This window comes from Pseudomonas sp. MD330_10 (assembly GCF_042610415.1).
GTDB classification, from domain to species: Bacteria; Pseudomonadota; Gammaproteobacteria; order Pseudomonadales; family Pseudomonadaceae; genus Aquipseudomonas; species Aquipseudomonas rhodesiae.
Map to the genome: position 1 here is coordinate 114,149 of NZ_JBHGZU010000005.1, position 57,671 is coordinate 171,819.

At 61.2% G+C, this 57,671-nt stretch carries 48 protein-coding genes, 2 tRNA genes and 1 pseudogene (2 of these 51 running past the window's edge); 13 read left to right on the plus strand and 38 right to left on the minus strand.

Annotated features, from left to right (window positions below; genetic code table 11):
- Positions 1 to 431: the final stretch of a nicotinate phosphoribosyltransferase gene (pncB, locus tag ACFZPT_RS09925; RefSeq protein WP_099313065.1), read on the plus strand. Its footprint begins 784 nt before the window's first position; 431 of the gene's 1,215 nt are visible here — the last part of the coding sequence; the start codon falls outside the window, past its left edge; its stop codon occupies positions 429 to 431.
- 3 nt (positions 432 to 434) lie between these two features.
- Positions 435 to 1,262, plus strand: a complete 828-nt coding sequence (nadE, locus tag ACFZPT_RS09930; protein ID WP_034095625.1) for an ammonia-dependent NAD(+) synthetase — start codon at positions 435 to 437, stop codon at positions 1,260 to 1,262.
- 106 nt (positions 1,263 to 1,368) lie between these two features.
- Here nadE and azu read toward each other — a convergent pair whose 3' ends face one another.
- A complete protein-coding gene (gene azu, locus ACFZPT_RS09935) occupies positions 1,369 to 1,815 on the minus strand; it encodes an azurin (protein ID WP_034111536.1) in 447 nt (148 codons plus the stop codon).
- A 332-nt stretch (positions 1,816 to 2,147) separates the two neighbouring features.
- Here azu and ACFZPT_RS09940 point away from each other — a divergent pair, with 332 nt between their 5' ends.
- On the plus strand, positions 2,148 to 2,330 hold the full coding sequence (locus ACFZPT_RS09940; RefSeq protein WP_034095623.1) for a hypothetical protein: 183 nt from the start codon (positions 2,148 to 2,150) through the stop codon (positions 2,328 to 2,330).
- Positions 2,331 to 2,376: 46 nt separating this feature from the next.
- Here the strand turns inward: ACFZPT_RS09940 and ACFZPT_RS09945 are convergent, their stop codons facing one another.
- From ACFZPT_RS09945 to rnr, 13 genes are all read right to left on the minus strand, one after another.
- A complete protein-coding gene (locus tag ACFZPT_RS09945) occupies positions 2,377 to 3,267 on the minus strand; it encodes a transglutaminase family protein (protein ID WP_099313064.1) in 891 nt (296 codons plus the stop codon).
- Positions 3,267 to 5,753, minus strand: a complete 2,487-nt coding sequence (locus ACFZPT_RS09950) for a circularly permuted type 2 ATP-grasp protein (RefSeq protein ID WP_099313063.1) — start codon at positions 5,751 to 5,753, stop codon at positions 3,267 to 3,269. The genes ACFZPT_RS09945 and ACFZPT_RS09950 overlap by 1 nt, the downstream gene beginning before the upstream one ends.
- 95 nt (positions 5,754 to 5,848) lie before the next feature.
- Positions 5,849 to 9,139: a DUF2126 domain-containing protein gene (locus tag ACFZPT_RS09955; RefSeq protein WP_099313062.1), complete on the minus strand. Its 3,291-nt coding sequence runs from the start codon at positions 9,137 to 9,139 to the stop codon at positions 5,849 to 5,851.
- A gap of 188 nt (positions 9,140 to 9,327) precedes the next feature.
- Complete coding sequence (locus ACFZPT_RS09960) at positions 9,328 to 9,777, minus strand: hypothetical protein (RefSeq protein WP_034111530.1); 450 nt, start codon at positions 9,775 to 9,777, stop codon at positions 9,328 to 9,330.
- Positions 9,774 to 10,706 (minus strand): hypothetical protein, encoded by a 933-nt coding sequence (locus ACFZPT_RS09965; protein WP_034095618.1) that lies wholly within the window; start codon positions 10,704 to 10,706, stop codon positions 9,774 to 9,776. Before ACFZPT_RS09965 ends, ACFZPT_RS09960 begins: the two co-directional genes overlap by 4 nt.
- Before the next feature lie 208 nt (positions 10,707 to 10,914).
- Complete coding sequence (locus tag ACFZPT_RS09970; RefSeq protein WP_379555242.1) at positions 10,915 to 13,218, minus strand: YgiQ family radical SAM protein; 2,304 nt, start codon at positions 13,216 to 13,218, stop codon at positions 10,915 to 10,917.
- A gap of 97 nt (positions 13,219 to 13,315) precedes the next feature.
- Complete coding sequence (gene dnaB / locus ACFZPT_RS09975) at positions 13,316 to 14,713, minus strand: replicative DNA helicase (protein ID WP_034095616.1); 1,398 nt, start codon at positions 14,711 to 14,713, stop codon at positions 13,316 to 13,318.
- Between the two features lie 111 nt (positions 14,714 to 14,824).
- A complete protein-coding gene (rplI, locus tag ACFZPT_RS09980; protein ID WP_003171376.1) occupies positions 14,825 to 15,271 on the minus strand; it encodes a 50S ribosomal protein L9 in 447 nt (148 codons plus the stop codon).
- A gap of 18 nt (positions 15,272 to 15,289) precedes the next feature.
- Positions 15,290 to 16,183: a hypothetical protein gene (locus ACFZPT_RS09985; protein WP_034095615.1), complete on the minus strand. Its 894-nt coding sequence runs from the start codon at positions 16,181 to 16,183 to the stop codon at positions 15,290 to 15,292.
- A gap of 36 nt (positions 16,184 to 16,219) precedes the next feature.
- Complete coding sequence (rpsR, locus tag ACFZPT_RS09990) at positions 16,220 to 16,450, minus strand: 30S ribosomal protein S18 (protein ID WP_002551829.1); 231 nt, start codon at positions 16,448 to 16,450, stop codon at positions 16,220 to 16,222.
- Between the two features lie 28 nt (positions 16,451 to 16,478).
- Positions 16,479 to 16,901 carry a 30S ribosomal protein S6 gene (gene rpsF, locus ACFZPT_RS09995; RefSeq protein WP_003236224.1) on the minus strand — a complete coding sequence of 141 codons (423 nt, stop codon included), beginning with the start codon at positions 16,899 to 16,901 and terminating at the stop codon, positions 16,479 to 16,481.
- Between the two features lie 199 nt (positions 16,902 to 17,100).
- The gene (rlmB, locus tag ACFZPT_RS10000; protein WP_034095614.1) at positions 17,101 to 17,865 is read right to left on the minus strand and encodes a 23S rRNA (guanosine(2251)-2'-O)-methyltransferase RlmB; all 765 of its coding nucleotides are present in this window, start codon (positions 17,863 to 17,865) and stop codon (positions 17,101 to 17,103) included.
- On the minus strand, positions 17,862 to 20,489 hold the full coding sequence (gene rnr / locus ACFZPT_RS10005; protein ID WP_047881403.1) for a ribonuclease R: 2,628 nt from the start codon (positions 20,487 to 20,489) through the stop codon (positions 17,862 to 17,864). Before rnr ends, rlmB begins: the two co-directional genes overlap by 4 nt.
- 224 nt (positions 20,490 to 20,713) lie before the next feature.
- Here rnr and ACFZPT_RS10010 point away from each other — a divergent pair.
- The 4 genes from ACFZPT_RS10010 (at position 20,714) to ACFZPT_RS10025 (ending at position 23,792) form a co-directional block, all read left to right on the plus strand.
- Positions 20,714 to 20,800: transfer RNA gene (locus ACFZPT_RS10010), tRNA-Leu, on the plus strand.
- Positions 20,801 to 20,976: 176 nt separating this feature from the next.
- Positions 20,977 to 21,063 (plus strand) — tRNA-Leu (locus ACFZPT_RS10015).
- Between the two features lie 144 nt (positions 21,064 to 21,207).
- Complete coding sequence (locus ACFZPT_RS10020) at positions 21,208 to 22,233, plus strand: extracellular solute-binding protein (RefSeq protein ID WP_040265895.1); 1,026 nt, start codon at positions 21,208 to 21,210, stop codon at positions 22,231 to 22,233.
- Positions 22,233 to 23,792 carry an iron ABC transporter permease gene (locus ACFZPT_RS10025; RefSeq protein ID WP_099313060.1) on the plus strand — a complete coding sequence of 520 codons (1,560 nt, stop codon included), beginning with the start codon at positions 22,233 to 22,235 and terminating at the stop codon, positions 23,790 to 23,792. The genes ACFZPT_RS10020 and ACFZPT_RS10025 overlap by 1 nt, the downstream gene beginning before the upstream one ends.
- Positions 23,793 to 23,842: 50 nt before the next feature.
- On the opposite strand, the gene ACFZPT_RS10030 is transcribed toward ACFZPT_RS10025, so the two are convergent.
- From ACFZPT_RS10030 to ACFZPT_RS10090, 13 genes and pseudogenes are all read right to left on the minus strand, one after another.
- Positions 23,843 to 24,727 (minus strand): methyl-accepting chemotaxis protein, encoded by an 885-nt coding sequence (locus tag ACFZPT_RS10030; RefSeq protein WP_371263975.1) that lies wholly within the window; start codon positions 24,725 to 24,727, stop codon positions 23,843 to 23,845.
- Between the two features lie 21 nt (positions 24,728 to 24,748).
- A pseudogene (locus ACFZPT_RS10035) lies at positions 24,749 to 25,777 on the minus strand (methyl-accepting chemotaxis protein); the annotation flags it as partial.
- A 140-nt stretch (positions 25,778 to 25,917) separates the two neighbouring features.
- The gene (locus ACFZPT_RS10040) at positions 25,918 to 27,207 is read right to left on the minus strand and encodes an adenylosuccinate synthase (protein WP_034095609.1); all 1,290 of its coding nucleotides are present in this window, start codon (positions 27,205 to 27,207) and stop codon (positions 25,918 to 25,920) included.
- A 54-nt stretch (positions 27,208 to 27,261) separates the two neighbouring features.
- A complete protein-coding gene (locus ACFZPT_RS10045; RefSeq protein ID WP_034095608.1) occupies positions 27,262 to 28,449 on the minus strand; it encodes an ATP phosphoribosyltransferase regulatory subunit in 1,188 nt (395 codons plus the stop codon).
- 292 nt (positions 28,450 to 28,741) lie between these two features.
- Positions 28,742 to 29,608, minus strand: coding sequence for a protease modulator HflC (gene hflC, locus ACFZPT_RS10050; protein WP_034095607.1), 867 nt, complete (start codon positions 29,606 to 29,608; stop codon positions 28,742 to 28,744).
- Positions 29,608 to 30,783: an FtsH protease activity modulator HflK gene (hflK, locus tag ACFZPT_RS10055; RefSeq protein ID WP_034095606.1), complete on the minus strand. Its 1,176-nt coding sequence runs from the start codon at positions 30,781 to 30,783 to the stop codon at positions 29,608 to 29,610. Before hflK ends, hflC begins: the two co-directional genes overlap by 1 nt.
- 96 nt (positions 30,784 to 30,879) lie before the next feature.
- Entirely contained in the window at positions 30,880 to 32,181 is a 1,302-nt protein-coding gene (gene hflX / locus ACFZPT_RS10060) for a ribosome rescue GTPase HflX (RefSeq protein WP_099313059.1), read from the minus strand.
- Positions 32,182 to 32,193: 12 nt separating this feature from the next.
- A complete protein-coding gene (hfq, locus tag ACFZPT_RS10065; protein WP_034095604.1) occupies positions 32,194 to 32,454 on the minus strand; it encodes an RNA chaperone Hfq in 261 nt (86 codons plus the stop codon).
- A 92-nt stretch (positions 32,455 to 32,546) separates the two neighbouring features.
- Positions 32,547 to 33,518 carry a tRNA (adenosine(37)-N6)-dimethylallyltransferase MiaA gene (miaA, locus tag ACFZPT_RS10070; protein ID WP_099313058.1) on the minus strand — a complete coding sequence of 324 codons (972 nt, stop codon included), beginning with the start codon at positions 33,516 to 33,518 and terminating at the stop codon, positions 32,547 to 32,549.
- Entirely contained in the window at positions 33,518 to 35,431 is a 1,914-nt protein-coding gene (mutL, locus tag ACFZPT_RS10075; RefSeq protein ID WP_379555217.1) for a DNA mismatch repair endonuclease MutL, read from the minus strand. The genes miaA and mutL overlap by 1 nt, the downstream gene beginning before the upstream one ends.
- Positions 35,431 to 36,852, minus strand: coding sequence for an N-acetylmuramoyl-L-alanine amidase (locus tag ACFZPT_RS10080; RefSeq protein ID WP_034095601.1), 1,422 nt, complete (start codon positions 36,850 to 36,852; stop codon positions 35,431 to 35,433). Before ACFZPT_RS10080 ends, mutL begins: the two co-directional genes overlap by 1 nt.
- A gap of 15 nt (positions 36,853 to 36,867) precedes the next feature.
- Positions 36,868 to 37,338 carry a tRNA (adenosine(37)-N6)-threonylcarbamoyltransferase complex ATPase subunit type 1 TsaE gene (gene tsaE / locus ACFZPT_RS10085; protein WP_034095600.1) on the minus strand — a complete coding sequence of 157 codons (471 nt, stop codon included), beginning with the start codon at positions 37,336 to 37,338 and terminating at the stop codon, positions 36,868 to 36,870.
- On the minus strand, positions 37,326 to 38,186 hold the full coding sequence (locus tag ACFZPT_RS10090; protein ID WP_099313056.1) for an NAD(P)H-hydrate dehydratase: 861 nt from the start codon (positions 38,184 to 38,186) through the stop codon (positions 37,326 to 37,328). The genes tsaE and ACFZPT_RS10090 overlap by 13 nt, the downstream gene beginning before the upstream one ends.
- A gap of 63 nt (positions 38,187 to 38,249) precedes the next feature.
- Between ACFZPT_RS10090 and queG the strand changes: the two genes are divergently transcribed.
- Positions 38,250 to 39,332 (plus strand): tRNA epoxyqueuosine(34) reductase QueG, encoded by a 1,083-nt coding sequence (queG, locus tag ACFZPT_RS10095; protein ID WP_034111518.1) that lies wholly within the window; start codon positions 38,250 to 38,252, stop codon positions 39,330 to 39,332.
- Here the strand turns inward: queG and ACFZPT_RS10100 are convergent.
- Together ACFZPT_RS10100 and orn are read right to left on the minus strand one after the other, a co-directional pair.
- Positions 39,311 to 39,925: a trimeric intracellular cation channel family protein gene (locus ACFZPT_RS10100; RefSeq protein WP_034111516.1), complete on the minus strand. Its 615-nt coding sequence runs from the start codon at positions 39,923 to 39,925 to the stop codon at positions 39,311 to 39,313. The two genes, queG and ACFZPT_RS10100, sit on opposite strands and share 22 nt — an antisense overlap.
- Before the next feature lie 175 nt (positions 39,926 to 40,100).
- Complete coding sequence (orn, locus tag ACFZPT_RS10105; RefSeq protein WP_034095596.1) at positions 40,101 to 40,643, minus strand: oligoribonuclease; 543 nt, start codon at positions 40,641 to 40,643, stop codon at positions 40,101 to 40,103.
- A gap of 109 nt (positions 40,644 to 40,752) precedes the next feature.
- Here orn and rsgA point away from each other — a divergent pair, with 109 nt between their 5' ends.
- A complete protein-coding gene (rsgA, locus tag ACFZPT_RS10110) occupies positions 40,753 to 41,784 on the plus strand; it encodes a small ribosomal subunit biogenesis GTPase RsgA (RefSeq protein WP_034111514.1) in 1,032 nt (343 codons plus the stop codon).
- Positions 41,785 to 41,850: 66 nt separating this feature from the next.
- On the opposite strand, the gene motB is transcribed toward rsgA, so the two are convergent.
- Together motB and motA are read right to left on the minus strand one after the other, a co-directional pair.
- The gene (gene motB, locus ACFZPT_RS10115; protein WP_047881410.1) at positions 41,851 to 42,867 is read right to left on the minus strand and encodes a flagellar motor protein MotB; all 1,017 of its coding nucleotides are present in this window, start codon (positions 42,865 to 42,867) and stop codon (positions 41,851 to 41,853) included.
- A gap of 3 nt (positions 42,868 to 42,870) precedes the next feature.
- Entirely contained in the window at positions 42,871 to 43,722 is an 852-nt protein-coding gene (motA, locus tag ACFZPT_RS10120; RefSeq protein WP_034095593.1) for a flagellar motor stator protein MotA, read from the minus strand.
- Between the two features lie 167 nt (positions 43,723 to 43,889).
- Between motA and ACFZPT_RS10125 the strand changes: the two genes are divergently transcribed.
- From ACFZPT_RS10125 to asd, 3 genes are read left to right on the plus strand one after another with little or no spacing between them, the layout of a single operon-like run.
- A complete protein-coding gene (locus tag ACFZPT_RS10125; RefSeq protein WP_047881411.1) occupies positions 43,890 to 45,425 on the plus strand; it encodes an HDOD domain-containing protein in 1,536 nt (511 codons plus the stop codon).
- A gap of 57 nt (positions 45,426 to 45,482) precedes the next feature.
- The gene (locus ACFZPT_RS10130) at positions 45,483 to 46,301 is read left to right on the plus strand and encodes a rhodanese-like domain-containing protein (protein ID WP_034111510.1); all 819 of its coding nucleotides are present in this window, start codon (positions 45,483 to 45,485) and stop codon (positions 46,299 to 46,301) included.
- Between the two features lie 15 nt (positions 46,302 to 46,316).
- A complete protein-coding gene (asd, locus tag ACFZPT_RS10135) occupies positions 46,317 to 47,177 on the plus strand; it encodes an archaetidylserine decarboxylase (protein WP_034111509.1) in 861 nt (286 codons plus the stop codon).
- Between the two features lie 122 nt (positions 47,178 to 47,299).
- Here asd and serB read toward each other — a convergent pair whose 3' ends face one another.
- Positions 47,300 to 48,514, minus strand: a complete 1,215-nt coding sequence (serB, locus tag ACFZPT_RS10140) for a phosphoserine phosphatase SerB (protein WP_034095589.1) — start codon at positions 48,512 to 48,514, stop codon at positions 47,300 to 47,302.
- 133 nt (positions 48,515 to 48,647) lie between these two features.
- Here serB and ACFZPT_RS10145 point away from each other — a divergent pair, with 133 nt between their 5' ends.
- Positions 48,648 to 50,180, plus strand: a complete 1,533-nt coding sequence (locus tag ACFZPT_RS10145) for an AhpA/YtjB family protein (RefSeq protein WP_034095588.1) — start codon at positions 48,648 to 48,650, stop codon at positions 50,178 to 50,180.
- Between the two features lie 193 nt (positions 50,181 to 50,373).
- Here ACFZPT_RS10145 and ACFZPT_RS10150 read toward each other — a convergent pair whose 3' ends face one another.
- The 6 genes from ACFZPT_RS10150 to cpdA all read right to left on the minus strand — a co-directional run.
- Positions 50,374 to 51,084, minus strand: a complete 711-nt coding sequence (locus ACFZPT_RS10150; RefSeq protein ID WP_080758669.1) for a membrane integrity-associated transporter subunit PqiC — start codon at positions 51,082 to 51,084, stop codon at positions 50,374 to 50,376.
- A 177-nt stretch (positions 51,085 to 51,261) separates the two neighbouring features.
- Entirely contained in the window at positions 51,262 to 53,526 is a 2,265-nt protein-coding gene (gene parC / locus ACFZPT_RS10155; protein WP_034111506.1) for a DNA topoisomerase IV subunit A, read from the minus strand.
- Between the two features lie 73 nt (positions 53,527 to 53,599).
- Positions 53,600 to 54,595, minus strand: coding sequence for an esterase-like activity of phytase family protein (locus tag ACFZPT_RS10160; RefSeq protein WP_099313055.1), 996 nt, complete (start codon positions 54,593 to 54,595; stop codon positions 53,600 to 53,602).
- Positions 54,595 to 56,499 carry a DNA topoisomerase IV subunit B gene (parE, locus tag ACFZPT_RS10165; RefSeq protein ID WP_034095584.1) on the minus strand — a complete coding sequence of 635 codons (1,905 nt, stop codon included), beginning with the start codon at positions 56,497 to 56,499 and terminating at the stop codon, positions 54,595 to 54,597. The genes ACFZPT_RS10160 and parE overlap by 1 nt, the downstream gene beginning before the upstream one ends.
- 54 nt (positions 56,500 to 56,553) lie before the next feature.
- Complete coding sequence (locus tag ACFZPT_RS10170) at positions 56,554 to 57,162, minus strand: YqiA/YcfP family alpha/beta fold hydrolase (RefSeq protein ID WP_034095583.1); 609 nt, start codon at positions 57,160 to 57,162, stop codon at positions 56,554 to 56,556.
- A 121-nt stretch (positions 57,163 to 57,283) separates the two neighbouring features.
- On the minus strand, positions 57,284 to 57,671 hold the 3' end of the coding sequence (gene cpdA / locus ACFZPT_RS10175; protein ID WP_034095582.1) for a 3',5'-cyclic-AMP phosphodiesterase. Its footprint extends 428 nt past the window's final position; the window shows 388 of its 816 coding nt (coding positions 429–816); the start codon falls outside the window, past its right edge — the gene reads right to left on this strand; it ends in the stop codon at positions 57,284 to 57,286.

Below are 57,671 nucleotides of genomic sequence, written 5' to 3' on the forward strand. Positions count from 1 at the left end.
ACTGCATCACCACCGACGCGTTCCTCGGCGACTTCGATCTGTACTTCGCCAAACTCTTCGACGGCCTGCGCCACGACTCCGGCGACCCGGTGCAGTGGGCGGAAAAAGCCATCACTCACTATCACAAGCTGGGCATCGAGCCGATGAGCAAGACCCTGGTGTTTTCCGACAGCCTGTCGCTGCCCAAGGCCCTGGAGATTTTCCGCGCATTGCGGGGTCGCATTAATGTGAGCTTCGGTATCGGCACCAACCTGACCTGTGACATTCCAGGGGTGGAGCCCATGAGCATTGTGCTTAAAATGACCGCCTGCAATGGCCAGCCGGTGGCGAAGATTTCCGATGAGCCGGGCAAGACCCAATGCACCGACCCGAATTTCGTCGCCTATTTGCGTCACGTTTTCAAAGTACCTGCCCTATCCAGCAAGGAGTGAACCATGCAAGCCGTACAGCGTGAGATTGCGCAGCAGCTCAAGGTCCAAGCGCCATTCAATGACCAGGCCGCGCTTGAAGCCGAAGTGGCGCGGCGCGTGAAGTTTATTCAGGACTGCCTGCGCAACTCCGGGCTCAAGGCCCTGGTGCTGGGCATCAGTGGCGGCGTCGACTCCCTGACCGCCGGCCTGCTGGCTCAACGGGCGATGCAGGAATTGCGCGCCAGCACCGGCGACGAGGCCTACCGCTTCATCGCCGTGCGCCTGCCCTATGAAACCCAGTTCGATGAAATCGACGCCCAGGCGTCGGTAGACTTTATCGACCCGGACGAACGCCACACCGTCAATATCGGCCCGGCGGTCAAAGCCCTGGCCAATGAAGTGGCGGTGTTTGAAGGCAAGGCGGCGGTGTCCCGCGATTTTGTGTTGGGCAACACCAAAGCGCGGATGCGCATGGTGGCGCAGTACACCATCGCCGGGGCGGCTGGCGGCCTGGTGATTGGTACCGACCATGCGGCGGAAGCGGTGATGGGCTTTTTCACCAAGTTCGGCGACGGGGCCTGCGACTTGGCGCCGTTGAGCGGGCTGGTAAAGAACCAGGTACGTGCGATTGCGCGGCACTTTGGTGCGCCGGAATCCCTGGTGGAGAAGGTGCCGACCGCCGACCTGGAAGACTTGTCGCCGGGTAAGCCGGATGAGGCGTCACATGGGGTGACTTACGCCGAGATCGATGCGTTCCTGCATGGCGAGCCGGTGCGGGAAGAGGCGTTCAGGATCATCTGCGAGACGTATCGCAAGACTGAGCACAAGCGAGTCATGCCGTTTGCGCCGTGAGTTGAACCAGGCATGAAGTCATCGGGGGCAAGCCCCCTCCCACCTTGGATTGTGAATACAGTCAACTGTGGGAGGGGGCTTGCCCCCGATGAACGATTACGCGCGCTTACTTGACGACCACAGTGCCCTTCATCATCGAGATGTGGCCTGGGAACGAGCAGAAGAATGCGTAATCAGTACCCGCGGCCAGCTTCGACACGTCGAAGGTCACGGAATCTTTCTCGCCAGCACCGATGATCTTGGTGTGGGCGATGATGCGGGCGTCGTCTTCTTTCAGGTAGTTCTTTTCGATACCGGCGGCCATGCCATCGGTCGCGACCGGCTGCATGTCAGCGGCGCTGGTCAGCACCCAGTTATGGCCCATGACGTTTTTTGGCAGGCTGCCGGAGTGAGTCAATTCGACGGTGAATTTTTTGCAGCTCTTGTCGATCGTGATTTCCTTGGTGTTGAAGGACATCTGGTCAGTGGAGTCGACGGTAATCTTGCACTCTGCAGCCAGCAACTGGCCGCTGGCCAATGTCAGCAGGGAAACAGCAACGATTTTGGCAAACATGTGAATCTCCAAGGCAGGGTTAAAAACGCATGATGCGGCAAGGGTGCCTGAGACAGGCACGATTTCCTATGATCTGAATCAACAAATTGTATACAACTTTAGGCTATCAGACCTATCGACATAATCAACCGGCCAAAGTGCCGCAGCCTGCTTATGATCGGCTCCATCATCCACTGGAGTCCGAGCCATGCGCCTCAACCAACTGTTCAACGGCCTGCTGGCCGCCTACGCCTGCGGTAAGTGAAGGCCAAGCGCGCTGCTAAGCTGCTACCATGGCGACCCGAGGCAGCCGCGTGCCGCCCACCCTCACCTTCGACCCTAGAGGATTGCCCATGGCCAAACCTAATTACTCCTTCGCCAAACGTCAGAGAGACTTGGCCAAGGAACAGAAGAAAGAGGAAAAACTGCAACGCAAGAAAGCCGCCGCCGATGAAGAAGCCGGCGCGCTGAACCCGGATGCCGATGGTGAAGAAACGAGCGACGAGACCGAAACACCAAAAGATCCGGCTGAATAATTTTCTTTGTGGTGAACAGGCCCGCCCTGTTCACCACAATTCATCGTTACTCCAGCGGCATCACCGTCACCCGCACTTCCGGGTCATGGCTCCCTCCCCCCAGAATCACCCCACGCAACGGCGACACATCGGAAAAATCCCGGCCCCAGGCCAGGGTGATGTGCTCCAGTGCCGGCTGTACGTTATTTGTCGGATCGAAATCCACCCAGCCCGACACCGGGCAATACACAGAAACCCACGCATGGGACGCATCGGCGCCGATCAGCCGTGGCTGGCCGGGTGGCGGCTGGGTGAGCAGGTAACCGCTGATATAACGCGCCGCCAGGCCACGGGAGCGCAGGCACGCAAGCATCAGGTGGGCGAAGTCCTGGCACACGCCGCGACGGCGTTCCAGCACCTCCACCAGCGGTGTAGCGACCTGGGTGGCTTCGGCATCGAAGGTGAATTCGCTGAAGATCTTCTGCATCAACGCCTGCACGCCCAGCAGCAATGGCCGCCCCGGCGCGAAACAACTTTCGGAGAAATCGACGAAGGTTTGCTTCAAATGCACATAGGGCGACTCGAAGCGATAACGGCAAGCTTCGATCGCCTCGGGCGACATCGGGCGACTGGTGTAGGTCAGGCTGTCGCGGGTTTGATCCCAGGCGGGTGACCGGGCGAAATCCGGCGCCGGGCGCGCCAGCACTTCCACGGTCAATCCGGCATTGACCAACAGCTCGTCATGGGGCCGCTCGAACGCCAGGCGCGTGATGGGGTTGCCGAACACATCCAGCTCGTCGCGGCGTGAAGACGGCGACGGACTGATATCCAACTGTTGCGCGCTGCAGCGCTGCCACTCACATGCACGCGGCCACAGATGCGCCAACTGCTGGGCCAGGGACACCGGGCTGTCATAGTGGTAATGGGTATCGTGGAAAATCTGATAGCGCGCACTCATCACAGCGACACCGTTTGCTGGCTCACATCATCCACATGGGCAAAGTGGCGCAGCGCCAGGCGATCCGACACTTGACCACTCTCATCGGCCACCGCTTGCAGCAGGTCGGCCAGGCCATCCAGCGCGGCGCGTACGCCGGACTCGCCGAACAGCGGGTTCTCCAGGCAACTCAGGTCGAAGCGTGTAAGGCGCTCCACCAACGGCCCCAGGCCGGTTTCTCGCGGCACGCCAAAGTCGTCGTTGAGCCGCCGCAAGGTGCGGCTCACCAGTTTGAGCTGGAACAACACTGCATGGGGGTTCTGCTCGTCCAGCAGCAACAGGTCGAGCACCGGGATCAGTTGCGGCACCGCCAGGTAGCGCGAGCGGTAGGTGATGCTGCTGTTGCCCAATTCCAGCAACCATTCCAGCCCCGCTTGATCGAACACCGCCACGCCGCGCAGGAACGCCGCAAGGCTGCTGCTGAGAAACTGCAGGCGCTCGATGCGCCGCCCCATCATCAAGAAGCGCCAGCCTTCATCGCGAGTCATGTCGTCCAGGGCGAACCCGGAGAGCGCCGCGAGGGACATCACCAGGCGGTTGAGAAAGTCCAGCAACTCGCCGAAGTCCGCCGTTTCGCGCTCCAACTCCAAGGCTTCGCGCTGCAGCTCCACCAGGGCCTGCCAGTTTTCCCGGGACAACTTGCCGCGCACCTGGGACGCCGCCCACTGCAAGCGTTGCAGGTTGGCGCGCAGGCTCGACGGCCAGTCGTCACCGAGCAACGCGGCCAGCAGACGCTCGGGCAGGTCGCCCTCCTCCGGCAACAAGCGCAAGTTCTCGCCCAGTTCCACCGCCGCCTGCAACGCCAGCGGGTCGTCGCCGTCGACATAGCGGGCCAGCACGATCCGCAGCCAGCGCGCGCTGTCATCGCAGCGCTCGCAATACCGGCCGAACCAGAACAGGTTTTCCACCACCCGCGAGGGCAGATACGGGTCGCGGCGCACCAGATCATGGGCGCCGATGGAACGTTGTGCGCGCCACTGTTCGCCGCCGGGCGCCCGCTCGCCGAGCACCCAGGTGTCTTTGCTCGCGCCACCGCGCTGCATCGACACCACCTCGGCATCGGCTTCGGCGGCGACGCGCGTCAGGCCGCCTGGCAGCACGCGATAGCCGTCGTCACTGGCCACGGCATACACGCGCATGCCGATGGCACGGTGTTGCAGGTGATCCTCTTCGGTGTGCCACACCGGCGCCTGGGATAGTTGCGCCAGCTCCTGGGCCACGTACGCGTAAGGGCGCGCGCGCATGCGTTCGGTCAGGGCCTGGCGCTGCGCATCGTTCAGATCGCGGCCAAACACGGGGGTAAAACTCTGCGAGGCAAATGCCGGTTTGATCAGCAACTCCGGCAGTTTTTCCAAGGCTTCGGCAAGCACTGGCGCCTCGCCGCACCACCAAGTGGCGATGGACGGCAGGATCAGTTCTTCGCCAAACAAAAACTGATTGATCTTCGGCAGAAAGCCCAGCAAACCCGGAGACTCCAGCACGCCGCTGCCCAGGGCATTGGCCACCAGCACATTGCCCTGGCGCACCGCATCGAGCAGGCCGGGCACGCCGAGGGCTGAGTCGGTGCGCAGCTCCAGCGGGTCGCAAAAGTCGTCGTCCAGGCGGCGCATGATCGCGTTCACGCGGCGCAGGCCACTGAGGGTTTTGAGGAACACGCGGCTGTCGCGCACAGTGAGATCGCCCCCCTCCACCAGCGGATAACCGAGCTGACGGGCGAGGTAGAGGTGTTCGAAGTAGCTTTCGTTGAAACGCCCGGGGGTAAGCAGCACGATCAGCGGCGTCTGATCATCGCCGGGGGCCTGGCGCGCCAAGGTTTCCTGCAGTGTGCGGAAAAAACCGGTGAGGTGCTGCACCTGCAAGTCGCGGTACAGGTCCGGGAAGGCACGGGACACGATGGTGCGGTTTTCCAAGGCGTAGCCGGCGCCCGACGGCGCCTGGGTGCGGTCGGCGGTGACCCACCAGCGGCCATCCGGGGTGCGCGCCAGGTCAACCGCATACAGGTGCAAAAACGTGCCATCGGGCGGCTGGATGCCTTGGCACGGCCATAGAAAGTTGTTATGCCCGAACACCAGTTCCGCCGGCAGCAGACCTTCCTTGATCAAGCGCTGCGGGCCATACAGATCGGCCAGCACCGCGTTGAGCAAGCGCGCACGCTGGGCGATGCCGGCCGCCAGATGCTGCCACTCGTCAAAGGCCAGCACATGGGGCAACAGGTCCAATTCCCATGGGCGGTCGGCGCCTTTAGGGTCGGCGTAGACGTTGTAGGTCACGCCGTTTTCCTGGATCTGCCGGGTCAACAGCGCCTGGCGCTGGGCCAGCTGCGCCGGGGTGCTGCGCTGCAGGTGATCGAGCAGGCGTCGCCAATGGGCACGCACTACGCCGCTGTCGTCCAGCAATTCATGATAAGTGCCCGCGGTCAGCGGGTAACGGTCGAGCAAGTCGGACATGGAACGCTCGGCAGAGGCAAAGGGGCTCAGGTTAACTCAGATTCATTGCAATCAACGGTGGGCGGGAGCTGGGCCCTCCCACCTTCCAATCGCAGTCAGTCATTCTTATTGGGAAAGCGTCGTAGATCCAGGGTCATCGGTAATTCATCGTTGATCACGATGGTCGGTACGGGGAGCTTTCCGGGTGTATGGCCGAGCCGGAAAAACCGCGCCATGCGCCGGCTCTCCGCCTCGTTGGCATTCACCGGCAAGCTGTCGTAATTGCGCCCGCCCGGATGCGCAACATGGTACTGGCAGCCCCCCAGCGAGCGCTGCATCCAGGTGTCGAGCAGGTCGAACACCAGCGGCGCATGCACCGGGATGGTCGGTTGCAGGCAGTTGGCCGGTTGCCAGGCGCGGTAGCGCACACCCGCGACGAACTCACCGACACGACCAGTGGGTTGCAGCGGCACCGGGATGCCGTTGCAGGTCAGCAGATAACGTTGTGGCGGCAGGCCGGTGAGCTTCACTTGCAGGCGTTCCAGGGACGAATCCACATACCGCACCGTGCCGCCCGCCGCGCCCTCTTCGCCCAGCACATGCCAGGGTTCCAGGGCCTGACGCAATTCCAGCTCGATACCGCTGACGGCATAGTCGCCGACCTTGGGAAAACGAAACTCCAAGTGCGCGGCAAACCATTCGGCCCGCAGCGGATACCCGGCGGCATTGAGTTCGACGATAACGTCGGCAAAGTCCTGCTCGATAAAGTGCGGCAGCAGGAAACGGTCATGCAGCTCGGTGCCCCAGCGCGCCAGCTTGGCCGGGGCGTAGGGTTCACGCCAGAACCGCGCGACCAAGGCGCGCAGCAGCAACTGTTGGGTCAGGCTCATGCGCGCATGGGGCGGCATTTCAAAGGCACGCAGTTCCAACAGGCCCAGACGGCCGGTGGCGCCGTCGGGGGAGTAGAGTTTGTCGATACAGAACTCGGCGCGGTGGGTATTGCCCGTGACGTCGATCAGCAGGTTGCGCAGCAGGCGGTCGACCTGCCACGGCGGGCATTCCTCATCGGGTTCGGGCATTTGCGCGAAGGCGATCTCCAGCTCGTACAGCGCATCGTTGCGCGCTTCGTCCACCCGCGGCGCCTGGGACGTGGGGCCGATAAACAGCCCGGAAAACAGGTAGGACAACGACGGGTGGTTATGCCAGTAACTGATCAGGCTGCGCAACAGATCCGGGCGGCGCAAGAACGGCGAATCCTTGGGCGTGGCGCCGCCGAGTACGAAGTGGTTGCCGCCGCCGGTGCCGGTGTGGCGCCCGTCGATCATGAATTTTTCCGTGGTCAGTCGGGTTTGTCGCGCCTCTTCGTAGAGAAACTCGGTGCGCTCTACCAACTCGTCCCAAGTGGCGGACGGTTGCACGTTGACCTCGATCACACCCGGGTCCGGCGTGACCCGGAAGTTGCTCAGCCGCGTATCGGCCGGTGGCTCGTAGCCTTCCAGCAGCAGCGGGCAATGCAGTTCTTCTGCGCTGGCTTCGATGGCGGCGACCAGTTCCAGATAATCTTCCACGCGCTCCAGCGGCGGCATAAACACGTACAGCCGCCCTTCGCGAGCCTCGGCGCACAGCGCGGTGCGGGTCAGCCAATCGGCGGACTCGTCCACCTGCGGCACGCGTTCGTCGTTGGGAGCCGGCTCGGCGTGATGGTGCAGTTGCGCGTTATCCGGCAGCTCCGGCAGATCCTGGTTAGGGTCTGTGGGGTGCACGAACGGATACTCCGCCGCCGTTACCCAGGGCTGCGACGCCAATGGCAGGCGGTAGCCAAGGGGTGAGTCTCCCGGCACCAGCCGGCAATGGGTGTCGCGCAGGTACCAGCGCCCGCTCTGCCAGCGGTCATTGGCCGCCGTGCGCGCCAGCGGCAGCACATGGCCGATGACTTTATCCAGGCCCTGGCTGAACACTTTGCGCAGGCGCTCGCGTTCCAGTTCGTCGCTGAGTCGCGGGTCTTGGGCCGTGACGTTCTGCGGCAACGCACCTTCGCGCCACAGGTAATAAAAATGATCCTCGAAGGCCGGGAACACGAAACGCGCGGGCAATTTGAGGCGCTCGGCGACGCTGGCCAGGAAGCGCCCAGCCAACTCGTCATTGGCGCCGTAGTCCCGCTGCTCGTCGGCGATCAGTGCGCTGTTGTGCCAGATCGGCACGCCGTCGCGACGCCAATAGCAATTGAGCGACCAGCGCGGCAGTTGTTCGCCCGGGTACCACTTGCCTTGGCCGAAGTGCACCAGGCCCTGGGGCGCGTAGTGCTGGCGCATGCGCTGGAACAACTGGGCAGACAGGCGCCGCTTGTCCGGCCCGAGCGCGGCGGTGTTCCACTCGGCGCCGTCGGGGTCGTCGATGGACACGAAGGTCGGTTCGCCGCCCATGGTCAGGCGCACGTCGTGCTTGAGCAGGTCGCCGTCGATCTGCCGGCCCAGGGCCTGGATCGCGCGCCACTGCTCTTCGGTGTAGGGCTTGGTGACACGCGGTGCCTCCCAGATCCGCTCCACCGACATTTCGTGGGCAAACTCGCACTCGCAAGGCTCCACCAGCCCACTGATCGGTGCGGCAGAGGAAGGATCGGGGCTACAGGCCAACGGGATATGCCCTTCCCCCGCGAACAGGCCGGAGGTGGCATCCAGGCCGATCCAGCCGGCACCAGGCAAGTACACCTCACACCAGGCGTGCAGGTCAGTGAAATCCACATCGGTGCCGGACGGCCCGTCCAGGGCTTTGACGTCGGCGGTGAGCTGGATCAGATAACCCGACACAAACCGCGCCGCCAGCCCCAGGTTGCGCAACAGTTGCACCAGCAGCCAGGCCGAGTCGCGGCACGAACCCGAGGCGTTTTCCAAGGTGAATTCCGGGGTCTGCACACCGGGTTCCATACGGATCAGATAGCCGATGTCCGCCGCCAGGCGCTGATTGAGGCCCACCAGAAAGTCCACCGCCGGCAGCGGCGTGCGGTCGATACCAGCCAGGTAAGCGGCGAACTTCGGCGTCAGTGGCAGGGTTTCCAAGTACGGCGCCAGCTCGCGCTGCTCGTCGGCGGCGTAATTGAAGGGAATGTTTTCGGCGTAGGGCTCAAGAAAAAAGTCGAACGGGTTGAACACCGCCATCTCGGCGACCAGATCGACTTCAATGCGCAGTTCGGCGGTTTTTTCCGGAAACACCAGGCGCGCCAGGTAATTGCCCTGGGGGTCTTGTTGCCAATTGATGAAGTGCTGCTCGGGCAGCACTTTCAGCGCATAGGACAAAATCCGCGTACGGCTGTGGGCCGCCGGGCGCAAGCGCACAATTTGCGGGCCGAGTTCGACAGCACGGTCGTAGCGGTAATGCGTAACGTGGTGCAACGCGACATGAATCGACACGGCGGCCTCCTGCGAGCCAGGGCATGGGCACATAGCGCGCAAGACTTATGCCAGAGCAGCGGTCATTGCGCGTTATCGTAAGACCCGGTGCAGTACAGCACCAAAACGGCGCCTTCGTAGAGGGCAATAGTGCAAGCGTTGCACCTATTTGTGACGCGAGTAGGCGAATGAAGAGCAAATCCAGCCAATCAACGGGCTTTTCGCTGCGCAACGACGGCATGGCGCAGACGACGTATTTCGAGGAGTCTGTGGCGCATTTCGCGGTGGCGCTTGCTGTTGAGCAATAGCAACCCCAGCAACGGAAACAACAACGCCGAGCCGTATACCAGCAAGTGAAGGTCGTATTGAATCATCGGCACGACGAACAACAGGCAGCACACCAGGTAGCCTGCCACCAGCCTGGTCGCCCAGGGATAGCCTCGAGCGATCATCACGTTGCCAAACACTAGCACCGCCACCAATACCAGGATCGCAGCCCCTGAATAGCTGGACTTGAGCGCGGGATCAACTCCGCGCAGGTACGTCACGCCCGCCATGGACACTGCGGCCGAGCCAGAAAAGATCGCCATGAACACGGTACCCATGAATACGGGAAAATAGCGCGCCAGGAAGCTGCCCATGTCGGGAAAGCCCTTCATTCCGTCAAATCCTCGAACAGACCGATCGCAATGGTTTCAGCCGTGCCCACATGGCCGGTTCGATAGCTGCCCCAGATCCCCAACAGGCCCCCCAATGCATCCTTGATTTGCGTCAGCGTGGCATGACGGATTTGCGTCGAGCTGTAGCTCTTGGTCAGTTTGCCGGCACGCTGCTGCAATTTGATCAATTTGGGGGTCAGGCTCGGGTCTCTCAGGCTGAGCAACTCCTTGGTCAACTTCTTACGCTCCTGGCGCGTCAGACCTTTGAGCAACTCGTACCAACTCTTGCCTAATGCGGCAGCTTTTTTGGCCTTGAGCAGCCGGAACGTGGTCAAGGCGCCCGTGCCGATGCCCACCAGCGAGGCGGCATCGAGAACTGGGGAAACGGCGCCATACCATTCCGCGTCGTCCATGCGGTCGTTGGCTTCAGGGTCAAGCACTTCGTTGTAAGTACGCGCCACGCCAAAACCGCATTGCGCGCTGCTGGCCAATGCCGCCGTGACGCCAATGCCAACCACAAAAGCACTGGCGCCGGCGGTGAACGGTACAGCGACACTGCCGCTGAACACCACAATCCAGCCAATCACCGCCGCGCCGCAGGAAAGCCCCATATCAAACGCCTCCTTCTGCAGGCGACCTTCACGGGGGTCGGTCTTCACCTGCTCCACAAACTGGGCAGGCGAAATGTACTTCTGCGCTTCACGCAAAATGATGCGCTTGGGCTTGATACTGCAAATGGGCTTGAATTCGCGCAGGGTGACGACGTTGAAGTCGGCGTCGATATACACCACGCCTGCGCCGACGATGCCGGGGTCGGCGTCAATGGCGGCGAATAAGCGCGGCAAATTGATCTGACTTTCGATGCGCTGGCGCGCCATGAACTGGGAGCGGTTGGAGTCCATACCGATGCCGGCCAGAGGGTTGCCCATGAGGAGTTCTTCCTTGAAGGGTGGAGACTGGACTGACGCTATCGGGGGCAAGCCCCCTCCCACAATTGGAGCGTGAATGCGGTCAAGCGTGGGAGAGGGCTTGCCCCCGATAGCGCTTCAATGGGCGCCACCTTACCAAATAGCCTCACCCCCGACCAGAAAGCAAAACGCCAGCACAAGGCTGGCGTTTTGCATTTTCAAGCGACGATCAACGCGGCACCACCGGCTTACGGGCTGGCTTGCTACCCTTGCCCTTGGCCGCATCGCTACGCTCCTTAGCCGCCTGCTTGTTACGCGCCTGGGCTGCGGCCTTGGCTTGTTCACGCTTGTCCCACGGGTTGCTGCCGTCGCTGCCACGGGGTGGCAGGCCGGTGTGCTGGGTGAGGATCTTGGTGGTGGTCTGCTTGGCGACCTTGTGGCTACCGGCCGGCGTCGAGTTCTTGCGACGGGCGCTCTGGTAGCTGTCGGTGCTCGGCTGATGCAGCGGGATCAGTTGGTCCTTGCCCGGCCCGATCAGGTCGGCGCGGCCCATGCGGGTCAGCGCTTCGCGCAGCATCGGCCAGCCTTTCGGGTCGTGGTAGCGCAGGAAAGCCTTGTGCAGACGGCGCTGCTCCTCGCTCTTGACGATAGTTACTGCGTCACTCTTGTAAGTGACCTTGCGCAGCGGGTTCTTGCCCGAGTGATACATCGCGGTGGCGGTGGCCATCGGCGACGGGTAGAACGCCTGCACCTGGTCGGCGCGGAAACCGTTGCCCTTGAGCCACAGCGCCAGGTTCATCATGTCTTCATCGGTGGTACCGGGGTGAGCGGCGATGAAGTACGGGATCAGGTACTGTTCCTTGCCCGCTTCCTTGGTGTACTTCTCGAACATGCGCTTGAACTTGTCATAGCTGCCGATGCCCGGTTTCATCATCTGGTTGAGCGGACCTTCCTCGGTATGTTCCGGGGCGATCTTCAGGTAACCACCAACGTGGTGAGTCACCAACTCTTTCACGTACTCCGGCGACTCCACGGCGAGGTCGTAGCGCAGACCGGAGGCGATCAGGATCTTCTTCACTCCCGGCAATGCACGGGCGCTGCGGTACAGCTGAATCAGCGACGAATGGTCGGTGTTCAGGTTCGGGCAGATGCCAGGGAACACGCACGATGGCTTGCGGCACGCGGATTCGATTTCCGGGCTCTTGCAGGCGATGCGGTACATGTTCGCGGTCGGGCCGCCGAGGTCGGAGATCACCCCGGTGAAGCCTGGGACTTTGTCGCGGATCTCTTCGATCTCGCGAATGATCGACTCTTCGGAACGGTTCTGGATGATGCGGCCTTCGTGCTCGGTGATCGAGCAGAAGGTGCAACCACCGAAGCAGCCACGCATGATGTTCACCGAGAAGCGGATCATGTCGTAGGCGGGGATTTTCTCCTTGCGGTACGCCGGGTGCGGGACGCGTGCGTAAGGCATGCCGAACACGTAGTCCATTTCTTCGGTGGTCATCGGGATGGGCGGCGGGTTGAACCACACGTCCACTTCACCGTGCTTTTGCACCAGGGCGCGGGCGTTGCCCGGGTTGGTTTCCAGGTGCAGCACGCGGTTGGCGTGGGCATAGAGCACCGCGTCATTGCGCACTTTTTCCACCGACGGCAGGCGGATCACGGTTTTGTCGCGGGTCATCTTGGGGCTGGCGAGGATCTGCACGACCTTGGCTTCTTCCGGGTCTTCGACCGGGCCTTTCTCCTGCTCGATGGCGCAGGCCTGGGTGTCCTGGGTGTTCACATACGGGTTGATGATCTTGTCGATCTTGCCCGGACGGTCGATGCGGGTGGAGTCCACTTCGTACCAGCCCGCCGGGGTGTCACGGCGGATAAACGCGGTGCCGCGCACATCGGTGATGTCTTCGATCTTGTGGCCCCAGGACAGGCGCTGGGCCACCTCGACGATGGCCCGCTCGGCGTTACCGTACAGCAGGATATCGGCGGTGGCGTCGATCAGGATCGAGTTGCGCACGCGATCCTGCCAGTAGTCGTAGTGGGCGATGCGGCGTAGGGAAGCTTCGATGCCGCCAAGCACGATCGGCACATTCTTGTAGGCTTCCTTGCAACGCTGGCTGTACACCAGGCTGGCGCGGTCCGGGCGTTTGCCGGCCATGCCGCCAGGGGTGTAGGCGTCGTCGGAGCGGATTTTCTTGTCGGCGGTGTAACGGTTGATCATGGAGTCCATGTTGCCGGCCGCGACGCCGAAGAACAGGTTCGGCTCGCCGAGCTTCATGAAGTCGTCTTTGGACTGCCAGTTCGGTTGGGCAATGATCCCGACGCGGAAGCCCTGGGACTCCAGCAGCCGGCCGATGATCGCCATGCCGAACGACGGATGGTCAACGTACGCATCACCGGTGACGATGATGATGTCGCAGGAATCCCAGCCAAGCTGATCCATCTCCTCCCTGCTCATCGGCAGGAATGGCGCAGGGCCGAAACATTCGGCCCAGTACTTGGGATAGTCAAATAACGGCTTGGCTGTTTGCATGACGGTGACCGGTGTTGAGATGAAAAATCGCGGGCGCGGAATATAGCACAAAATATGACCAATTCCGACGGTAATGGTCGGAATTGAGCAGAAGGCTTTATTCGTCGTCGTCGAAGTTGTAGCTGCCCGGCGCCAGGTTTTCGAAGCGCGTGTACTTACCGATAAACGCCAGGCGGATAAAGCCGATCGGCCCGTTCCGCTGCTTGCCGATGATGATCTCGGCGATGCCTTTATGCTCGGTCTCCGGGTGATACACCTCGTCGCGGTATACGAACATGATCACGTCGGCGTCCTGCTCGATCGCACCCGATTCCCGCAAGTCGGAGTTCACCGGGCGTTTATTGGGGCGCTGTTCCAAGGAACGGTTGAGCTGGGACAGTGCCACCACCGGGCAGTTGAATTCCTTGGCCAAGGCTTTCAAGGAACGGGAGATCTCGGAAATTTCGTTGGTGCGGTTATCGCCGCTGGAGCCCGGGATCTGCATCAGCTGCAGGTAGTCGATCATGATCAAGGCGATGTCGCCGTGCTCACGCACCAAACGACGGGTACGCGCACGCATCTCCGAAGGGCTGATGCCCGCCGTGTCATCAATAAACAACTTGCGGTCGTTGAGCAGGTTGACCGCCGAGGTCAGGCGCGGCCAGTCGTCGTCTTCCAACTGACCGGAACGCACTTTGGTCTGGTCGATGCGGCCCAGGGACGACAGCATACGCATGATCAGCGATTCGCCTGGCATCTCTAGGGAGTACACCAGAACGGTCTTGTCGCTGCGCAACACGGCGTTTTCCACCAGGTTCATCGCGAAGGTGGTTTTACCCATCGACGGACGGCCGGCCACGATGATCAAGTCGGCCGGTTGCAGGCCGCTGGTCTTCTCGTCGAGGTCGGTGTAGCCGGTGGAAATGCCGGTGATGGCGGCGTCGGTGTTGAACAAGGTGTCGATCCGGTCAATGGCCTTGGTTAACAGCTCGTTGACGCCTACCGGGCCGCCGGTTTTCGGCCGGGCTTCGGCGATCTGGAAGATCTGGCGCTCGGCTTCATCGAGGATTTCTTCAGCGGTGCGGCCTTCGGGGTTGAAGGCACTGTCGGCGATTTCAGTGCTGATGCCGATCAACTGACGCAGCGTGGCGCGCTGACGCACGATCTGGGCATAGGCCTTGATGTTGGCGACGGACGGCGTGTTTTTCGCCAACTCGCCCAGGTAACCAAGGCCGCCGACCTGGGAGGTCTGGCCTTCTTTATCGAGTTGCTCGGCCAGGGTCACCACGTCGATCGGGGAGTTCTGGTCGGCCAGCTTGGCGATGGCGCGGAAAATCAGGCGATGGTCATGACGATAGAAGTCCCCGTCCGAGACTTGATCCAGCACGCGTTCCCAGGCGTTGTTGTCCAGCATCAAGCCACCGAGCACGGCCTGTTCGGCCTCGATGGAATGCGGCGGCACCTTCAGGGCAGCGGTTTGCAGATCGTATTGCTCAGGAGCGGAAATATCGTTCATGGCCACTTGGAATTTGGGGTGTGTAGAAAAACAAAAGGCACGACCTGTAAACAGGATCGTGCCCGATGTTAACTGGCTGACACGCGAGGTGCCAGTCAGTTAGGTACAGCCTTAAGCAGCTACCACAACAACGCGTACGGTGGCTTCAACTTCGGCGTGCAGGTGCACGGCTACGTCGAATTCGCCTACGTTGCGGATGGTGCCGTTCGGCAGACGAACTTCGCTCTTCTGCACTTCAACACCGGAGGCGGTCAGTGCATCAGCGATGTCGTGGGTGCCGATCGAACCGAACAGCTTGCCTTCGTCACCGGCGGTGGCAGTGATAGTCACTTCCAGCTCAGCCAGTTGGGCAGCGCGAGTTTCGGCCGATGCTTTTTTGTCTGCTGCGGCTTTTTCCAGCTCAGCGCGACGCTCTTCAAACGCAGCCAGGTTGGCAGCGGTTGCAGCGGTGGCTTTGCCGTATGGCAGCAGGTAGTTACGACCGTAGCCGGCCTTAACGTTCACTTTGTCGCCCAGGTTGCCCAGGTTGGCGACTTTTTCCAGAAGGATCAGTTGCATGTGAAAATCCTCTAACTTTTAACCTTCACCGTTCGCGTTATCGGCGTCTTTCGGCGCCAGACGACCGCGAAAATCAATCAGGCCGTCGACAATGGCCAGAACCACGAGTAACGGATAGATCAGCTGCATGAACAGCAACAGCGTCACGTACAACCCCACCAGCCAAAACTTGGCCAGGCGCTTCTGCGCGGCGAGCCCATGGATCAGGGCCAGCCCGGCAAACACCAGCGGTACACTGCAAATCGGCGCCAACAAGGCCATCTGTGGACCGAAGTTCGGTCCGACAACCATGCACGCCAGCAGCAACATCGCCGGTCCCGCGGGGATTCTGATACTGCGAAACTCGCGACCAAAACCACCCGGGTTGTACAACAACGCCTGCCAATAACGCCCAAGAATCAGGCTCAGCACGCTGACGACCTGCAACAATGCCGCAATCAGGCCGGTCAGGACCGGGGCAATCAGTGACGCAAACCGCGCTCGCTCATCTACCGACAATTGCTGGTAGAGATCCCCGAGGGCCAGCGGCAGGATCTTGACGATTTCCTGCGCCAGCGCCTCGATTTGCGGGCGGAAAGCCGCGCCAAGCATCACTGAGTACACCAACCCCAATGCCACGCTGACCAGCAGCGTGCGGACCCAGGACTCGCTTGCGCGCAAAACCAACGCAAGGCTCGATGACCCCAGCAGTACCAGAAGTACCCGTGGATCACCCATTTGCAGCCACCAGATCAAGGCCGGCAACAAACCCAGGGCAAGAACGCCAACGGCGTCCTTCAAACCGCGCCGCAGCAGCACAAGGCAACCCGCGGCAGCACCCAACCAATAAAGCAACGGCAACGCCGCACAGCCAGCCACTACCAGAGTGGCCTGCATACGACCGCGCATGATGAACTCAGCTAAGGCGCGCATGCATTCAATCCCTTACTACTTGTCGACTGCCCGGTCTCAGCGGCCGTGGCTGTCGGTGTAGGCCAGCAGGGCCAGGAAGCGGGCGCGCTTGATAGCGGTGGCCAGCTGACGCTGATAACGTGCTTTGGTACCGGTGATACGGCTTGGAACGATTTTGCCGGTCTCGGATACGTAGGCTTTCAGAGTGTTGAGATCTTTGTAATCGATCTCTTTCACGTCTTCAGCGGTGAAGCGGCAGAATTTACGACGACGGAAGAAACGTGCCATTTGATAGGCTCCTTAAAAGGTCCGTGGATTACTCGTCAGCGTTATCGCTGTTGTCGCTGTCATCACTGTCAGCGCTATCAGCGCCTTCGTGCTCAGGACGGTCGCGACGCTCACGGCGCTCACTGCGGTTTTCTTCAGCCTTGAGCATCTCGGATTGGCCGGTAACGGCTTCTTCGCGACGGATGACCAGGTTACGGATCACTGCATCGTTGTAGCGGAAGTTGTCTTCCAGCTCGGCCAGGGCCTTGCCAGTGCACTCAACGTTCAGCATCACGTAGTGAGCCTTGTGAACATTGTTGATTGCGTAGGCCAGTTGACGACGGCCCCAATCTTCCAGACGGTGGATTTTGCCGCCGTCTTCTTCGATCAGCTTGGTGTAACGCTCAACCATGCCGCCGACTTGCTCGCTTTGATCCGGGTGGACCAAAAAGATGATTTCGTAATGACGCATGAATGCTCCTTACGGGTTGTAGCCTGCCGCTCAAAAACGGTCAGACAAGGAGTGAATGACACTTATGGATCTTGCCGCAGGGAGGCACATCGGTGCCTGCCAGGAAGGCAAGGGGCGCAATAGTAGAGGAGCAGGGGGGAAGCTGCAAGCTACAAGCTACAAGTGGTCAACCACCGCGCTGTTAACTTGCAGCTTGAGCTTACGACTTGCGCGAAGCGCCCGCCTTTTTGGCCCCACGCTGACGCTGGGCTTCAAACAAGCACACGCCGGTCGCGACCGAAACGTTGAGACTGCTGACGCTACCGGCCATCGGCAAATGCACCAAGTAATCGCAGTGCTCGCGGGTCAGGCGGCGCATGCCTTTGCCTTCGGCGCCCATGATCAGAATGGTCGGGCCGGTGAGGTCCTGGTCATAAATGCTGACCTCGGCCTCGCCCGCCGTGCCCACGACCCACAAACCGCGTTGCTGGAGTTTCTCCAGGGTGCGCGCCAGGTTGGTCACGGCCACCAGCGGAATCACTTCCGCCGCGCCGCAGGCGACTTTACGTACTACCGGCGTCAAGGTGGCGGACTTGTCTTTAGGCACAATCACCGCCAGCGCGCCGGCAGCATCCGCTGAACGCAGACAGGCGCCGAGGTTGTGCGGATCGGTCACGCCGTCCAGCACCAGCAACAGCGGCGAGCCTTCGGTACGGTCGAGCAGCTCATCGAGCATGGCCTCACCCCACACCTGGCTTGGGCTGACATCAGCAACCACACCCTGATGAACGCCTTCGACCCAGGCGTCCATCTCACGGCGCTCGGCCTGGCCGATGGCGACACGGTTTTCATTGGCCAACTCGACCAGCGCCTGCACGCGCGGCTCGCTGCGACCTTCCGCCAGCCATACCTGCTTGACGCGCTTGGGATGGTGACGCAGCAGGGCTTCTACGGCGTGTACGCCGTAGATTTTTTCCAGACTCATGACTTGGCCTTAGGTTTGCGCGACCCGCCGCTTTTCGCGGGAGCCGAACCCGCTTTCGGCGGGCCTTTACGATGTTTACTCGGTTTGCTCGACGGTTTTTCCGCGCCGTGGGACTTTCCCCCAGACGCCGCTTTACCACCACTTTTGGCTTCGTTGAGCAACTGCTGCTTCAACTCGCGACTCTTGCGCAGCTCGGCGTTTTTCGCCGCCGCGTCGCTTGGGCGATAGGCATCAGGAGCCTTGTCTTTGGCGGACGAACGGCGAGCGGCTTTAGCCGGCTCAGGTTCGGCCGTCTTGGCAGCCGCCCCTTTGCCCTTGCTGGCTGGGGCAGCGGTATCGCCGCCACGTTTTTTACGGCCAGTCGGTTCGACCGGTTTATCAGGCATACCGAAGTCGATCTTGCGCTCGTCGAGATCGACGCGCATGACCTGCACTTCCACCGTATCGCCCAAACGGAAGCTGCGACCGGTGCGCTCGCCCGCCAGACGGTGATGCACAGGATCGAAGTGGTAGTAGTCGCCCGGCAAGGCGGTGACGTGCACCAGACCCTCGACGTAGATATCGGTCAGCTCGACGAACAGACCAAAACCGGTTACGGCAGTGATCACGCCCGGGAAGGACTCGCCCACGCGGTCTTTCATGAACTCACACTTGAGCCAGTTCACCACATCGCGCGTGGCTTCGTCGGCGCGGCGCTCGCTCATGGAGCACTGCTCGCCCAACTGTTCCAGGGCCGCTTCGTCGTACGGATAGATCCGCGCCTTCGGAATGGTCATGGCACCGGCGCGCTTGACGTGCGGGGTGTTCATCTTGGAATGGATCACACTGCGGATCGCGCGGTGCGTGAGCAGGTCCGGATAACGACGGATCGGCGAAGTGAAGTGGGTGTACGCCTCGTAATTCAGGCCGAAGTGGCCTTGGTTGTCGGCGCTGTACACCGCCTGGCTCAGGGAGCGCAGCATCACGGTCTGGATCACATGGTAATCCGGACGATCCTTAATGCTCGCCAGCAGTGCCTGATAATCCTTCGGCGTCGGGCCTTCCTTGCCTTTGTGCAGGGAAAGGCCAAGCTCGCCGAGGAATGCGCGTAGTTTCTCCAGACGCTCCGGCGGCGGGCCGTCATGCACACGGTACAGCGCAGGGATTTCATGCTTCTTGAGGAACTCAGCCGTGGCCACGTTGGCCGCCAGCATGCACTCTTCGATCAGCTTGTGGGCATCATTGCGGGTCGTGGGTGTGATCGCCGCAATCTTGCGCTCGGAACCGAAAATAATCCGGGTTTCCTGGGTTTCAAAGTCGATGGCGCCACGCACATGACGCGCGCCCAGCAGCACCTTGTACAGCGCATACAGCTGCTTGAGGTGCGGCACTACACCCGCGTACTCGGTACGCAGGGCCTTGGCTTCGCTGGATTTCGGCGTTTCCAGGATAGTGCTGACCTTGTTGTAGGTCAGGCGAGCCTGGGAATGGATCACGGCTTCGTAGAACTGATAGTCGGTCATTTCGCCGGTTTTCGAGATAGTCATCTCGCACACCATGGCCAAACGGTCGACTTTCGGATTCAGCGAGCACAGGCCGTTGGACAACTCCTCAGGCAGCATCGGAATCACGCGCTCAGGGAAGTAAACCGAGTTACCGCGCACCTGGGCCTCGTTATCCAGGGCCGAGCCGATCTTCACGTAACTGGAAACGTCGGCGATCGCCACGTACAACTTCCAGCCGCCGGAGAACAAGCGCAGCTTGCCCGGCTTGGCTTCGCAGTAGACCGCGTCGTCGAAGTCGCGGGCATCTTCGCCGTCAATAGTCACGAACGGCAGATGGCGCAGGTCGATGCGCTTCTCTTTGTCCTTCTCTTCGACTTCCGGCTTGAGCTTGCGTGCTTCCTTCACTACGGCCTCGGGCCAGACGTGAGGAATATCGTAGGTACGCAGCGCGACATCGATTTCCATGCCTGGCGCCATGTAGTTGCCGACCACTTCGATCACATCGCCCTGAGGCTGGAAGCGCGGGGTTGGCCAGTGGGTGATTTTCACCTCAACGAACTGACCGACCTTGGCGTTGGCGTTGCGGCCTGGGGTGATCAGCACTTCCTGCTGCACCTTGGGGTTGTCCGGAACGACAAAACCAATACCGCCCTCTTCGAAGTACCGGCCGACAATGGTTTCGTGACCACGGGATACCACTTCGACAATCACACCTTCGCGACGACCGCGACGGTCCAGGCCGGAAACGCGTGCCAAGGCACGGTCGCCGTCGAACACCAGACGCATTTGCGCAGGGCTCATGAACAGGTCATCGCTGCCGTCGTCCGGGATCAGGAAGCCGAAGCCGTCACGGTGGCCAGCGATGCGACCGAGGATCAGGTCGAGCTTGTCCACAGGTGCGTAGGTGCCACGGCGGGTGTAGATCAGTTGAGCGTCGCGCTCCATGGCGCGCAGGCGGCGGCGCAGGGCTTCGAGCTGGTCTTCGGTGGTCAGACCGAATTCTTCAACCAACTGCTCGCGGCTAGCAGGCGAACCCCGATCGGCGAGATGCGCCAGGATCAGTTCGCGGCTAGGAATAGGGTTTTCATATTTTTCCGCTTCACGAGCGGCCTCGGGATCGAGGGACTGCCAATCGGCCATTAGAGAGTTTTCACCTTGTCTATATGCGGGTTAGTTTGGCATACGCGTATTGAAACGGGAAATTTCAGGCATCAACAAGCGTTTAAACGCCCTTTAAAGCCCTCGTCGGGCACCTTGCACGACCACTGGCGAAATTTTCCAGGCTTTTTTCATGGCGGGGGTTTACAGCTCAAAAAGCGCTCCGTATAGTGCGCGCCATCGACGACGGCAACGTTGAAGATACTGCCCAGATGGTGAAATTGGTAGACACGCCAGCTTCAGGTGCTGGTGGCCGCAAGGCCGTGGAAGTTCGAGTCTTCTTCTGGGCACCATTTCAAAACTTGAGGTTAACCTTGAGTTCCACAAGAACCCGCGAAAGCGGGTTTTTGCGTTACAGGCCTTTGATTTTTAACGAAAAACTTGATTTATATTTTTGAATCAGGGGTTTACAGATCAAAAAGCCCACCGTATAGTTCGCCCCATCAACGGCGGTAACGCTGCTGAGAATGCCCAGGTGGTGAAATTGGTAGACACGCCAGCTTCAGGTGCTGGTGACCTTACGGTCGTGGAAGTTCGAGTCTTCTCCTGGGCACCATATTCAGATCAAACCCGCGAAAGCGGGTTTTTTCGTTTCCGGGGTTTGAAAACTTTTCCCGCAATTGTCCCCTCACCCGCACTTGAGAAGTTTTATCGTTTATCCTTGCAATGATTTGTTGCACTCAAGTGAGGAAAACCCCGGATGATGATCCGCGATACCCGTCCCAAGACATCCCTTCTGCGTGGCCTGACCATCACTCTACTCGGCCTGACTCTGCTCTCCCCCACCGCCTATTCCGCCGACAAGGTCTCCCTGACCCTGTACAACGGCCAACACAAAGAAGTCGGCGACGAACTCGCCAAAGCCTTCGAAGCCAAGACCGGCATCCACGTCAATGTGCGCAAAGGCAGCAGCAACCAGCTGGCCAGCCAGGTCGTGGAAGAGGGCGAGCGCTCTCCCGCCGACGTGATCTACACCGAAGAATCCCCACCGCTGAACAAGCTCGGCGAGCAAGGCCTGCTGGCCAAGATCGACGCCAGCACTCTGGACGTCTTGCCCAAGGACTACGTGGGCAGCAAAGGCAACTGGATGGGCGTAACCGCACGCACCCGCGTCGTGGCGTTCAACCCCAAGCTGATCGCCGAGAAAGACCTGCCCAAGTCGGTGCTGGATTTCGCCGGCCCCGAGTGGCAAGGCAAAGTCGGCTTCGTCCCCACCAGCGGCGCGTTCCAGGAACAAGCCGTGGCAATCATCAAGCTGCACGGCCGCGAAGCCGCCGAAGAATGGCTCACCGGCCTACGCGCGTTCGGCAAGGTGTACAGCAACAACATGGTGGCACTGAAGGCGGTGGAAAACGGCGAAGTGGCCACGGTCCTGGTGAACAACTACTACTGGTTTGCCTTGAAGAAAGAAAAAACCAACCTCGACTCCCAACTGCATTACTTCACCGATGGCGACGCCGGCGGCCTGATCACCGTGTCCTCCGCTGCGGCGCTGAAGTCGAGCAAGCATCCCAAGGAAGCGCAGCAACTGCTGGCGTTCATGGCCAGCGAAGAAGGCCAGCGTGTGATCACCAACACCTCGGCGGAATACCCATTGCGCAAAGGTATGCAGTCCAATCGCGGGCTTAAGCCGTTCAACGAACTGCAACCGCCGAAAGTCACCCCCGCCGACCTGGGCAACGCCGAAGAAGCCCTGGAGCTGGAACGTGAAGTTGGCCTGAACTGATGAACCCCTCGATCCCCGCCCTGGGCGGGGGATTCAGCCCTCGACGCAAGCGCCCTTCGATCTGGCTGCTGATTCCCGTGCTATTGCTGGTTGGCTTGAGCCTGTTGCCACTGGCCTATGTGGGGCTGAAGGCCTGGGAGGCGGGCTGGGCGCAAGCGGTGCATCTGCTGTGGCGGCCTTACGTGTTCGGATTGCTGCGTAACACCTTGGCGCTGATGATCGGTGTGACGCTGACCTGCGGTGTGATCGGCCTATCCCTGGCGTGGCTGCTGGAACGCAGCAACCTGCGCGGGCGGCGCATCTGGGGCGTGATCCTGTGCCTGCCATTTGCCGTACCGGCGTTTGTCAGCAGTTTCACCTGGGTGTCGCTGAGCGCCGACTTCGAAGGGCTGGGCGGGGCGATTCTGGTGATGAGCCTGTCCAAATACCCGTTGGTGTTTCTGCCGGTGGCGGCAACGTTGCGTAACCTCGACCCCTCACTGGAAGAATCGGCACGCACCCTGGGGCTGAATCGCTGGGGCATATTCCTGCGCGTCACGCTGCCGCTGTTATGGCCATCCTTACTGGCCGGGGCACTGTTGATTGCATTGCATATGCTGGTGGAGTTCGGTGCGCTGTCGATCATCGGTCTACAGACGTTTACCACCGCGATCTATCAGCAATTCGAACTGGAATTCAGCAATGCCAATGCGGCGATGCTCTCGGCGGTGCTGCTGGTGATGTGCCTGACCCTGCTGTGGCTGGAGCTGCGCGTGCGTGGCAAAGGTCGACATGTGCGTATCGGCCAAGGCGCCGCGCGCCATGCCGAGCCGGTCAAACTTGGCAAGTGGGCGCCGCTGGGCCAGGTGTATTGCCTGGCGCTGGCGATCATTGGCAGCGGCATTCCCCTGGGGATGCTCGGCTATTGGTTGGCGGTGGGTTCGTCGGCGGCGTTTCCGCTGGCTGAAATCAGCGAGGCGCTGCTCTCCTCCTTGGCCCTGTCGCTGGGCGGTGCGGCGCTGTGCCTGGTGCTCGCGGTGCCGGTCGGCCTGCTGGTGGTGCGCTACAAGGGCCAATTGGCGATCTGGGCGGAACGCTTGCCCTACTTGCTGCACGCCCTGCCAGGGCTGGTGATTGCGCTGACGCTGGTGTACTTCGCCCTGCACTATGTGCCGGTGCTGTACCAGACTTCGGCGTTGCTGCTGATCGCGTATGCGCTGCTGTTCCTGCCACTGGCCCAGGCGCCGATCCGCACCGCGCTGAACAAGGCGGCACCGCAATTGGAAGAGGCCGCGCGCACGCTGGGGGCATCGTCATTCAGCGCGTTTTGCCGGGTGACCCTGCCGATCATCTTTCCGGCATTGGGCGCAGCGTTCGCACTGGTATTTCTCGATGCCATGAAGGAGCTGACCGCGACGCTGCTGCTCAGCCCGACCGGGTTGAACACGTTGGCGACAGCCGTGTGGGCGCATACCTCAAATGTGGAATTCGCGGCGGCGGCGCCTTATGCGGCGCTGTTGATCGTGGTGTCGGGGCTGCCGGTCTATTTGCTCACGACGCGGATGTATTTGAGTCGCTGAAAGCGTCATCGGGGGCAAGCCCCCTCCCACAGGTTGTAGGGCAGGCAACGCTAAGCCCGGAACTGCCCCAGACTCGCCTTCAACTGTGCAGCCAACCCATCCAACACCTTGCCGCTGGCGGTGGTTTCCACCACTGCCTGAGCGGCACGCTCGGCCTGGGCATGGATCACCTCGACCCGTCCACGCACGGCTTGGGCGCCTTTAGCCTGATGTTCAGCGGCACGAGTGGCCAGGCCAATCGCGGCGTGCACCTGCTCCACCGACGCCTGCACCGTCTGCTGCAAGCGCACGCTATCGCGCAGCACCAGCAAACCCTCATTGGCTTGGCGACCGGCCTTGCCGATGGTTTCCACCGCCTCCCGGGCACCTTGCTGCAAGGCCACGATATGCGCCTGGATATCCCCAGTGGAGCTTTGAGTCTTGCTCGCCAAGGCGCGCACCTCATCCGCCACCACCGCAAAGCCGCGCCCGGTCTCGCCGGCACGCGCAGCCTCGATGGCCGCGTTAAGGGCCAGCAGGTTGGTCTGCTCGGCAATGCCATGAATCACCGTCAACACCACCTCGATCTGCTCGCTCTGTTGCGCCAGACGCTCGATAACCTGCGCGCCTGCCTCGACCTGCCCTGCCAACGCCTCTATCAAGCTGCCAACTTCTGCCGAAGTGCGTGAGTTTTGGTCCGTGGCCTGGCGGATATCCACCACCTGCTGCAAAGCCGCCTGCATGGCCTGGCTTTCGGCCTGAGCCTCGTCGGCCATTTCCGAGAGGGCACGCAGGCTTTCGGCCACTTCATCACGCTGCAAACCGGCTGCCGCATCGGCACCGGCATTACGCAAGGTCATCGCACCGATCTCAACCCCGGTACGCTGGGCCACATCGCCCGCCTCACGCACGATCGGTTGCAACTTATCCACAAAGCGATTAACCGCCGAGGCCATGTCGCCTATCTCGTCTTTGCTGCTGATTTGCACGCGCTTGGTGAGGTCACCCTCGCCCGCCGCCAGATCATCCATGGCCGCAATCAGCAATTTCAGGCGATTGACCACGCGGCGCCCGAGCACCACTGCAATCAGCAGCAGAACCCCCAGCCCCACCAACGCCAGGCCCATGCCGATGCGCCAGCGCAACGTACCGGCCGCTTCCTGCACGGCATTGGTGGTATTAGCCGTCATCTGGGTGGCAGTGGCCTGCGCCGACTGCAACCTGGCGCCCATGGCGGCCGCGCTGTCAGCCGCCGCGCCCTTGAGGCTATCGCCCACCAGTTGGTCGCCGCTGGCGATCAGGGCGGCGAAACGCTTATCCAACGCCTGCAGGTCGGCTTCCACCGAAGCGGTGGACACCCCCATCAGCACCTTGCCGATCTCCACGCCATTCGGACTGATAGACGCCTCAACGTAGTAAACCGACGGGTCGGTCTTGGCCGCATTGAGCACTTTGTCCAAGGCACGATCACCCTGGCCTTTTTCCAACAGCGCTTTGTTGATTGGGTTTTCGCGGTTCAGGTAACGCGTCAAATGCTCACCGGCCGCGTCGTCGTAGACCACGAACAACACGTTGGGATTGCGCTGAGCGCGCCGGGCAAACTCGGACAAAGTCGGCACATCGCTGTCCCACATGGCCCGCGGCGCCACCGAAGCCAGCAGCTGCGCCATATCATTGGCGGAGTCTTGCAGGTCTTTTTCCAGGGTTGCGCGCAGTTGCTTCTGCTCTGCCTGCAAACGCGAAGACAAACCGCTGGTCAAGCGCTGACGCGTACTGGAGGACAGGCTGTCGAGACTGGAAGTGACTTCCTTCCCGGCTTGCGCCAGCTCGCTCGACAGCTTTTGACTGTCGATGCCTAGGCGGCTGCCCAGATCGGCTTCCAACGCCGTGACGGTGCTCCGCGTCAGCGCGACGGCCACCAGCACTTGCACCAAAAGGGCGATACCCAGGGTAACGAACACCGGGCGCAGCAATCGGCTTTGTAACAATGAAAGAACGGCAGACATCGGAAATTCCCTCCACCACGGGTGCCATTAATTTGATAGCACCGCGAAAGAAGGAAATACAGCAAGGGTCGTGCCGTTTATTGCCTGGAAACGACAAAGGGCTCCCGAAGGAGCCCTTTGCGTTTTAGATCAACAGCTTATTAAGCGAACGGGTGACGCAGAACGATGGTTTCGTTGCGGTCAGGGCCCGTCGAAATAATGTCAATCGGTGCGCCGATCAGTTCTTCAACGCGTTTGATGTAGGCACGGGCGTTGGCGGGCAGCTCTTCCAGGGACTTGGCGCCCACGGTGGACTCGGTCCAACCCGGCACTTCTTCGTACACAGGCTGCAGGCCTACGTAGCTGTCGGCGTCAGTCGGCGCAACGTCGTTACCGTTTGCATCTTTGTAGCCGGTGCAGATGTTGATGGTTTCCAGACCATCGAGTACGTCCAGCTTGGTCAGGCAGATGCCCGAGATGCTGTTCACATCGATAGCGCGACGCAGGATAACGGCGTCGAACCAGCCACAACGGCGAGCACGGCCAGTGGTCGCACCGAACTCATGGCCTTGTTTGGCCAGGTGCGCGCCTACTTCGTCGAACAGCTCAGTCGGGAATGGACCCGAACCGACTCGCGTGGTGTACGCCTTGGTGATGCCCAGGATGTAATCCAGGAACATTGGGCCCACGCCCGAACCGGTGGCAACGCCGCCAGCTGTGGTGTTGGAGCTGGTCACGTACGGGTAGGTGCCGTGGTCGATGTCCAGCAACGAGCCTTGGGCACCTTCGAACATGATGTCCTTGCCGGCGCGACGCAGGTCGTGCAACTCAGCCGTCACGTCCAGCATCAACGGCTTGAGCAGCTCAGCGTATTCCTTGCACTCGGCCAGGGTCTTGTCGAACTCGATGGCCGGCTCTTTGTAGTAACCGACCAGCATGAAGTTGTGGTAATCCACCAGTTCACGCAGCTTGTCTTCAAAGCGCGGCATGTTGAGCAGGTCGCCCACACGCAAGCCACGACGTGCAACCTTGTCTTCGTAGGCCGGGCCGATGCCACGACCGGTGGTGCCGATCTTCAGCTCGCCGCGGGCCTTTTCACGGGCCTGGTCCAGCGCGACGTGGAACGACAGGATCAGCGGGCAGGACGGGCTGATACGCAGGCGCTCGCGCACCGGTACGCCTTTCTCTTCCAGCTTGGTGATTTCCCGCAGCAGGGCGTCCGGTGCAACCACCACGCCGTTACCGATCAGGCACTGCACACCTTCGCGCAGCACGCCCGACGGGATCAGGTGCAAAACGGTTTTTTCGCCATCAATGACCAGGGTGTGGCCAGCATTGTGACCACCTTGGTAGCGCACTACGGCGGCAGCATGTTCGGTCAGCAGATCAACGATCTTGCCTTTGCCCTCATCACCCCATTGGGTGCCCAGGACTACGACATTCTTACCCATAACACTTGTCCTCATTCGCGCAAACTTGGTGCCGGCGATGGCCGGCAGGAAAACTCAAGAAGCCAGTGGCGATACTTGCCAAAGCCCGTTCTGCAGAATCAATTGCCGGTCGCAGTCCGCTTCACGGGCGGCGGCCAATGGCTGCCCAGGCAATGCCTGGACGACACGCTGACCCTCACTGCGCAACTGGCAGACCTGCTGCCAGAGTGCCGCGTCCGTACTGTCGGGCATCCAGATGCCACCAGACGGCAGCTCGACCTCAGCACGCCCCAGGGTCACCAGGGTTTTCAAATCGGTGGAGAAGCCGGTGGCCGGACGCGCGCGACCGAAGTCGGCGCCGATATCGTCATAACGACCGCCTTGGGCGATGGCCTGGCCAACTCCCGGAACAAACACCGCGAACACCACACCCGTGTGGTAGTGATAACCACGCAGCTCGCCCAAATCGAAATACAGCGGCAACTGCGGGAAACGTGCCGACAACTGCTCGGCAATGGCCAACACATCATCCAACGCCGCCAAGACCGCCGCCGGCGCGCTCGCCAGTTGTTCACGGGCAGCCATAAGCACTTCACGGCCGCCACACAAGTTCACCAGCGCGCGTAGCATGCGGGCCAGATCGGCGGGCACACCTTCAGTCAGCGCGATGACTTCATCGATGGCTTTGCGCTGCAAGGCATCGAACAACTGTTGCTCCACTTCACCGGACAAACCGGCCGCACGGGCCAAGCCGCGGTAGATACCGACGTGGCCCAGGTCCATGTGCACATCCGGGACGTCAGCCAGTTGCAGCATGGCCAGCATCAAACTGATGACTTCCACGTCGCTGCTCGGGCTGGCGTCGCCGTACAGCTCGGCGCCCAGCTGGATCGGGCTACGGGAAGACGACAAGGCGCGGGGCTTCGCATGCAGTACGCTGCCGGCGTAGCACAGACGGTTCGGGCCTTCGCGACGCAGGGTGTGTGCGTCGATGCGCGCCACCTGCGGCGTGATGTCGGCACGGAATCCCATCTGCCGACCCGACTGCGGATCGATAACCTTGAAGGTGCGCAGATCCAGATCCTGGCCTGCGCCGGTCAGCAGGGATTCGAGGTACTCGATATGAGGGGTTACGACAAAGTCATAACCCCAGCTCTGGAACAGATCCAACACCTGGCGACGCGCTACTTCAATGCGCGCAGCTTCCGGTGGCAGTACTTCTTCGATGCCATCTGGCAGCAGCCAGCGGTCTACCGTTGCCATTACGCCATTCCCCTTTGATCCGGGCGGCCAGCCCTCGGCCGAGCCTTGAGTGAAGCAGAAAATGCCCGCCGCCTGCATAAACCACGCGCAAGAGCGACGTGACGAACGGCCTGCCAGCGGCCTCGTCGGGCACTTTCCTCGAAAAACCTGTCACGCCTGCCGAATCAAACATGCAGACGCAAAAAAGCCGGGAATTTCCCGGCTGCCGCATCATACACCCGTTTTCTGAAAGGATCACCCCGCCAGGCGTTTTACCCGCCCGACGGAGTGTGCCCTACGCAGTCACAGGCGCTTACTTGGCTTTTTCCAGGTAGCGAAAGAAATCGCTGCTTGGGTCCAGCACCATGACGTCGGTTTTGTTCGCGAAGCTTTCACGGTAGGCACGCAGGCTGCGATAGAACGCGTAGAACTCCTGGTCCTGACCGTAGGCCTTGGCGTAGATCGCCGCAGCTTGAGCGTCGCCATCACCACGCGCCTCTTCAGACTCGCGATAGGCTTCGGCCAGCAGTACACGACGCTGACGATCGGCATCCGCGCGGATACCCTCGGCCAACTCGTTACCCTTGGCGCGATGCTCACGCGCTTCACGCTCACGCTCGGTGCTCATACGCTCGAACACGCTGCGGTTTACTTCCTTCGGCAGGTCGATGGCCTTGACCCGAACATCGATCACTTCGATGCCCAGTTCTTTTTCCGCCATCTTGTTCAGCGAAGCCGTGATATCCGCCATCAGCGCATCACGTTCACCGGACACCACCTCGTGCAGGGTGCGCTTACCAAACTGGTCACGCAGGCCCGATTCCAGACGACGCGACAAACGTTCGTCGGCAATCTGCTTGAGACCGGAAGTTGCGGTGTAGAAGCGCTCGGCGTCCTTGACGCGCCACTTGGCGTAGGCGTCAACCATCACGGCTTTCTTTTCCAGGGTCAGGAAGCGCTGTGTCGGTGCATCCAGAGTCATCAGGCGTGCATCGAACTTGCGCACCTGGTTGACGTAGGGGACTTTCACATGCAACCCCGGCTGGACATCCGCCTGGACCACGCGACCGAATTGCAGCAGCACCGCACGCTCGGTCTGAGCCACGATGTAGAAGCAGTTCCAGGCAGCGATGACCACGACGACGCCCACAATCAGGGCGGTCAGCGATTTATTGCTCATCAACGACTCTCCCTGGTACGTGTTTGCTGTTGCAGCAAGTCAGCAGCCGCACGGGCGCTCGCTTCATTGGCAGCGGCAGTGGAACCGGTAGACGGCGCGCTGGTGCTGTTACGACCACCTTCGATCATCTTGTCCAGCGGCAGGTACAGCAGATTGTTCTGCCCACCCTTGCTGCCGGTCACGAGAACCTTGCTGGTATTGCTGAAAACTTCCTGCATGGTGTCCAGGTACAGACGCTCGCGGGTAACCTCGGGCGCCTTGCGGTACTCGGCCACCAGCTTGGTAAAGCGATCAGCCTCACCCTTGGCGCGAGACACCACTTCGTCGCGATAACCGTTGGCATCTTCGATGATGCGTTGAGCTTGACCACGGGCTTCCGGCACGACGCCGTTTGCGTAGGTTTCAGCCTGGTTGCGCGAACGCTGTTCGTCCTCACGGGCACGGATCACGTCGTCGAAGGCTTCCTGTACTTCACGCGGTGCCGCTGCGCTCTGTACGTTCACCTGGGTCACGGTGATACCGGTGCGGTAGGTATCGAGGAACCGTTGCAGGCGCTCCTTGATCTCGCTGGCCATCAGCTCACGACCTTCGGTGAGCACCTGATCCATGGCGGTGGAGCCCACCACATGGCGCAGTGCACTTTCGGTTGCGTGTTGCAGGCTGATTTCCGGCTGATCAACGTTCAGCACGAAGTCCTGCAGGTTGCTGATCTTGTACTGCACGGTCAGCGGCACTTCGACGATATTCTCGTCTTCGGTCAGCATCTGGCCCTGCTTGGTGTAGGCACGCTCACGCGTGACGTTCTCCATGTACTTCTTGTCGATCGGCGGGAAATAGATATTCAGGCCCGGACCAACAGTCTCGTAGTACTTGCCGAAGCGCAGCACCACGGCCTGCTCCTGCTCGTCCACCACGTAGACCGCGCTGTACAGCCAGACAGCCGCCAGCACCACAAGGCCCAAGCCGAGCAGGCCATAGCCACCGCCCTTGCCCGTGCGACCGCCGTCGTCACCACCACGTTTTTTTCCACCACCGAACAACCCATTCAGGCTTTCCTGCAGCTTTCGGAAGGCCTCGTCGAGATCTGGTGGCCCCTTGCGGTCGCCATTATTGCGGCGCTTACCACCCCAAGGATCCTGATTATTCGAGTTGCCACCCGGCTCATTCCAAGCCATAGCGCTCTCCATCTGATAAAGCAAAGACGCACCCACGGCGCGCCGACCAATGCTACAGAATGCCTGCTACTGCGGCACAACCGCTTTCGGAGGCTTTTATTGCAAAGTGTGTTGTTCGATGAACTCTGTCGGCACCACACCTTCACGGCTGACCAGCCGATTCAGCTCCGAGCGCGGCAATCGAACAGCCAGCAAGCTGACACCTTCTTCGTCGTGTTCTTCTTTCTGTACCGCGCCCAGCTCGAAAAACTGTGCACGCAGTCGAGCAAAACGCTGGGGCAAGCGCAAGGTGCCGACAAACAAATCACTGCCGAGCAACTCGGCAATCGCTTGTTCAAGCAGCTCCAGGCCACTGCCATCGCGCGCCGACAGCCAGACCCGCTGGGGCTTGCCGTGCTCATCGCGCTGGATTTGCGGCTCCACGCCTTCAAGCAAATCGAGTTTGTTATAGACCTCGAGGATCGGCAAGTCCTGGGCACCAATCTCGCCCAGCACCAGCATCACCTGCTCGATCTGCAACATGCGGTCCGGCTCGGCCGCATCGATTACATGCAGCAGCAAGTCGGAATTGCTCGACTCTTCGAGCGTAGACCTAAATGCCTCGACCAGCTTGTGCGGCAAGTGACGAATAAAACCCACGGTATCGGCCAACACGATCGGCCCCAGGTCGGCCAGATCCAGACGACGTAAAGTAGGGTCGAGGGTGGCGAACAGCTGGTCGGCCGCATACACGTCGGACTTGGTCACGTTGTTGAATAGCGTGGACTTGCCGGCGTTGGTGTAGCCCACCAGAGACACGGTGGGAATATCCGCACGCGAACGCCCACGGCGCGACTGCTCGCGCTGGCTGCGGACTTTCTCCAGCCGCCCCTTGATCTGACGCAGGCGAACCCGCAGCAGGCGGCGGTCGGTTTCGAGTTGGGTTTCACCCGGCCCACGCATGCCGATACCGCCACCCTGTCGCTCAAGGTGAGTCCAGCCGCGCACCAGACGCGTACTCATGTGGTCAAGCTGGGCCAATTCGACCTGGAGCTTACCTTCATGGGTACGGGCGCGTTGGGCGAAGATATCGAGAATCAGACCGGTGCGATCAATCACGCGACACTCGAAAACACGTTCGAGGTTGCGTTCCTGACTGGGCGTGAGGGTGTGATTGAAGATCACCAGATCGGCTTCTTCGGCGTGGACCAGGTCGCGCAATTCCTCGACCTTGCCGCTGCCGATCAGGTATTTGGCGGTTGGCCGATGACGCGGCACGTTAAAAAACGCAACGGTCTCGGCGCCGGCCGAATTTGCCAGCTCCTGAAACTCCTGCGGATCTTCGCGCGCCTCAGGGTCCTGTCCATCCAAGTGAACGAGGATTACTCGCTCACCACCACCGTGGCGCTCAAAGAACAAAGGAGACTCCTATCAGGCGTTACCTGGCTCAGCGTCAGCTTGCTCGTCACCCGCTGCGCTAGGCAGGCGGATTGGGCGAACAGGGACGACTGTCGAGATAGCGTGCTTGTAAACCATCTGGCTGACGGTGTTTTTCAACAGGATCACGAACTGGTCGAACGACTCAATCGTACCTTGCAACTTGATACCGTTGACCAGATAAATGGAAACCCCCACTTTCTCTTTACGTAAGGTATTCAAGTAAGGGTCTTGTAGCGAATGCCCTTTTGACATGTGCCGCACTCCTTTAAGGATCAATAATAAAAATCAGAAAATAGAAAGCTTTAACCGTCACACCCCCAAGGATAGACGGCAATTGCAAGGACTCAGCTCAATATGGAGACCGTTCCCAAGTATTTCAAGGCGCGTGACAGATTGTCGCTGTCCAGGCTGTCCAGCCAGTGCAAATCGCTCCAACTGCGCAACCAGGTGAACTGGCGTTTCGCCAATTGGCGCGTGGCGATGATGCCGCGCTCCTGCATTTCGGCTGACGTCAGCTTGCCATCCAGATGATCCCAGACTTGGCGATAGCCTACAGCACGTATCGAAGGCAACCCTAGATGCAGGTCACCTCTGGAACGCAGTGCTACGACCTCCTCCACAAACCCCTGTTCCAACATAATTGTGAATCTTTGTGCAATTCGTTCATGCAGCACCTGGCGATTTGCCGGAGCGATAGCCAGATTGGCCACAGTATAGGGCAATTGTGACTGCCCAGATGCCCCTGCATCAGCACTTTGCGCAGATTGTCGCTGCCGATGCTCGGTCATGGTCAGCCCGCTGACACGCCAGACTTCCAGTGCCCGCGTGAGGCGCTGCGGGTCATTAGGATGAATGCGCGCCGCCGACACCGGATCTACCGCTGCCAACTGATCATGCAGGGCTTGCCAGCCAAGGCGTGCAGCTTCGTCTTCAAGCTCGGCGCGCACCTGGGCGTCCGCTGGCGGCATATCCGCCAGACCTTCCTGCAAAGCCTTGTAATAGAGCATCGTGCCGCCCACCAGCAGGGGAATATTGCCCCGTGCGGTGATCTCAGCCATGGCGGCCAGGGCATCGGTGCGAAAATCCGCCGCCGAATAACTCTCGGCGGGGTCAATGATGTCGATCAGCCGGTGCGGATGCTGCGCGAGCAACGCCTTGGAGGGCTTGGCCGTGCCGATGTCCATGTCCCGGTAAACCAGGGCAGAGTCGACGCTGATCAACTCGCATGGCAGCACCTTGGTCAGCTCGATAGCGAGATCGGTCTTACCGGCGGCCGTGGGGCCCATCAGGAAGATTGCGGGGGGCAAGGCACTCATCAACGACCGCGCAGGAACAGTTTGTCCAGATCGTCCAGGCCCATCTGGGTCCAGGTCGGTCGGCCATGGTTGCACTGCCCGCTGCGCTCGGTGTTTTCCATGTCGCGCAGTAGCCCGTTCATTTCCGGCAACGCCAGGCGGCGGTTGGCGCGGATGGCACCATGGCAGGCCATGGTACCCAGCAATTCGTTGATGTGGGCCTGGATACGGTCGCTGGTGCCGTACTCCATCAGGTCCGCCAACACATCGGCGACCAGCCGGTTGGCCTCGGCCTGCTTGAGCAGCGCCGGGATCTGCCGGATCGTCAGCGTTTCCGGCCCCAGACGCTGCAGCTCAAAGCCCAGCTTCTGGAAAACCTCGTGATGCTCTTCAGCGCAATCGGCCTCACGCTGGCTGACCGCCAGGGATTCGGGCACCAGCAACGGCTGGCCGCTGAGACCTTCGCTGGCCATGGCGACCTTCAGCCGCTCATACATGATCCGCTCATGGGCCGCGTGCATATCGACCAGCACCAGGCCATGGGCGTTTTCCGCCAGGATGTAGATACCTTTGAGCTGCGCCAACGCATAACCCAGCGGCGGAATATCACCGCCGCCTTCGGGCAAGGCAGCCGCACTCGGCTGCGCGTCCGGCAGCGGCGCAAAGAATTCGCGATAGGCGGCCTGAGCCTCGGCCACCGGCACTGCTGACTGCGGACGCGGTGTGTATTGATATTGATAACCCGCCCCCGAGCCTGCGTTCGGTGCTGTGTAAGCCGGCTGCGGTTGCGGCGATTGCAGCAGGTTGCCTGCCAGGCTCATTTCCCCCTGGGGGCCGAATTCACCGGCCTCGGGCCCACTTGGCCGCACCACCGCCGTTACGATTGGCGCCGCCAGTTGGTCATCCGGGCGCACATCGCCCAGTGCGCGGTGCAACGTGCCATAGAGGAAGTCGTGCACCATGCGCCCATCGCGGAAACGCACTTCGTGTTTGGTCGGGTGCACGTTGACGTCCACCACCGACGGGTCGACCTCGAAAAACAGCACAAATGTCGGATGCCGCCCATTGAACAGCACGTCGCGATAGGCCTGGCGCACCGCGTGGGCCACCAATTTGTCGCGCACCGCGCGGCCATTCACAAAGAAATACTGCAAATCCGCCTGGCTGCGGGAGAAAGTTGGCAAGCCCACCCAGCCCCACAGACGCAAGCCGTTGCGCTCGATTTCAATCGGCAGCGCCTGCTCCAGGAAGCCCGCGCCGCACACCGCCGCGACTCGACGCGCACGGGCGGCGTCATCATTGGCTTCGTGCAGGCTGAGAATGGTCTTGCCGTTGTGGCGCAGGTGAAACGCCACATCGAAACGCGCCAGGGCCAGGCGTTTGATGACTTCCTGCAGGTGATCGAATTCGGTTTTTTCGGCTTTGAGGAATTTGCGCCGCGCCGGGGTGTTGAAGAACAAATCGCGCACTTCCACCGAGGTGCCCACCGGATGCGCCGCCGGCTGGACTCGGGGCGCCATGTCGCGCCCTTCGGTTTCCACTTGCCAGGCCTGTTCGGCGCTGCGGGTGCGCGAGGTCAACGTCAGGCGCGCTACGGAGCTGATGGACGCCAGGGCCTCACCGCGAAAGCCCAGGCTCATCACCCGTTCAAGGTCTTCCAGGTCGCGAATTTTACTGGTGGCGTGACGGGCCAGGGCCAGCGGCAGGTCGTCGGAGGAAATACCGCTGCCGTCGTCACGTACGCGCAGGAGTTTCACACCGCCCTGCTCGACATCCACATCGATGCGCTTGGCACCGGAGTCGATGCTGTTTTCCAGCAACTCCTTGATCACCGACGCCGGCCGTTCCACCACTTCGCCCGCTGCGATCTGGTTGGCCAGGCGCGGGCTGAGCAATTCAATGCGCGACCCGCTGGTGAGGATTGATTCGCTCATTACTGTGCCGCCAATTCTGTGCCAGGGATGGTTAACACCTGGCCGACTTTCAACTCATCGGTTTTCAGGTTGTTCGCATTGCGCAAGGTCGCGGGCGATACCTGGAAACGCACCGCCAGCATGGCCAGGGTATCGCCAGGCTGTACGCGATGGTCACGCGGGCCTTGGGCGATCTTGCCGGAGTCCCGCAGCCAGGCGATGTAAGTGCCAGGAGGCGGGTTCTGCTGGAAGAACTGGCGCACGCCAGCGCTGATGGAACGCGCCAACGCCTGCTGGTGACTGGCGCTGGCCAGTTTGGACGCTTCGTTGGCGTTGGAGATAAAGCCAGTCTCCACCAGGATCGACGGGATATCCGGCGACTTCAACACCATGAACCCCGCCTGTTCCACGCGCTGTTTGTGCAACGACGTGACGCGCCCGATGTTGCTCAAGACTTTCTGGCCGACGTTCAGGCTGGAGGTCAGCGAAGCTGTCATCGACAGGTCCAATAGTACGCCAGCGAGCATTTTGTCCTTGTCGTCCAGGGACACGTTGCCAGCTCCGCCGATCAGGTCGGACCGGTTTTCACTGTCGGCCAGCCAGCGCGCGGTCTCGGACGTGGCACCACGGTCCGACAACGCGAACACCGAAGCACCGAAGGCGGCCGTCGACGGCGCGGCGTCGGCGTGGATCGACACGAACAGGTCGGCGCCTTTCTTACGCGCAATTTCGGTACGGCCGCGCAACGGGATGAAGTAGTCACCGGTGCGGGTCAGTTCCGCACGGTAGCCTTTCATGCCGTTGACCTGGCGCTGCAACTCGCGGGCGATGGCCAGTACCACGTCTTTTTCATGCTGACCACGCGAGCCGGATGCGCCCGGGTCTTCACCACCGTGGCCAGCGTCGATGACCACGATGATGTCGCGCTTGCCGGCCGGGGCTGGCGGCGGCGGTGGCAGCTTGACCTGAGGCTGCGAAGGGTTGACCGGCACCGCCGGTACAGTTGCCACGCTCGGGGTTGGCGCGGGCGGCGGCGCAGCGTCGGCAGCGTTGTCAAACAGGTCGACCACCAGTCGGTTGCCGTACTGAGCATTCGGCGCCAGGGAGAAACTCTTGGGCGTCACGACTTTTTTCAGGTCGATAACCACGCGCAGATCGGTCGGCGTACGCTGTGCCGAGCGCATGGCGGTAATCGGGGTATTGGCGGTGGAGACTTTCAGCGGCGCGGCCAGGGTCGCACCATTGATGTCGATCACCAGGCGATCAGGCGCCGTCAGGGTAAAGACGCTGTGCTGGACCGGCCCAGACAGGTCGAACACCAGTCGCGTGTTATCCGGCGCTCGCCACAGGCGCACACTCTTTACCTGTGAAGCAGCCAGAGCATTGACAGTCATTGCCGCAAGCAACACCCCTACGACAGCAACCAACGCGCGAAAGCGCATACCTAACCCCACCAATTATTTGAATTCCAAAGCCAAAGCGGCACACCACGACTTGGCGCGCGCGCTCTGGGGCAACAACTTCAGCTGACGTCCATGCTCATGCGGCGTAATGGTAATGGTCAGGTCCGGCTTTGGCAAAAAGCCTGCACCTTTGTCTGGCCATTCGATCAGGCATAAAGCATCTTCATCGAAGTAATCACGGATACCCATGAACTCCAATTCTTCAGGGTCCACCAGGCGATAAAGATCGAAGTGAAAGGCATGCACCGCGCCAATCTCGTAGGGCTCCACCAGTGTGAACGTCGGGCTTTTTACCGCCCCCTGATGACCCAACCCGCGAATTATCCCACGGGACAGCGTGGTCTTGCCGGCCCCCAGGTCACCCTCCAGGAAAATCAGACCGTTGCCGGCCGTCAGTTGCGCAAGGCGATGGCCCAACGCAACCATGGCGTCTTCATCGGCCAGAAAAAGAATTACTTCAGGCACGGTGACTGTTCCTCCAGCAATTGACGAATGGTGGGGATCAGGTCACTGGCGGCGAGCCCGCGACCCAAGGTGCCCTGTCGTTCCCCAGCCGTGGCGTGCAGCCAAACGGCCAGGCAACTGGCCTCGTACGCGGGCATGCCCTGAGCCAGCAAGGCCCCGACCAGGCCTGCCAATACATCGCCCAGCCCTGCGGTGGCCATGGCCGGATGGCCTTGATCGCAGCGGGAAACGCGCCCATCCGGGCAGGCAATCAGACTGCCTGCGCCCTTAAGAATGGCGACGGCATTGAATTTCAGGCTCAACGCGCGCGCCACCTTAAGACGGTCGGCCTGAACGTCGGCTGTCGAGATCCCCAACAGTCGCGCCGCTTCGCCAGGGTGCGGGGTGATAACGCAGTTGGCCGGCAGGCTTACACCGCCGTCGGCCAGTTGATTCAACGCGTCGGCGTCCCACACCTGCGGCTGGCGGGCATTGGCCGCGACAGACAACAGACTTTTGCCCCAACTGGCAGCACCCAGGCCAGGCCCAATGACGATCACCGAAATCTTTTCCAACAAGCCCATCAATTGGTTGGCGGAATTGACGCCAAGGGTCATGACTTCCGGCAAACGGGCCAGCGCCGCGGGCACGTGCTCAAGGCGCGTGGCCAGAGACACCATGCCCGCACCACTGCGCAAGGCACTTTCAGCGCTCAGTAGCGCGGCGCCGCCAAAACCAAGGTCGCCGCCGATCACCAGCAGGTGGCCGAACTGGCCTTTATGGGCGTCAGGGGAACGCGCAGCCAGTGTCGGCAAATGGCCGGGCAACAGTGGCTGAACGTCGGTTATTTCGTGTTTTGTCTGCGGCATGCGTCTTCAAGCTCCGATGTCTGGCAGAATTATACGCATCTAACCTGTGGTTTCCCGTGTCTCATGCCCGCTATTACCTCCGATCTGCCCGCCCTCGCCCAATCGATCAAAGACTGGGGCCGCGAGCTGGGTTTTCAGCAAGTCGGCATCAGCGGCCTGGACCTCGCCGAGCATGAGCAGCACCTGCAACGCTGGCTCGACGCGGGCTACCACGGCGAGATGGATTACATGGGCGCCCATGGCAGCAAACGCTCCCACCCCGAAGAACTGGTACCCGGCACCCTGCGCGTGGTGTCGCTGCGCATGGACTACCTGCCGGGCGATACCCAGATGGCGCATCTACTGGCCCAGCCGGAAAAAGCCTACATCTCGCGCTATGCCCTGGGTCGCGATTACCACAAGCTGATCCGCAAACGCGTGCAGCAACTGGCCGATCGCATCCAGTCCCAGATCGGCCCCTTTGGCTTTCGCGCATTCGTCGACAGCGCGCCAGTGCTCGAAAAAGCCATCGCCGAGCAAGCCGGCCTGGGCTGGATCGGCAAGAACACCCTGGTACTCAACCGCAAGGCCGGCAGTTATTTCTTCCTCAGCGAATTGTTCGTCGACTTGCCCTTGCCAGTCGACCCGCCCCATAGCACCGAGCACTGCGGACGCTGCACCGCCTGCCTGGATATCTGCCCCACCAATGCCTTCGTCGGCCCGTATGTACTGGACGCCCGGCGCTGTATCTCGTACCTCACCATCGAGCTGAAAACGGCTATCCCGGAAGACCTGCGCCCACTGATCGGTAATCGCGTCTTCGGCTGCGATGACTGTCAGATCGTTTGTCCGTGGAATCGTTTCGCTCGCCCCACTGACGAAGGCGATTTCCAGCCACGGCATAACCTGGATAACGCAGAGCTGGCCGAACTGTTTATGTGGGACGAGGATAGATTCCTCAGCAGCACCGAAGGCTCACCCCTGCGCCGCGCCGGTTATGAGCGCTGGCTGCGCAACCTGGCGGTAGGACTGGGCAATGCGCCATCAAGTATTCCGGTACTGGAGGCCCTGAAAGCGCGGCGCGAGTACCCGTCGGAGCTGGTGCGCGAGCATGTGGAATGGGCGCTCAAGCAGCATGCCGAGCGTCAGTGCACATCATCGTTGTAGACGAACTTGGGCATTTCCCAGTGAAAGCGGATCGCCAGCAGACGCAATAGAAAGCCACTGAACAACGTCAGCAGGATGGCTTGCTCACCGGGCAGCTCCAGCTGCAGGCACAACAGATAGAACCAAGCGGCGAGGAACGACACGCTGGCGTACAACTCGCGGCGGAAGACCAGCGGGATGTCGTTGCAGAAGATATCCCGCAGAATGCCACCGAACACCCCGGTGATCACACCGCTGACCGACGCCACCAGCATGCCGTGCCCCATTTCCAGGGCGGTCATGCAGCCAATCAAGGTGAACGCCACCAGGCCCACGGCGTCCAGGGCCAGGAATACCGAGCGCAGGCGTCGCATCAGCGGCGCGATAAAGATCGTCACCAGCGCGGCCACCGAGGTCAGCACCAGGTACTCAGGGTGCTTGACCCACGTCAGCGGGTAGTGCCCAAGCAACACATCCCGCACCGAACCGCCCCCCAGCGCCGTCACGCAGGCAATCAACACCACGCCAAACCAGTCCATGCCGCGTCGACCGGCGGACAAGGCGCCGGTCATGGCTTCGGCGGTGATGGCAATGAGGTAGAGCATCAGCAGCATGGTGGCGATCCTTGTAGTGAGCGGGCTTGCCCCGCGCCGGGCTGCGCAGCAGCCCCAAATACTTGGCGACGATATCTATAGGGAAAAATGCGGCAACAGCAGTGGGGCCGCTACGCAGCCCAGCGCGGGGCAAGCCCGCTCACCACAGGAAGCCCGGACACGGTAAGAAACCGTTTCAAGCCTTGATGAAGTGCTTGCGGTAATGCTGCAGTTCGGCAATCGATTCGCGAATATCGTCCAGCGCCAGGTGAGTGCTGCCCTTGTGGAAACTGTCTTTGACTTCCGGCGCCCAGCGCGCAGCCAGTTCCTTGAGTGTGGACACGTCCAGGTTGCGGTAATGGAAGTAGCTTTCCAGCGCTTTCATATGGGTATAAAGGAAGCGACGATCCTGGCAGATGCTGTTGCCGCAGATCGGCGACTTGCCCTTGGGTACCCACTGCTCCAGGAAGGCGATGGTCTGGGCTTCAGCCTCGGCCATGCTGATGCGACTGTCGCGCACGCGCTGGGTCAGGCCGGAATTGCCATGGGTGCGGGTATTCCACTCATCCATGGTGGCTAGCACCGCATCGCTGTGGTGGATGGCGATCACCGGACCTTCGGCCAAGGTATTGAGGTTGCTGTCGGTAACAATCGTCGCCATCTCGATGATGACGTCGGTGTCGGGGTTCAGACCGGTCATTTCCAGATCGATCCAAATCAGGTTCTGTGGGTTTTGCATGGCTCGTTTCTCTTGGCACCTTGGCGTAGCTGCGCAGTTTAGCAGGCGGGGGCGTGCTAGACTCGCGACCGTTTCACCCAAACCTTTGCATTATCGATACGGAACACCAATGGCCAAACGCCAGCTCAACCGTCGCCAAAACTGGCGCATCGAAAAGATTCAAGGCGAACGCGCTGCCCGCGCCGCCAAACGTGAATCCTCCGCCGTGGAAGCGCTCGAGGGCGGCGACTTGGGCCCCGAACAAACGGGTCTGGTGATCGCGCACTTTGGCGTGCAGGTCGAAGTCGAGGCGCTGGAAGGCGAACTCGCCGGTCAGGTGTTCCGTTGTCACTTGCGCGCCAACCTGCCGGCGCTGGTCACCGGCGACCGCGTGGTCTGGCGTGCTGGCAACCAGGGGATCGGCGTGATCGTCGCCCAGTTGCCCCGCAGCACTGAACTGCGCCGCCCCGACAGTCGCGGCCAGCTCAAGCCGGTGGCGGCCAACGTCGACATGATCGTGATTGTTTTCGCGCCGCTGCCCGAGCCCCATGCCAACCTGATCGACCGCTACCTGGTGGCCGCCGAGCACGCTGGCATTCGCCCACTGCTGCTGTTGAACAAATTCGACCTGATCGACGAACAGAATGCTCCGGCGCTCAATGCGTTGTTGGCGGTCTACCGCACCCTAGGCTACCCGGTGCTGGAAGTCTCGGCCCATCACGGCAATGGCATGGAACAACTGCAACAACAGTTGGACGGGCGCATCAGCGTGTTCGTAGGCCAGTCCGGCGTCGGCAAGTCGTCGCTGGTCAACAGCCTGCTGCCGGAAGTCGACACCCGAGTAGGGCCGCTGTCGGAGCTGTCCGGCCAGGGCACCCACACCACCACCACCGCGCGACTGTTTCACTTCCCCGGCGGCGGTGAGCTGATCGACTCCCCAGGTATCCGCGAATTCGGCCTCGGCCACGTCAGCCGCAGCGATGTGGAAGCCGGCTTTATCGAATTCAACGATCTGATCGGCACCTGCCGCTTCCGTGACTGCAAGCACGACCGCGAACCGGGCTGTGCCCTGCTCAAGGCCCTGGAAGATGGCCGCGTGCAACAGCAGCGGATGAACAGCTATCGGTCGATCATTGCGAGCTTGCCTGAGAGCAGTTACTGACCGGTTCCTTGCCCTGCGAGGAAGATGTGAAAAGGCCGCGATGATCGCGGCCTTTGCATATACAGCTTAAGAGCCCGCTTTGGGCACCGTCGGGTCTTTCACCCCACCGTCATCGAACAGATTCAATTTCTGCCGCAGTTCATGGGCCGGCAACGGCTCCTGCCCTGGCGGGATAGCGTTCGGGTCAGCCGGTACGTCACCTGGCGCGCCAGCGCCTGGAGCCGGCACCGGCGGGGGTTGATCGCCTTCGATCGCACGCTGAGCCTTTTTGGTCAGCACAACGATGTCAATGCGCCGGTTGATCGGGTTGAACGGGTCCTTCGCATCAAACAGTTGCGAAGAGGCAAAACCCACCACTCGCGCCACTTGCGCGTCTGGGTAGCTGCCGGCCACCAGGGCACGACGGGCCGCGTTGGCGCGGTTGGCAGAAAGCTCCCAGTTGCCGAAGTCGCCCTGGCCCGCATAAGGCTTGGCGTCGGTATGGCCGCTGATGCTGATCTTGTTCGGCACCGCTTTGATGGTATCGGCCATGGCCAGCAGGATGTCTTCGAAGTACGGCTTCAAACGCGCACTGCCTGAATCGAACATCGGCCGGTTGGCGGCGTCGGTGATCTGGATGCGCAAACCCTCGGGGGTGATCTCGAAAGAAATCTGGTCCTTGAACTTCAGCAGTTGTGGGTTTTCCTCAACCTTGTTCTGCAACTCCTGCAGCAGTAGCTCAAGACGCTCCTGCTCGACCTGTTCGGCCATGGACTCGACCGTATCGCGCTCAATCGGGATTTTCTCCTGAGGCGCCTCGGTCTTCACTTCCGGGTTGATGGTGCGTTCAGGCGCCAGTTGAGGCGAGCCGCCCAGGTCGATCACAAAGGGCGTGCCGCTTTCCGAGAAACCGATGGGGTCTTTGAAGTAGCCGGCGATGGCGATCTTCTGCTCAGGCGTGGCGGTAGACATCAGCCACAGCACCAGAAAGAACGCCATCATCGCCGTCGCAAAGTCGGCGAAGGCGATTTTCCAGGCACCACCATGGTGCCCCGCAGCGAAGCGCTTGACGCGCTTGATGATTATCGGCTGGTTGTTTTCCATGGCTTAGCGACCGCGAACCGCTTGTTCCAGCTCGGCGAAGCTTGGGCGATGCTTGGGGTACAGCACCTTGCGACCGAACTCCACCGCCAGCGAAGGCGGCATGCCGGAAGCGGACGCCACCAGGCTGGCCTTGATCGATTCGTACAGGTTGATCTCTTCCTTGGCGTCGTGGGCCAGGGAAGTCGCCAGCGGACCGAAGAAACCGTAAGCCGCGAGAATACCGAAGAAGGTACCCACCAAGGCCGCACCTACGTGCATACCGATGGCCGCCTGATCACCCTCGCCCAGCGAGGCCATGGTCACCACGATACCGAGTACCGCCGCCACGATACCGAAGCCGGGCATGCCGTCGGCGATGCCGGTCACCGCGTGAGACGGGTGCTCCAGTTCTTCTTTGAGGCTGAACAGTTCCATATCGAACAACCCTTCCAGCTCATGGGGGGCCATGTTGCCGGAGGACATGATGCGCAGGTAATCACAGATATAGGCGGTCATGCGCTCGTCTTTGAGCACGGCCGGGTACTTGGCGAAAATCGGGCTGGCGGCGGCGTCTTCGATGTCGGCCTCAATGGCCATCATGCCCTCGCGGCGGCTCTTGTTGAGGATCTCGTAGACCAGGCCCAGCACTTCCAGATAGAACGTGTGGGAGAAGCGCGAGCCGAACATGCTCAGGGACTTCTTGACCACGTGCATGGTCATGTACCCAGGGTTGGCTTGCAGGAATGCACCAAATGCCGCCCCGCCGATGATCATCACTTCGAAAGGTTGGATCAGCGCGGCGATCTTACCGTGGGAAAGGACGTAACCGCCGAGCACGCTCGCGAGGACGACGATGATGCCGATAATTTTAGCCATAGGAGATGAGTACTTGCGCCGTCAGGTTCATGGACATATTTGGGGGAACTGAAAAACTCTTGTTCTACTTATCGGCAAAACTGCGCCAGACTATAGCCCGTTAAGGCGAAAAGCCAGTTCGGCCCGCTCTGGGCGTGTTGACCGCAAGTGATGATCGCGCCCCTACCATGGCCAAACAAAAAATCGACCCAACTGCAAAACCTGCTTCCCTCCCCGACTGGATCAAGCGTCTGGACGAGGTGCGCCTGCCCGTTCCACAGACCAGCCACGACCGTGTGTGCAAAGCCATCCGCGACAACCGCAGTTCGTTGCGAGATATTGCCGAGCTGATGCAAAACAGCCCGGCGCTGGTGCTCAGCGTGATGCGCGAGGCCAACAGCCATACCCATGGCAGCCTAGCCGAACCGGCGGAAAACCTCGAAGTGGCACTCAACCGCCTGGGCCTCAAGCGCGCCGAGGAACTGCTGGCACGTTTGCCGTCGGTACCCGCCCAAGACATTCCCGTGGCGTTGCGCCAGCTATTGTTGGTCAGTCAGCACGCCTCGCAGCAAGCCAACGGTCTGTTCGGCAGCCGATTGGCGCGACTGTGGCAAGACATTCATTGGGGCAGCCTGCTGTTTTTGTCGCCGCTGTGGCCGATGGCGGTGGCTTATCCCAAGCTGTTGGAAGAATGGGAGCTGCGGGTTATCCACAAGGGTGAGTCGGCGCGCGTGGTTGAACAGCAGTTATTCGGCGTACGCCTGCTGGACTTGTGCATCGGCCTGACTGAAGCCTGGCACCTGCCAATGTGGGTATCCCAGGGTTATACCCTGCTGCTGAATGAGCAACGCATGTTGGTCAAAGCGCTACGTATCGCCCGCGACGAAGACCCGCTGCACCAGCAGCAATTGCTGGACGCCGCCCCCCATCTGCGCCGCTGGCTGAACCAGCCGGCCAACACCGTACTGCTGGCCAATGGCCTAGCGATGTCCGCCCAAGAATCCTGGACCTGCCCGCACACGCAGCGCTGGCAATTCCTCACCGCTCTGTACCTGCAACAACCCTTGGCCGAAGTACAACAGCAAGTCCATCAACAGGCAGTGACCAGCGCCCGCACCACGCTGATGCCCGATCTCTGGCACCCGGCGCTGTCGTTGATCTGGCCGTGGCATGTGCAGAAGATCCACCGTGGTTTACTGCCCGCCCCGCCGCCCACCGCCGAGGCGCTGGCCGTGTGGCGCAGCCGCTGCACCGAACTGCTGATGGAACCGAGCCGCTTTGCCAACGCCATGCACCTGACCACCTGTGCCAAAGAGGCGCTGGTCGCCAGCGGCATGCAACGGGTGATGCTGCTGATGACCGACCGCGCCCAAAGCACCCTGCGCGTGCATCAGGTCGACGGCCTACCCAAGGATGCCGCCAACCTGAGCCTGGATGTGGTCCACAGCACAATGCTCCAGCGTCTGCTGGAGAAATCCGCCCAGGTGCGCTTCACACCGGACAACCACGCGCAGTTCTCCGCGCTGCTGCCGCCGATCCTGCGCCGCCTGTTCAATGGCGAACACTTGCTGCTGCGCTCCCTGAGCTGCAACGGCAAAGTCGTGATGCTGATGGTGGCCGACCAGGGCGGCGGTCCGTTCTCGGAAACCACCGTACAGGCGTTCGGCAAAACCGCTCAATGCATCGAAAAGGCCCTGCACTGCTTTACCAACCGCGGCGCCTGATGCTTGCGCTACAATCGCCATCCTTTATCGCCAACTTTTATGCCCAGGAGACCTCACATGCCTGACTTCTCTGGCTTGCCGCTGGTGATCGAATCCGCCGACCTGCAAAGTCGCCTGGGTGCCGAACACCTGATTGTGGTGGACCTCACCAGCGCCGCCCGCTACGCCGAAGGGCATATCCCCGGCGCGCACTTCGTTGACCCCAAACGCACCCAACTGGGTCAACCACCGGCTCCGGGCCTGCTGCCGAACAAGGCGGACCTGGAAAAGCTGTTTGGCGAACTCGGCCACACGCCGGATGCGACCTACGTGGTCTACGACGACGAAGGCGGCGGCTGGGCCGGGCGTTTTATCTGGTTGCTCGACGTGATCGGCCATCAGAAATACCACTATCTCGACGGCGGCCTGCTGGCATGGTTGGCAGACGGCCAGCCCGTTTCCACCGACATCCCCCCGTCGGCCGGCGGCCCGGTCAGCCTCACGCTGCACGATGGCCCCACCGCCACCCGCGAATACCTGCAAAGCCGTCTTGGCGCTGCCGACCTGGGCATCTGGGACGCGCGCGGCCCGCTGGAGTATTCCGGCGAGAAGGTGCTCGCGGCCAAGGGCGGGCATATCCCCGGCGCGGTCAACTTCGAATGGACTGAAGGCATGGATAAGGCGCGCAACCTGCGCATCCGCCGCGACATGCCACAGATTCTTGAAAACCTGGGCCTGACGCCCGACAAAGAAATCATCACCCATTGCCAGACTCACCATCGCTCTGGCTTCACCTACCTGGTGGCCAAGGCGCTCGGTTATCCGCGAGTCAAAGGTTATGCCGGTTCCTGGGGCGAATGGGGCAATCACCCCGACACGCCCGTTGAAAAGACTTAAGGTTTAAGGACAGTTATGAAAAAGCAGTTGTTTATCCTCAGCCAGTACTTGCTGCCGCACCATTTGCTGTCGCGTCTGGCCGGTTGCGTGGCCGAGTGCCGCGTGCGCTGGTTCAAAAATGCCTTCACCACATGGTTCGCCAAGCGCTATCAAGTGGATATGTCCCAGGCACTGGTAGAGGACGTGACCGCTTATGAGCACTTCAATGCGTTTTTCACCCGTGCCTTGAAAGACGGCGCGCGCCCACTCGACCCCACTCCCGGCGCCGTGCTGAGCCCCGCCGACGGCGCAGTCAGCCAACTGGGCCCGATCGAGCATGGCCGTGTGTTCCAGGCCAAAGGCCATAGCTTCAGCGTATTGGAATTGCTGGGCGGCGATGCTGCCATGGCGACGCCTTTCATGGGCGGCGATTTCGCCACTATTTACCTGTCGCCGAAGGACTATCACCGCGTGCACATGCCGCTGGCCGGTACGCTGCGCGAAATGGTCTATGTGCCGGGGCGGATTTTCTCGGTTAACCAGACCACCGCCGAAAACGTGCCGGAGCTGTTTGCGCGTAACGAGCGAGTGGTCTGCCTGTTCGACACCGAACGCGGCCCGATGGCTGTGGTGCTGGTGGGCGCAATGATCGTGGCGTCGATTGAAACCGTGTGGGCCGGCCTGGTTACGCCACCCAAGCGCGAGCTGAAAACCTTCCGCTATGACGAAGCCGCCCGCGCGCCGATCCACCTGGAAAAAGGTGCGGAGCTGGGACGTTTCAAGTTGGGTTCCACCGCGATCGTGCTGTTCGGGCCGGATCAAGTGCAGTGGTCAGAAGCGCTGCTGGCCGGTTCGCCGGTGCAGATGGGTCAAGGGATCGGCCTGCCGAAAGCCTGATCCAATATTTGCAGAGATCCAACGTGAGAGGGGGCTCGCCCCCGATAGCTGAGTATCAGTCAACATCAAAGTGACTGATCTACCGCTATCGGGGGGCAAGCCCCCTCCTACATTTCTGACCGTCAGAGCTGACCGTCGCGGTCGCGAAAGCCCAGCAGATACAGCACACCGTCCAACCCCAAGGTCGAAATGGCCTGCTTGGCCGACTGTTTAACCAGCGGCTTGGCCCGGAACGCCACGCCCAACCCGGCAATCGCCAGCATCGGCAAATCGTTGGCACCGTCGCCTACCGCGATGGTCTGCTCCAGACGCAACCCTTCCTTGTGCGCCAGCTCCTTGAGCAGGTCGGCCTTGCGTTGCGCGTCGACAATCGGCTCGACCGCCACGCCGGTCACTTTGCCGTCGACCACTTCCAACTCGTTGGCGAATACGTAATCGATGCCCAGTTTGGCCTGTAATTGCTTGGCGAAGTAGGTAAAGCCGCCGGACAAGATCGCGGTTTTGTAACCCAGGCGCTTGAGTTCGGCGAACAGGGTTTCGGCGCCTTCGGTCAGGCGCAGGGAAGCGCCAATGGAATCCAGCACGCTCACATCCAGGCCTTTGAGCAGTGCCAGGCGCTCCTTGAAGCTGGCGCGGAAGTCCAGCTCGCCGGCCATGGCACGCTCAGTGATGGCGCTGACTTGATCGCCCACACCGGCAGCCTTGGCCAGTTCGTCGATGACTTCGGCTTCGATCAAAGTGGAGTCCATATCGAACACCGCCAGGCGGCGGTTGCGGCGGAACAGCGAATCTTCCTGGAAGGCGATATCGACATTCAACTCCTGAGCGACGCTGAGGAATTCCGCGCGCAGGGCCTGCGGGTCAGCCGGCTCGCCACGCACGGAAAACTCGATGCAGCCTTTGCCCTGGTCGGCCGGCGTGTCCAATGGCATGCGCCCCGACAGACGGTCGATGTGGTCGATATTCAAGCCGTATTGCGCGGTGATGGAGCTGACGCGCTGCAGTTGTTCAGCGGTGACCTTGCGGGTCAACAACGTGACGATATGGCGTTTCTTGCCCTGGCCGGCCACCCAATGCTGGTAGTCCGCTTCGGATACCGGAGTGAAACGTACCTGTTGATCCAGCTTGTACGCGGTAAACAGGATGTCCTTGAGCACGGACGATGACTGCTCGTTGCTGGGAATTTCCACCAGGATGCCGAACGACAGGGTGTCGTGGATCACGGCCTGGCCGATGTCGAGAATGTTCACACCACCCTGGGCCAGCACACCGGTAATGGCAGCGGTAAGACCCGGGCGGTCTTCCCCAGTGATGTTAATCAGGACAATTTCGCGCAAGGCGCACCCCCAGGCTGGAAAAAAACCGCATTCTACCCACTTTCAGTGACCATCGGGCACAGCCAGCGCTTTGCCGGTCATGGGCCTGTCGCTATACTGCGCGTCAACTTCACGGACCAAGAGCCGAGCTCAAGTGAACCGGCCCACGCCAGTAAAAACCGACAACTTCTTCCTGCTGATCTTCCGGGCACTGCGCCACCGCCGTGTACCGATCGCATTACGCATCGCCAGCCATAACGTGATCCTGGTCGCCCTGGCCCTGGTGATCTACGCCTGCGTAATGGGTTTGCAGTTCAAACAGGCCATGCACGAGCAAGCCGACGCCCTGGGCGAAAGCTTGACCACCCAGACCGCCACCTCGGCGACCGAGCTGCTGGTGTCCAACGACATCCTCAGTCTCAACGTGCTGCTCAATAACCTCACCAAGAATCCGCTGGTGGCCCACGCCGCCATCTACAGCGTCGACAACCGGATCATGGCCGAAGCCGGCCAGCGCCCGAAGAACGGCTTGTTGGGTGAGGCCGAAGGCCTGTATCAAAGCAATATCACCTTTCAAGATGTGAAAGCCGGCCAGTTGCGCATCAGCCTGGATATGCAGCAATTCCAACAGCCGATGACCATCAGCCTGCAAAGCATGGGCATCCTGAGCGCGATTCTGCTGGCCCTGGCCCTGGCCTTGAGCCTGCGCCTGGGTCGGCATATCTCGACACCGCTGATGCAACTGCGCATCTGGCTGCGGGATATCGACGAACACACTCCGGCCACCGACCGCCAGGATGAAATCGGCGACCTTGCCCGCCAACTCCACGCCAGCTTCGCCCCGGAGCCGGTGGTTCGCGAAGTTGAACCGGAACCCGAATTCGACGACACCGATTACGACGACGAACCCGAATTCGAAGTACGCGACCTGCGCGATCCGGGCTTCGACGAAAAGCCGCCGGTGGCGGGTCTCAAGCCGGCGACACGCAGGGCACTTATCGCCGAAGAGGATGAATTGGACGACGAAGACCCGTTCGCTGATCTGCGCGATACCGCGGCCAGCAGCCCGGCCGTCGTGCCCAAAGCGGTGCCGGCGAAAAACGCCGAGCCTCAGCACAGCGCGGTACTGGCCGTACAACTCGGCGCCCAGGACCAACTGCGTCGCTTGCCCCGCGCACGCCTGACGGAATTGCTGGAGCGCTACCGCGACTGCCTCGACCAGGCCGCTTCGCTGTACCAGAGCGAACTGCACACCCTCAACGATGGCAGCACCTTGATGCTGTTCCACAGCGAAGACAGCGGTGAAGACTACCTGACCAACGCCATCTGCTGCGGCGAGCTGCTGCGCGCCTTGGGCCATGCCCTGCAGATCGAAGTGGCGGACAGTGGCATCACCCTGCAACTGCAACTGGGCCTGACAGTGGGCGACGATCTGTTCGGCATGAGCCAGATCGACCTGCTGCTCACCGAAATCGCCCAGGACGCGCTGGCCTTGTCCCAACACAGCCGTAACCTGCTGCTGGTGGAGCGCAAGATCAGCGAAGACCCGCTGATTCGCCAGCGCGCCCGTATCCGCCCGATTGCCAGCCCCGAAGGCGCAAGCTGTGTGGAACGTTTGATGGAGCCGTATCCGTCGATGCTGGAGCGTCAGTTAGCGCGGATGCATGAGACCCGCACAAAGCCTTAAAGCAAACCGCAAGTTCAATGTGGGAGGGGGCTTGCCCCCGATGGCGATGTGTCAGTGACAGCTGGTCTGACTGACCCACTGCTATCGGAGGCAAGCCCCCTCCCACATTTGGATCCCTAAATACTTCAAGTAAATCGCACACAAACAAAAGGCCCGCTGAATCAGCGGGCCTTTTGTTTGTGTGGCATTCAGATCAAAACCTGAATACTTCCATATCGGTACGAATCGGCGTGGCCATCGGCATCTTGGGCTTTTCCGGAGCAACCGGCTTGGCCTGGGCCGGCGCTTGTTTGCGCGGGGCCTCGGCGGCAATCGGGGGCTGGTTGGCCAATGGCTTGAGCGCCACCGACAGTTGCTGCGCCAAGTGCTGCAACAGCACGCCCTGGGCCTGGACCTGGGACGCGGTGCTGCCGGTGTGCTGTTCCTGCAAGTGCACGATACGGTTGTCACGCACCTGACCACGGCGATCGATCAAGCGCCACTGCGCATCGAGAATTGCCGGTTGCGAAGTGCCCGAGTCCAACCGAGTGATTGTCAGCAGCACCTGCACGTCCGGCGTAAAGCCGGCAGGCGCGGGGGCGAGGACCACACGTTGGCTGTCCAGCTGACCGGCCACCTGGCGCAGCATCAGCTGGTTGATGTCGGACGATAAACTGCCCGCCCAACGGCCATCGGTGGAACCTTGCAGGCTGCCGTCGTTCTGACGTTGCAGCAGGGTCTCGCGTTGCAGGTAGTCGGCGACGATTACCGGCCCCAGCAATACCGCCATGCCGGCGGTTTGAGCTGGCTGAGCCGGACTTCCGCTGTCCAGCTGGTACAGCGACACCGGTTGATGTGTGCTGCAACCCGCCAGCCCCAAAAGGCCAGCGAGCATAAAAATAAAAGGAAGGCGTGGAGCAGTCATCATCCCATCCAGGTGGCTGCCACAAGGCGAACCACAATGTAATACTAAAAAATAACCTGTACACGCTCGGCCACGCCGGCGCTGAAGAGGCCATATCATCCGTGAATATGCGCCATGACTCCAGCGCCAAAGCGTCGATCTACGGGTTAAATCGTAGATCGAGGGCTCTAAAACGCCTTAAACGGGCGTTTCAACCAACAAAGCATCCACCCGCTGGAAGCCACGAGGCAATTTATTACCCCGGCGGCCACGCTCGCCCTTGTAGTGCTCAAGGTCGTCAGGGCGCAGCGACAAAGTGCGCTTACCCGCCTGGAGCACCAGAGTGGCGCCCTCCGGAATTACGGCGATGTCGGTCACGTACTCTTCGCGACTGGCTACCCGCTCCCCGGGGATTCCAATAATCTTGTTGCCTTTACCTTTGCCCAATTGCGGCAGGTCGCTGATCTTGAACACCAGCAGACGCCCTTCGGTAGTGACCGACGCCAGCCAGTTGTTCTCACGGTCGTGCACCGGCCGCGGCAGGATCACTTTGGCGTTGTTGGGCAGACTCAACAGCGCCTTGCCCGCCTTGTTCTTGGCTTGCAGGTCTTCCCCCTTGACCACGAAGCCATATCCCGCATCGGAAGCAATTACGTACAGCGCGTCATCGTCCGGTAGCAGCACACACTCGAAATTTGCCCCCGGTGGCGGTGTCAGACGCCCGGTCAGCGGCTCGCCCTGCCCCCGTGCCGACGGCAAAGTATGGGCCGGCACCGAGTAACTGCGCCCGGTGGAGTCGATAAACACCGCAAACTGGTTGGAACGCCCAGCGGCTGCAGTCTTGAACCCGTCACCGGCCTTGTACGACAGGCCAGTGGCGTCAATATCATGCCCTTTGGCGGAGCGAACCCAACCCTTTTCCGACAGAACGACGGTAATTTTCTCGTTGGGCAGTAGCTCGGTTTCTGTCAGAGCTTTCGCTTCGGCGCGCTCGACGATGGGCGAGCGGCGGTCATCGCCGTAAGTTTCGGCGTCTTTGATCAGTTCGCTACGCACCAGCTTTTTCAGCTTGGCTTCGCTACCCAGCAGGGCTTGCAGTTTGGCTTGTTCCTTGAGCAAGGCATCCTGTTCATCACGCAACTTCATCTCTTCCAGACGCGCCAACTGACGCAGGCGGGTGTCGAGGATGTAGTCCGCCTGAATCTCGCTCAGCTCGAAACGGGCGATCAGCTCGGCCTTCGGATGCTCGGCGGTGCGGATGATATGAATCACTTCATCCAGGTTGAGGTAAGCGATCAACAAACCGTCCAACAGATGCAGACGGCGCTCGACCTTGTCCAGACGGAACTGCAGGCGGCGCCGAACAGTTTGTATCCGGAACTCCAGCCACTCCACCAGCAGGTTGCGCAGGTTCTTCAACTGCGGCTTGCCGTCCAGACCAATGATGTTGACGTTGACGCGGTAGCTGGACTCCAGATCGGTGCTGGCAAACAAGTGCTGCATCAGCACTTCATGATCGACCCGGCTATTGGTCGGGATAATCACGATGCGGCACGGGTTTTCATGGTCGGACTCGTCACGCAAGTCGGCGACCTGCGGCAGTTTCGACGGTTTGGCCTGCATCAGCGCGGCGATCTGCTCCAGCACCTTGGCACCGGACACCTGGTGCGGCAGCGCGGTGACGATAATGTCGCCGTCCTCAATGTGGTACACGGCGCGCATACGCACCGAGCCCTTGCCGGTTTCGTACATCTTCAGCAAATCGGCGCGCGGCGTGATGATTTCCGCTTCGGTCGGGTAGTCCGGACCCTGGATATGCTCGCAGAGCTGCTCCACGGTGGCCTTCGGCTCATCCAGTAGACGCACGCAGGCGGTGGCTACTTCGCGCAGGTTGTGCGGAGGCACGTCAGTGGCCATGCCCACCGCGATACCGGTGGTGCCATTGAGCAGGATATTCGGCAAACGTGCCGGCAACACCAGGGGTTCGTCGAGGGTGCCGTCGAAGTTCGGCCCCCAATCCGCCGTGCCCTGGCCCAGCTCGCTGAGCAGCACCTCGGAGTAACGCGACAGACGGGCTTCGGTGTAACGCATGGCGGCAAAGGACTTGGGATCGTCCGGCGCACCCCAGTTACCCTGGCCGTCTACCAGTGTGTAGCGATAGCTGAACGGCTGCGCCATCAGCACCATGGCTTCGTAGCAAGCCGAGTCGCCGTGGGGGTGGAATTTACCGAGCACGTCACCGACGGTACGCGCCGACTTCTTGTGCTTGGAGTCGGCATCCAGGCCCAACTCACTCATGGCGTAGATGATGCGCCGTTGCACAGGCTTCAGGCCGTCGCCGATATGCGGCAAGGCACGGTCCATGATCACGTACATGGAGTAGTTGAGGTAGGCATTTTCGGTGAAGTCAGCCAGCGACCGGCGTTCTACGCCATCTAAGCTGTCTGCGAGGATGTCACTCATGCGGGCCTCATCAATAGTGGGTAAGGCGCAGCGGAACGGCCGCTGCGCTGATTCGATTCAAAAAGGGGCCGATTCATGGCTGGGCGCTCCAGCCGCCGGCCGGGGCGGCGAAACGATAGACCATGGGGCGTTTTTCACCATCGGCCCGGGGGCCGAAATTGTTGTCGATGCCCAGCCAGGCCCCGCTGTCGTCAATGACCAGCGCCTCGGCCAAGCCATAGGGCTGGGCGTAGCGGCGTTCGGGGGTCAGGGTTTCGTCGGCGAACGACCAGCACAGCTCGACCTTGGCCGTGACCGCATCGCGCCGGCAAATCTGGAACGCATTACGCTCCAGGGTAAACAATTTGCCGTTGTACAGCGCCAGGTCGGCAAAATCCTTGGACACCGCCTTGGCATCGGTGAACTTGGCCGGCTGCACTTCCTGGCCGGCCTCGCTCAGCAGTACGCACGGGCCATCGCAATCCCAGAGGCTTTGCGCACGCTTGATGGAGATCAGCCCGCGCCGCTCGCGCTCGGCCGCCAGCCAGAGCTGGTTGCCTTCCGGGTTGATCACCAATCCTTCAAACAACGCATTGAAGTGCAGCAACATGCCGCTGGCGCGGGCCTCTCGCACCATGCCGGGGGCGATTTTCAGCCATTCCGGCGCGCCGCTCACCGGCACCTTCAGCACCGCGGCATGGGCTTCGCTGACAATGTACTGATTACCCATGCCATCACAGCTGATGCCTTCAAAATCCAGGTCACCGCCGCGAATGAACGAAGCGGCCTTGGTACGCGAGCGCAGCCCCCAGGGCAAGCCGGAGTCCGGCACCGGCGGCACCTCGATCTTTACCGCTTCGGCCTGCCAGGTGGGCGCACTGGTATCCAGGCGATAAATATGATCGTCATCACGATCGGACACCGTCCACAGTTCGTTACCGCACTGCGCCAGCCCCGACAGGTTGCCGCCGCGCATGCCGTCCACCGGGTGTTCGGACACGAGTTTGAGTTCCACCACGGGCGCGGCGGCGACGGTGGTCGCTGCCAGCCCGCTCAACATCAGGATCGCCAGGGCGAAGCCTGTGCGCATCAGCCCAGAACCTCGGCCAGGTTGCCCTTGGATTCCAGCCAGGATTTGCGGTCCCCGGCGCGCTTCTTCGCCAGTAGCATGTCCATCATTTCACTGGTGGCGGCGAAATCGTCCAGGGTCAACTGCACCAGGCGCCGGGTGTTCGGGTCCATGGTGGTTTCACGCAGTTGCGGTGGGTTCATCTCGCCCAGGCCCTTGAATCGGGTGACCTGGGGCTTGCCGCGTTTCTTTTCGGCTACCAGACGGTCGAGGATGCCATCGCGCTCGGCTTCGTCCAGGGCGTAGAAGATCTCCTTGCCCAGGTCGATCCGGTACAACGGCGGCATGGCGACGTAGACGTGGCCGGCATCCACCAGCGGACGGAAGTGCTGCACGAACAGCGCGCAGAGCAAGGTGGCGATGTGCAGGCCGTCGGAGTCGGCGTCGGCGAGAATGCAGATCTTGCCATAGCGCAACTGGCTCATGTCGGCCGCGCCGGGGTCGACACCGATCGCCACGGCAATGTTGTGCACTTCTTGGCTGGCCAGGACTTCGCTGCCATCGACTTCCCAGGTGTTAAGGATCTTGCCGCGCAACGGCAGGATCGCCTGGTATTCCTTGTCCCGCGCTTGTTTGGCGGAGCCGCCGGCGGAATCACCTTCGACCAGGAACAGTTCCGAGCGCATCGGATCCTGCCCTGCGCAATCGGCCAGTTTGCCCGGCAGCGCTGGGCCTTGGGTGATGCGCTTGCGCTCGACTTTCTTGCTGGCCTTGAGGCGACGCCCGGCGTTGTTGATCGCCAGCTCGGCCAGGGCAAGGCCTAGTTCCGGATGCTCGTTGAGCCACAGGCTGAAGGCATCCTTGACCACCCCGGAGACAAACGCCGCCGCTTCACGGGACGACAGGCGTTCCTTGGTTTGCCCGGAGAACTGCGGCTCCTGCATCTTCATCGAGAGCACGAACGCGATGCGCTCCCACACGTCTTCCGGCGCCAGCTTCACGCCGCGCGGCAGCAGGCTGCGGTATTCGCAGAATTCGCGCATGGCATCCAGCAAGCCCTGACGCAGACCGTTGACGTGAGTACCGCCCTGGGCGGTCGGGATCAGGTTGACGTAACTTTCCTGCACGCTGTCGCCGCCTTCGGGCAACCACAGCAGAGCCCAGTCGACGGCTTCCTTGTTACCCGCCAGGCTGCCGCAGAACGGCTCGTTGGGCAGGCGTTCGAAGTCGCTGACCGAGTCTTCCAAATAGGAACGCAGGCCGTCTTCGTAATGCCACTCGACCTTCTCGCCGGTGCCCTTGTCTTCAAAGGTGACCAGCAGCCCCGGGCACAACACGGCCTTGGCCTTGAGCACGTGCTTGAGGCGGCTGATGGAGAATTTCGGCGAATCGAAGTATTTCGGGTCCGGCGCGAAGTACACGCTGGTGCCGGTGTTGCGCTTGCCGACGGTGCCGATCACTTCCAGGTCGGTGGCTTTGTAGCCATCGGCGAAGGTCATCTGGTACTCGTTGCCATCGCGCTTGACCTTGACCCGCACCAGGGTGGACAAGGCGTTGACCACGGAAATCCCCACGCCGTGCAAGCCGCCGGAAAACTGATAGTTCTTGTTGGAGAACTTGCCGCCGGCGTGCAGCTTGGTAAGGATCAGCTCGACGCCCGGTACGCCTTCTTCTGGGTGGATGTCCACGGGCATGCCGCGACCATCGTCGGACACTTCCAGGGAATGGTCTGCATGAAGAATGACGTGCACCGACTTGGCGTGCCCGGCCAAGGCTTCGTCGACGCTGTTGTCGATGACTTCCTGGGCAAGGTGGTTCGGCCGACTGGTGTCGGTGTACATGCCGGGGCGTTTGCGCACCGGGTCGAGGCCCGAGAGGACTTCGATGGCGTCGGCGTTATAAGAGCTAGCGCTGGGAGTGGCCATGGGGTCTCATCGTGAGTCGTTCGATTAAAAAGTAACCTGCGGTTTGCAAGGCAATTACAGTGCCGAGAAATCGAAGGATTGATACTGATCTGCGCCAATGCCGGCAAAACTGAGCAGCGCCGGCAGTTGCCGGGCAAACCCTTGGTAACCATGATCGCCACCGGCCTGGATGCGTAAGGCACAGGCCCGGTAATACTGCTGGGCGAGGCGATAATCCAGTGTTTCATCGCCGGTCTGCAACCACACTTGATAACGCGCAGCATCCTGGGGAGCCGGCACTTCCAGCTCGGCCAGCGCCGTCACATGGTCCTGGGTCAGTTCCCAGGTTTCATCGGTGTAGAGGTTCTTCTGGATGCCCAGGTAACCGTCGAACATCCGATGGGGGCTGACCGCCGGGTTGACCAGCAGCGCCTTTAGGCCATGGCGCTCGGCAAGATGGGTTGCATAGTAGCCGCCGAGGGAGCTGCCGACCAGCAGCGGCCGCCCCAACTGGGCAATGGCTTGTTCCAATTGAGGAATTGCCTGACGTGGATGGTGATGCAGGGCCGGCACGCGCAACTGATCGGCCAGGCCCAGAGCGTCCATCACACCCATCAACTGGCTGGCCTTGTTGGACGCCGGCGCGCTGTTGAAGCCGTGGATATACAGGATCGAAGCCGACATGCCGGGCTCTCCATGCTTACGCGAAAAAGGCGCAGTTTACAGGGATCGGGGTGGCGTGAGCAGCCGATGATCCAACTGGGGGCAAGCTATCTCCCACCGTTATGAGGAGTGTTTACGGTCTTTAATAGCCGTTGCTGCCGTAATCGATGGTAAAGGCGAAATCTTTAAGCCGCTCCACCCCGGTCTCCAACCGCCCATCGGCATGCATACGCAACCAGCGATAGCCCGGTGCCTGCTCGCTGACCTTGAAATCCTCGCTGCCCGGCGCGAACTGGATGCAGGTGGACGGCGACGCCAGCAGGCGCACGCCATTGCGCTCGCGGTCGATCTCCTGGTGCACGTGGCCCCAGAGCACGGCCTTTACCTGGGGAAAGCGGTCCAGCACGGCAAACAGGGCCTCGGGGTTGCGCAAGCCGATGGGCTCCATCCATGCGCAGCCGAACGACACCGGATGGTGGTGGAAGCACACCAGGTGATGACGATCCGGCGCCTCGCTCAAGGATTGAGCG

What these genes read in the sequence shown, in the direction of transcription:
- nadE (WP_034095625.1), top strand. Translation starts at nt 435, where the DNA reads ATGCAAGCCGTACAGCGTGAGATTGCGCAGCAGCTCAAGGTCCAAGCG.
- azu (WP_034111536.1), bottom strand. Translation starts at nt 1,815, where the DNA reads ATGTTTGCCAAAATCGTTGCTGTTTCCCTGCTGACATTGGCCAGCGGC.
- ACFZPT_RS09940 (WP_034095623.1), top strand. Translation starts at nt 2,148, where the DNA reads ATGGCCAAACCTAATTACTCCTTCGCCAAACGTCAGAGAGACTTGGCC.
- ACFZPT_RS09945 (WP_099313064.1), bottom strand. Translation starts at nt 3,267, where the DNA reads ATGAGTGCGCGCTATCAGATTTTCCACGATACCCATTACCACTATGAC.
- ACFZPT_RS09950 (WP_099313063.1), bottom strand. Translation starts at nt 5,753, where the DNA reads ATGTCCGACTTGCTCGACCGTTACCCGCTGACCGCGGGCACTTATCAT.
- ACFZPT_RS09960 (WP_034111530.1), bottom strand. Translation starts at nt 9,777, where the DNA reads ATGAAGGGCTTTCCCGACATGGGCAGCTTCCTGGCGCGCTATTTTCCC.
- ACFZPT_RS09965 (WP_034095618.1), bottom strand. Translation starts at nt 10,706, where the DNA reads ATGGGCAACCCTCTGGCCGGCATCGGTATGGACTCCAACCGCTCCCAG.
- ACFZPT_RS09970 (WP_379555242.1), bottom strand. Translation starts at nt 13,218, where the DNA reads ATGCAAACAGCCAAGCCGTTATTTGACTATCCCAAGTACTGGGCCGAA.
- dnaB (WP_034095616.1), bottom strand. Translation starts at nt 14,713, where the DNA reads ATGAACGATATTTCCGCTCCTGAGCAATACGATCTGCAAACCGCTGCC.
- rplI (WP_003171376.1), bottom strand. Translation starts at nt 15,271, where the DNA reads ATGCAACTGATCCTTCTGGAAAAAGTCGCCAACCTGGGCAACCTGGGC.
- ACFZPT_RS09985 (WP_034095615.1), bottom strand. Translation starts at nt 16,183, where the DNA reads ATGCGCGCCTTAGCTGAGTTCATCATGCGCGGTCGTATGCAGGCCACT.
- rpsR (WP_002551829.1), bottom strand. Translation starts at nt 16,450, where the DNA reads ATGGCACGTTTCTTCCGTCGTCGTAAATTCTGCCGCTTCACCGCTGAA.
- rpsF (WP_003236224.1), bottom strand. Translation starts at nt 16,901, where the DNA reads ATGCGTCATTACGAAATCATCTTTTTGGTCCACCCGGATCAAAGCGAG.
- rlmB (WP_034095614.1), bottom strand. Translation starts at nt 17,865, where the DNA reads ATGAGTCTGGAAAAAATCTACGGCGTACACGCCGTAGAAGCCCTGCTG.
- rnr (WP_047881403.1), bottom strand. Translation starts at nt 20,489, where the DNA reads ATGGCCGATTGGCAGTCCCTCGATCCCGAGGCCGCTCGTGAAGCGGAA.
- ACFZPT_RS10020 (WP_040265895.1), top strand. Translation starts at nt 21,208, where the DNA reads ATGATGATCCGCGATACCCGTCCCAAGACATCCCTTCTGCGTGGCCTG.
- ACFZPT_RS10025 (WP_099313060.1), top strand. Translation starts at nt 22,233, where the DNA reads ATGAACCCCTCGATCCCCGCCCTGGGCGGGGGATTCAGCCCTCGACGC.
- ACFZPT_RS10030 (WP_371263975.1), bottom strand. Translation starts at nt 24,727, where the DNA reads ATGGCCTCGGCGGTTAATCGCTTTGTGGATAAGTTGCAACCGATCGTG.
- ACFZPT_RS10040 (WP_034095609.1), bottom strand. Translation starts at nt 27,207, where the DNA reads ATGGGTAAGAATGTCGTAGTCCTGGGCACCCAATGGGGTGATGAGGGC.
- ACFZPT_RS10045 (WP_034095608.1), bottom strand. Translation starts at nt 28,449, where the DNA reads ATGGCAACGGTAGACCGCTGGCTGCTGCCAGATGGCATCGAAGAAGTA.
- hflC (WP_034095607.1), bottom strand. Translation starts at nt 29,608, where the DNA reads ATGAGCAATAAATCGCTGACCGCCCTGATTGTGGGCGTCGTCGTGGTC.
- hflK (WP_034095606.1), bottom strand. Translation starts at nt 30,783, where the DNA reads ATGGCTTGGAATGAGCCGGGTGGCAACTCGAATAATCAGGATCCTTGG.
- hfq (WP_034095604.1), bottom strand. Translation starts at nt 32,454, where the DNA reads ATGTCAAAAGGGCATTCGCTACAAGACCCTTACTTGAATACCTTACGT.
- miaA (WP_099313058.1), bottom strand. Translation starts at nt 33,518, where the DNA reads ATGAGTGCCTTGCCCCCCGCAATCTTCCTGATGGGCCCCACGGCCGCC.
- mutL (WP_379555217.1), bottom strand. Translation starts at nt 35,431, where the DNA reads ATGAGCGAATCAATCCTCACCAGCGGGTCGCGCATTGAATTGCTCAGC.
- ACFZPT_RS10080 (WP_034095601.1), bottom strand. Translation starts at nt 36,852, where the DNA reads ATGCGCTTTCGCGCGTTGGTTGCTGTCGTAGGGGTGTTGCTTGCGGCA.
- ACFZPT_RS10090 (WP_099313056.1), bottom strand. Translation starts at nt 38,186, where the DNA reads ATGCCGCAGACAAAACACGAAATAACCGACGTTCAGCCACTGTTGCCC.
- queG (WP_034111518.1), top strand. Translation starts at nt 38,250, where the DNA reads ATGCCCGCTATTACCTCCGATCTGCCCGCCCTCGCCCAATCGATCAAA.
- ACFZPT_RS10100 (WP_034111516.1), bottom strand. Translation starts at nt 39,925, where the DNA reads ATGCTGCTGATGCTCTACCTCATTGCCATCACCGCCGAAGCCATGACC.
- orn (WP_034095596.1), bottom strand. Translation starts at nt 40,643, where the DNA reads ATGCAAAACCCACAGAACCTGATTTGGATCGATCTGGAAATGACCGGT.
- rsgA (WP_034111514.1), top strand. Translation starts at nt 40,753, where the DNA reads ATGGCCAAACGCCAGCTCAACCGTCGCCAAAACTGGCGCATCGAAAAG.
- motB (WP_047881410.1), bottom strand. Translation starts at nt 42,867, where the DNA reads ATGGAAAACAACCAGCCGATAATCATCAAGCGCGTCAAGCGCTTCGCT.
- motA (WP_034095593.1), bottom strand. Translation starts at nt 43,722, where the DNA reads ATGGCTAAAATTATCGGCATCATCGTCGTCCTCGCGAGCGTGCTCGGC.
- ACFZPT_RS10125 (WP_047881411.1), top strand. Translation starts at nt 43,890, where the DNA reads ATGGCCAAACAAAAAATCGACCCAACTGCAAAACCTGCTTCCCTCCCC.
- ACFZPT_RS10130 (WP_034111510.1), top strand. Translation starts at nt 45,483, where the DNA reads ATGCCTGACTTCTCTGGCTTGCCGCTGGTGATCGAATCCGCCGACCTG.
- asd (WP_034111509.1), top strand. Translation starts at nt 46,317, where the DNA reads ATGAAAAAGCAGTTGTTTATCCTCAGCCAGTACTTGCTGCCGCACCAT.
- ACFZPT_RS10150 (WP_080758669.1), bottom strand. Translation starts at nt 51,084, where the DNA reads ATGACTGCTCCACGCCTTCCTTTTATTTTTATGCTCGCTGGCCTTTTG.
- parC (WP_034111506.1), bottom strand. Translation starts at nt 53,526, where the DNA reads ATGAGTGACATCCTCGCAGACAGCTTAGATGGCGTAGAACGCCGGTCG.
- ACFZPT_RS10160 (WP_099313055.1), bottom strand. Translation starts at nt 54,595, where the DNA reads ATGCGCACAGGCTTCGCCCTGGCGATCCTGATGTTGAGCGGGCTGGCA.
- parE (WP_034095584.1), bottom strand. Translation starts at nt 56,499, where the DNA reads ATGGCCACTCCCAGCGCTAGCTCTTATAACGCCGACGCCATCGAAGTC.
- ACFZPT_RS10170 (WP_034095583.1), bottom strand. Translation starts at nt 57,162, where the DNA reads ATGTCGGCTTCGATCCTGTATATCCACGGCTTCAACAGCGCGCCGGCG.